Source organism: Stenotrophomonas maltophilia group sp. vghtpe118, from assembly GCF_052605195.1.
This window is the reverse complement of the sequence record NZ_CP199672.1, coordinates 1,867,353-1,925,023: the sequence shown is the minus strand read 5'-3', so window position 1 is coordinate 1,925,023 and position 57,671 is coordinate 1,867,353. Positions and strand designations below refer to the sequence as shown.

Genomic DNA, 57,671 nt, shown 5'->3' with positions numbered 1-57,671 from the left:
CCGAGCAGGCCGAAACCGGTGACATCGGTCATCGCGTGCACACCGTCCAGCGCGGCCAGGGCCACGCCCACGGTGTTCAGGTGGGTGGTCGACGCGATCATCTGCTGGTAGCCGTCGGCGTCCAGCACTTCTTTCTTCAGCGCCGACGAATACACGCCCACGCCCAACGGCTTGCCCAGCACCAGTACATCGCCGGCGCGGGCATCAGCATTGCGCTTGAGCCGCTGCGGGTCGAGCACGCCGATCGCGGCCAGGCCATAGATGGGTTCCACCGAATCGATGCTGTGGCCTCCAGCGACCACGATGCCGGCATCGGCGCAGGCACGCTCGCCGCCCCGCAGGATGCCGCGGATGGTCTCCTGCGGCAGCGTGTTGATCGGCATGCCGACAATGGCCAGCGCGAACAATGGTCGTGCCCCCATCGCGTACAGGTCCGACAGCGCGTTGGTGGCGGCGATGCGGCCGAAGTCGAACGGGTCGTCGACAATCGGCATGAAGAAATCGGTGGTGGCGACGATTGCCTTGCGGTCATCGAGGCGGTACACCGCGGCGTCGTCGCTGGTCTCGCGGCCGACCAGCAGTTCGGCCGGTGCCGGAAGCGCTGGCACGCCACGCAGCAGTTCGGACAGCACGCCCGGCGCGATCTTGCAGCCGCAGCCGCCGCCGTGTGCCAGCGAAGTCAGTCGTTGCGGAGCATCGGCCGTTGAAGGGGCGGGGGACTGCGCGTGCGTGGCCATGCCGACATCTCCTGCGGAAACACCAATGGCGGAAGGCAGCAGGAGTCGAACCTACCAGGGAACGATCGACGCCCCCTACTGGGTTTGAAGCCCAGCCGCATGCCCGGATGCGCATGCCTTCCGAAAGTACGGCGGCACCGGTGGGCTCAGTCGCGGGCTGCGTTCCACTGCAGGTCGCCGCGCGGCCGATGCTGGTCACCGACGCGTCGAGTGTAGCCAACGCGGTTGAAGAACTCCAAGATCTGGATGCTGCGCTTGCGGCCCAGGCCGATGGCATCGCGGAAGATGGCCGCATCCACCGTGCCGGTGGCCTGCGACAGCTGCGCGACGATCGCGGCCAGCTCGGCAATGCGGGCCGGTGCATAGAACAGGTCCGGCACTACCTGGAACAGTTCGCCACGCGCGGTGGCGCGGCGCAGGACGGCGCGGACCTCGTCTTCGGCCAGACCGGCGTCGGTGGCCAGCGTGCGCACCCACGGTGGATCGAAGCGACCGGCGTGCAGTTGCGGCAGCACGCGTTCGAGCAGAAGTCGTTCGCGTTCCGGTGGCGCATGGTCATGGCCGGGCAGGCGCCACCAGGCGCCCACGCGCTGCACGCTGCCGTCGTCCAGCAGGCCCTGCAGCAGGGCATTCCACAGGCTCGCTGCAAGCGCGGGCAGCGTACTGCGCTGCAGGCGCCTGCTATCAACACCGGGCTCGTCCGGACGTAGCTCGTGCCAGCTGCGCAGCGACGTGATCACCTGTTCGCGAAGCGCCTGCCAGTGCGAAGCAAGGATGACCACCGTGTCTTCGCGGGTGACGATGCGCCGCGTGCCCGCAGGAAGATCGATCCGGTCGGCCGCGCGCCGGCAGTAGCGTTGCAGGGCGGCCATGGCTATGCCGAAGGAAGCCTGCTGCAACAGCGGGCCGATTCCCGCACCTGTGGCCAGCTGCTCCAGTGCGCCCAGCCAGGCGAGCCGTGCCGGGCTGCGCCGGCGCCGCTGTGGTGGGTCCGGATCGAGCACGATGCCACCACCCAGCGTGCGGATGGCCGCTGAATCACGGGCGATGAATCGATCACCGCACATTGCGCAGACCGGTGCATCGAACACCAGTTGCACCAACTGTCCGTCGCCATGATCGACATCCTCCAGCAGCACCACATGGGCCTGCCGGTGCATCGTGCCCCAGTGGATGTGCAGCGGCGCCCAGTCGTGCAACGGTGTGGCCAGTGCGGAAAGCCGCAGGCGCACGTCGACGCGACGGGTCGCCAGCAGGGCGCGCGGGTCGGCGATCCAGTCGCCACGGTGGATGTCGTCGCGGGCGATGGCAGCCAGGTTCAACGCGCAGCGCTGCCCGGCCATGGCGTGTTCGCTGGCCTGGTTCTGCGCGTGGATGCTGCGTACGCGCACGTCCGTGGCGGCCGGCATCAGCTGCAGATGCTCACCCACGGCAGCGATGCCGCCGTGCACTGCGCCGGTCACCAGCGTGCCGTGGCCGGCCAGCGAGAACACGCGGTCCACCGGCATGCGGAACAGCTCGCCGCGCAGTTCGGCCTGGCGCGTGTTGGCGTCGTCCGACGCCCACGCGTGCAGCTGGGTACGCAGCGCGTTGATGCCAGCATCGTCGGGTACGGTGCTGTTGCAGGCGAATACGGGGGAATCCTGCAGCGGCGTTCCGGCCAGCAGCGCGGCGATCTCGATCTCGACCCGGGCGATGCGCGCGGCGTCCACGCGGTCGATCTTGGTCAGGGCGACTGCACCGCGATCCACGCCCAGCAACTGCAGGATCGCCAGGTGCTCGCGGGTCTGCGGCATTACACCGTCGTCGGCGGCGATCACCAGCAGGGCGACATCGATGCCGGTGGCGCCGGCCACCATCGTATGCACGAAGCGCTCGTGGCCCGGCACATCGACGAAGCCCAGCGTCGCCTCGGCATTGCCGCCGCCTGTGTTCTCCACCGGGACATAGGCATAGCCCAGCTCGATGGAGATGCCGCGCGTGCGTTCCTCCTGCAGGCGATCGGTTTCGATGCCAGTCAGCGCGCGCACCAGGCTGGTCTTGCCATGGTCGATATGCCCGGCGGTGCCGACGATCATGCCTGCAGCGTGCTCCATTGCGCGAGGAAGGTGGCTTCGTCGGTGGGTTCCAGGCAGCGCAGGTCCAGCCAAAGCGCGTCATCGGCAATGCGGCCCAGCACCGGCCGCGGCAGCTGGCGCAAGCGCTTGGCCAAGCGATCCAGCCCGCCGCGGCGCGCGCTGGTAACGCGCAGTCCGGCGCTGGCCAGCTGCGCCTGTGGCTGCGCGCCGCTGCCGATCTGGCTGTACATCGAAGCCCGTTCAAACGCATAGTCGGCGGCCAGCGACGCGCGCATCGGCTGCAGCAGGCGTTGTGCCTGCTCGTCGATGGCATCCCGCAGGCGCGAAAGGCTGCGCAGGGTCGGCAGCCGCAGTGCCAGCAGTTCCGGTTCGCGGTACAGGGCCAGCACGGCTTCCAGTGCGGCCAGGCCCATCTTGTCCAGGCGCAGCGCCCGCTTGAGCGGGTTGCGGTTGATCCGCGCGATCAGGTCGGCGCGGCCGGCGATGATCCCGGCCTGGGGGCCGCCCAGCAGTTTGTCGCCACTGAACGAAACCAGATCGGCGCCGGCCGCCAGTGCTTCCTGCACGGTGGGCTCGTGGGGCAGGCCGAAGGCCGCCAGGTCGCACAGGCTGCCACTGCCCAGGTCCACCACCAGCGGCAGGCCGTGCTCGTGCGCGATCGCAGCCATTGCCGCAGTGTCGACCTTGGCGGTGAAACCGGTGATCGCGTAGTTGCTGGCATGCACTTCCATCAGCAACGCGGTACGGGCGCCGATGGCATGGGCGAAGTCGGCCGGGTGGGTACGGTTGGTGGTGCCCACTTCCAGCAGTCGCGCGCCGGCGCTGCGCATCACATCGGGAATGCGGAAGGCGCCGCCGATCTCCACCAGTTCGCCGCGCGAGACGACCACCTCGCGGCGGTTGGCCAGGCTGTTGAGCAGCAGCAGGACCGCCGCCGCATTGTTGTTGACCACGGTGGCGGCTTCGGCGCCCGTCAGTTCGCAGACCAGCGCCTGCACCCGTGCATCACGGTCGCCGCGGCGGCCGCGGGTGATGTCGAATTCCAGATCGACCGGCGCTGTCATTGCGCGGGTGACCGCCTGCACGGCGGCATCGGGCAACAGCGCGCGGCCCAGGTTGGTGTGCAGCACGGTGCCGGTCAGGTTGAACATCGGCTTCAGGTCCAGCCGTGCATCGGCCGCCAGTGCGGCGTCGAGCGCCGCGACCAGCGACGGGCCGTTGATGGCCTGTTCGAGGCGTTCGGCCGAGAGCTGCGCGGCGCTGATACGGTCGCGTAGTTCCTGCAGGTGTGCGCGCAGCAGTTGGGTGATGCGGCTGCGGCCGTGGCGTTCGATCATGGCCGACAACGCAGGCAGGCGCAGCAGCCGGTCCAGCGAAGGCAGGGCGGCGGCCGATGCCGGTGTGGCGTGCGTGCGTGGCATCGGTCAGTCGCCGTCGGATTGCCACAGCAGCGGGTTCTGGCTGGCGCGCGCATAGCCTTCCTCGGCCAGCAGCAGGTCCAGCGCCAGCGTGCCGAGGTCATCGGCCACCGGCTCCAGTGACGGATCTTTCTCCAGGTACAGGATCTTGCGATAGCTGTGGCAGTGGTCGCAGGTCTCGGCGCGCACCGCACTCTCGCGCACCGCCTCGCCGCGGTCACCGTCCACATCGGCCAGGGCGCGATAGGCAATGTCCTTGCCTGCGGCGCCGCACTGGCTGCACTGCACGCGCACGTAATGCCACTGGCAGGCACACAGCGAGCACGACAGGTAGCGATAGGCGGCGTAGGGCGGGCGCGCCTGCACCACGCTGGCCACCGGCAGCGTGCCACAGAGCGGGCACAGCCCTGGTGCATCGGCCAGCGGCTTCAGGTCGGTCGGATGGAAGCTGGCGGCGAGCACCGCCCAGTACACCTGCAGCGCGTTCATCACCAGCAGCGCAGCGACGGCGTCGACCGAGGGCGCGTCATCGCGTTCCAGCACCGCATGCGCCTGTGCATCCAGCCACGCATCATCAGCAGCCGCGACGCGTTGCAGCTCCTGCCGGGTTTCCACCGGTAGGCCCGTTTCGTCGGCACAGTGCTGGCACAGCGTGCGCAGCCAGTCGCGCCAGCGCCCATCCAGTTGCAGCGAGTTGGCCGGCCGCAATGGCATGCCGGCGCCGGCCGCCGCGCTCGACTGCTGTGCACGCGCCTGTGCCTGCAGGTCCTCGCGTTGCTGCGGTGTCAGATCCTCCAGCAGCGCCTGCTGTGCATCGGCCAGCGCCGCCAGCAGCTGCAGGTAGCCGCCGATGGCACTGTGCGCGGCGAGGCTGCGCAGGCGTGCCGCGCGCGTAGCAAACAGTGACTCGGTATCAGGCAGGATGATGCGCGGCACATCGCGCGAGGCGAGCGTCTCGATCTCACCGGGTTCAAGGATGCGTTGCGCCATGCAGGGCCAGCCAGAAGAACCAGGCTCCATCGTCGCTGTTGTCGGCGCTGGCGTCCAGCGTGTTGCCGGCCATCTGAAATGGTTGGGGTCAGATCCGTTTTCCAAAGAAAAACGGATCTGACCCCATCGGTTGTTGAAAGTGGATCCCGAGCGTTGGTCGGGATTCGATCAGTGCCGACCAACGGTCGGCACCCACCGACAGATCGCGGCCAACTGTCGAAGGCGGGGTGGGGTCGGTTGCGGGGGCGTGAGCCGCATGCGGCGACCGAGCTTACATGGGTGAGGGCGCTTTGCTTGCGAAGCACTGCTTCGCAAGCGCCCGAACGCACAGCCGCCAGCGGCTGGGCCGGGCCCCGGAGGGGTACTTGCAGCGTCCCCCGCAACCGGGCCCACCCCGCCACCCCTCAGAAGGCCCGCTCTTGACGTTGATTCTGCGGGTGCAGGGCCGCAGGCCCTGCCGCTACCCCTGTTCCCGGCGCCCGCGCAGGATGTCGCGGAACCACTGACGGTGATGCTTGTACGCCCACCCATAGGTCACCTTGCCCTGGGTCATCGCCCGCACCGATCCCTTGATCCAGAGCGCCGCATAGATGTGCACCACGATCGCGCAGACCAGCACCCAGCCGAACAGCGCATGGGCCAGCACCGAGAAGCGGATCACTCCGATCGGGAAGAAATGACTGAAATACTGCCGCCAGATCACGAAGCCGGTCAGCAGCAGTGCCGACAGGCAGCCGATGATGGCCCAGAACAGCAGCTTCTGGCCGGCATTGAAGCGACCGACCGGCGGCAGCTTTTCATCCTCGTTGCGCAGTACATCGCGCATGCCACGCATCCACGCGCGGTCATCGGCGGTCGGCAGGTTGTCGCGCCACATGCGCAACGCCAGCAGCGCAAAGCCCACCACCATGGCCAGGCCGATGAACGGATGCAGGATGCGCGTCCACGGGCCGCCACCGAACAGCTGGGTCAACGGGAACAGGGCAGGGTGGAACAACGCCAGCCCGGACAGCGCGGTCAGCACGAAGCAGATCGCCACGATCCAGTGATTGATGCGGGTCGGCGCGCGGTAGCGGACGATCTGCCGCGGGTGCGGGGCGTACTTCATGGCCGCTGCTCCTCTTCGATCTTCTTCGCCTCGTGCTCGGCTTCTTCTTCTTCCTCGTCATTGACCGTGTTGCGGCCGATGCCGATGTAATGCAGGAACCCAGCAAAGGCCGTGGCGGCGATCGCCAGCACGCCCAGCGGCTTGGCTACGCCCTTCCAGACTTCCACCATCGGGCTGATGCGGGGGTCCTTGGGCAGGTCGGCGTAGAGCTCGGGCTTGTCCACGTGCTGCAGCACGTACATCACATGGGTACCGCCGACGCCCTGCGGGTCGTACAACCCGGCGTTCTCGTAACCCCGTGATTTCAGGTCTTCCACGCGTCCGGCGGCATGCTCGGTCATCGCCTGTTTGCTGCCGAAGGTGATCGCCCCGGTCGGGCAGGTCTTCACACAGGCCGGCTCCTGGCCGACCGCCACCCGGTCCGAGCACAGCGTGCACTTGTAGGCCTTGTGGTCCTTCTTGGAGATGCGCGGTACGTCGAACGGGCAGCCGGTCACGCAGTAGCCGCAGCCGATGCAGTTCTCTTCCTGGAAGTCGACGATGCCGTTGGCATACTGGATGATCGCGCCGGGCGACGGGCAGGCCTTCAGGCAGCCCGGGTCGCTGCAGTGCATGCAGCCCTCCTTGCGGATCAGCCACTCCAGCTTGCCCTTCTCGTCCTCGTACTCGCGGAACTTCATCACCGTCCACGACTGTTCGCTCAGATCGGGCGGGTTGTCATAGCTGCCAACGCAGCTGCCCACTTCGTCGCGCAGGTCGTTCCACTCCATGCAGGCGACCTGGCAGGCCTTGCAGCCGATGCACTTGCTCACATCGATCAGCTTGGCGACCTGGCCGGTGTGCGCACCGCGCGCCTCCGGTGAGGGCGTGGTGGTGGCCGAGCGGCGGATGATGTCCAGCGATTGCAGTGACATGGCGTTTCTCCTACACCTTCTCGACCTTGACCAGGATGCACTTCGATTCGGGCGTCTGCGAGTTGCCGTCACCGATGGCATTGGTCAGCGTATTGGCGATATATCCGGGCTTGGCCGCACCGAGGAAGCCCCAGTGGATCGGCACGCCCACCTGGTGCACGGTCTTTCCATCGATCTGCAGAGCCTTGATCCGCTTGGTCACCATCGCAACGGCTTCGATATGGCCACGCTTGGAACTCACCCGCACGCGGCTGCCGTTGGTGATGCCCAGCTCGTCGGCCAATGCCGCGCCGATCTCGACGAACTGCTCGGGCTGGATGATGGCGTTCAACTTGCCGTGCTTGGTCCAGAAGTGGAAATGCTCGGTCAGGCGGTAGGTGGTGGCCACATGCGGGAACTCGTCCGGCGAACCGATCTGTGCACGGTCGCTGGCGAACACGCGTGCCGCGGGGTTGTTCAGCGTCAACGCCTGGCCGGGGCTGAGGGGGTTGCTGCGCAGCGGGGTATCGAACGGTTCGTAGTGCTCCGGGAACGGTCCCTCGGCCATGCCGGCCTTGGCGAAGAAGCGGGCGATGCCTTCCGGGTTCATGATGAACGGGCCCATCCCGCCGGCGGGATCTTCGTCGGCCTTGAAGTCCGGCACGTCCACGTTGCCCCAGTTCTTGCCGTTCCAGGCCAGCAGCGTGCGGCGCGGATCGAACGGTTGGCCAGCCACGTCGCACGAGGCGCGGTTGTACATCACGCGGCGGTTGGCTGGCCACGCCCAGGCCCAGCCCAGCGTGTTGCCGATGCCGGTCGGGTCACTGTTGTCACGCCGCGCCATCATGTTGCCGGTCGGACCCCAGGCGCCGATGTAGATCCAGCAGCCGGAGGCGGTGCTGCCGTCGTCGCGCAGGTCGCCAAACGCGGCCAGCTGCTCGCCGGCCTTGCGCACCAGCCTGGTCGGGTCCTTCGGATCGAACACGTCCACGAGCGCCTTGCCGTTGTATTCCATCGCCAGTTCTTCCGGCGTCGGCAGCTCCGGGTTGGCGTACTTCCAGGCCAGGTCGCGCACCGGCTCCCACCACGCACCGCCATCCTTCTCGTACATCGCTTTGATGCGATGGAACAGCTCGGACATGATCTCGATGTCGCTGCGCGCTTCGCCCGGCGGGTTGGCCCCCTTCCAGTGCCACTGCAGCCAGCGCGATGAGTTGACCACCGCGCCGTTCTCCTCGGCGAAGGAGGTGGTGGGCAGGCGGAACACTTCGGTCTGGATCGTGCTCGGGTCGACGTCGTTCAGTGCGCCGTGGTTCTGCCAGAAGGCGATGGTCTCGGTTTCCAGCGGATCCATGCTGACCATGAACTTCAGCTTGGAGAACGCGCTGATCAGCTTGCCCTTGTTCGGCGCCGAAGCCAGTGGGTTGAAGCCCTGGCAGATGTAGCCGTGGATCTTGCCCTCGTTCATCAGCTCGTACGCCTGCAGCATGTCGTACGGCTTGTCGAGCTTGGGCAGGTAATCGAAGCACCAGTTGTTGTCGGCGGTGGCAGCATCGCCCCACCACGATTTCATCAGACTGACGTGGAACTTCGGGTAGTTCTGCCAGAACGACATCTGGTTGGCGCGCAGGGGCTTCTGCGTGCGCTTGGCGATGTAGGCCTCGTAGTCCTGCTCATCCTGTTTCGGCAGCGTCAGGTAGCCGGGCAGCAGGTCGGACATCAGGCCGATGTCGGTCAGGCCCTGGATGTTGGAGTGCCCGCGCAGCGCGTTCATGCCACCACCGGCCACGCCGATGTTGCCCAGCAGCAGCTGCACCATGGTGCCGGCACGCACGTTCTGCGCGCCGATCGAGTGCTGCGTCCAGCCCAGCGCGTACAGGATGGTCATCGCCTTGTCCTTGCCGGCGGTGGACGCGATCATGTCCCACACCTGGCGGATGCTGTCGGCCGGCGTGCCGCAGATGCGCTCGACCATCTCCACGGTGTAACGCGCGTAGTGTTGTTTCAGCAGGTTGTAGACGCAGCGCGGGTCCTTCAGCGTCGGGTCGCTGCGCACGAAGCCATCGTCACCGTAGGCGTAGTCCCAGCTGGAACGGTCGTAGCTGCGCTTCTCTTCGTTGTAGCCCGAATACAGGCCGTCCTTGAAGGCGAACTCGTCCTTCACCAGGAACGACATGTCGGTGTAGTTCAGCACGTACTCGTGCTGGATGCGGTCCTCGGTCAGCAGGTAGTTGATCAGGCCGCCCAGGAACACGATGTCGGTACCGGTGCGGATCGGCGCGTACACATCGGCCACCGCGGCCGAGCGGTTGAAGCGCGGATCGACCACGATCAGCCGGGCCTTGTTGTGCGCCTTGGCCTCGGTCACCCATTTGAACCCGCACGGATGCGCCTCGGCGGCATTGCCACCCATGATCAGGATCAGGTCGGCATTCTTGATGTCGACCCAGTGATTCGTCATCGCACCACGGCCTAGCGTCGGGGCAAGACCTGCCACCGTCGGGCCGTGTCAGACACGTGCCTGGTTGTCGAATGCCAGCATGCCAAGGGAGCGGACGACCTTGTGGGTCAGTACCGCGGTTTCATTGCTGGTGGCCGAGGCCGCCAGCATGCCGGTGGTCAGCCAGCGGTTGACCGTCTGCCCGGCTTCGTTCTTCTGCACGAAGTTGGCATCGCGGTCTTCCTTCATCAGCCGCGCGATGCGGTCCAGCGCATCGTCCCAGCTCAGCCGCTTCCACTCGTTCGAGCCCGGCGCGCGGTACTCGGGGTAGAGCAGGCGCGACTTGCTGTGGATGATGTCGGCCAGGCCGGCACCCTTCGGGCACAGCGTGCCGCGGTTGACCGGATGGTCCGGGTCGCCCTCGATGTGGAAGATGCTCGGCTCGGCGTTCTTGGCGCCATCGCCGAGGCTGTACATCAGGATGCCGCAGGCCACCGAACAGTAGGTACAGGTGTTGCGGGTCTCGGTCGCGCGGGTCAGCTTGTATTGCCTGACCTCCGCGAGCGCGATGCCGGGCGCGAAGCCCATCAGTGCCAGGCTGGAGCCGACCAGGGTTGTCCCGGTCACTTTCAGGAACTGGCGGCGGCTCATCGATGGCATGCCGTTCTCCTGGGATGGCGGGGAGGCGCAGGCCTCCGGGCTGTCGTTGGGTACGGGCCGGTTATAGCACAGGCCTCCGGATGCCCATGTGGCACAAGGCGCGGCGCCTGCCGGACGGGCCCGGAAAGGGCCTGCTCTGGTAAAGTTGCGTGCCCGCCCCCTGGGGAAGCGTCTGCCGGGCCTGGTTCCAGGATGTTCCGCGCAGCCCCCGCCGTCCTGGCGCGATCCTCCGCGCCGGACCTGGAACACCGAGGAAAAATTTTGCGAAATCAACCAATTGGGTTCCGCGCATGAGCGCCCCGTCGAAGCCGTCGGACGCCGTTGCGCGCGGCACGCTGTACATCGTGGCCGCCCCCTCCGGCGCCGGCAAGAGCAGCATCGTCAATGCCACCCTGGCGCGTGACCCGCAGATCGCCCTGTCGATTTCCTTCACCTCGCGCGCGATGCGCCCCGGTGAGGTGAACGGCCAGCACTACCACTTCGTCAGTGCCGAGAAGTTCGAGCAGATGATCGCCGCGGGCGACTTCTTCGAACACGCCTGGGTGCACGGCGACTGGAAGGGTACGGCCCGGCAGTCGGTGGAACCGCAGTTGGCCGCCGGCCAGGACGTGCTGCTGGAGATCGACTGGCAGGGCGCGCAGCAGGTGCGGCAGCTGGTGCCGGGCACGGTCACCGTGTTCATCCTGCCGCCGTCCAAGCAGGCCCTGCAGGACCGCATGCGCAAGCGCGGCCAGGACAGCGAAGCGGTCATCGCCCAGCGGCTCGGGGCAGCCCGCGATGAAATGCTGCACTTCAACGAGTTCGACTACGTCATCGTCAACGAGGTGTTCGACACTGCCGTGGACGAGCTGTGCGCCATCTTCACTGCCAGCCGCCTGCGCCGGGAGGCCCAGAAGGTCCGCCACGCCGGCCTGATCCAGGCGCTGCTGACCCCCGATCCGGGTGCAACTGACTGATTCCAAAAGAATCGGGTAGGGGTTGGCTTGATTTTGTCCAGCCCCTGCCAGTACACTCCGTCCCCTTTCCCTCATTCGACTGAGCGGCCGACCGGTCGCCGGGAGCCCGTATGGCCCGCATCACCGTAGAAGATTGCCTGGAAGTCGTTAACAACCGTTTCGAACTGGTCATGATGGCGTCCAAGCGTGCCCGCCAGCTCGCCAACGGCGTGCAGGCCACGCTGGACAACAGCGAGACCGAGGACAAGCCGACCGTGCTGGCGCTGCGCGAAATCGCCGCCCGCAAGATCGACAACGCCCTGATCGACGAAGTCGAGAAGGCCGAGCGTGAGCGCGCCGAGCGCGAAGCGCTGGAGTGGGCTGCCGCCGAAGTGGTCGCCGACGAAGACATGTCCAAGAACGACGATTGATCGCATCGATCAACGTAATCGTTGGATACACCGAACAGCCCGCCCCGTGCGGGCTGTTTCGCATTCAGGATTTGCCGTAAACGTCGCGCTGGAATAGGCTTCGGGCATGAACCCAGGCCCCACTGCCAAGGTCGCCGCAGCCCCCGCTGCCGCCGTACCCGACTACGTCCTCCAGCTTGAACGCGCCGCCCATTACCTGCCGCCGGAACAGCTGCCGCTGTTGCGCCGTGCCTGGGAAGTCGGGGCCTCCGCACACGCTGGGCAGACGCGCAAGTCGGGCGAGCCCTATATCACCCATCCGGTGGCCGTTGCCCAGGTGCTGGCCGAACTCGGCCTGGACGTGGAAGCGCTGATCGCCGCGATCCTGCACGACACCATCGAAGACACCCCGCTGACCCGCGAGGCGCTGGCCGCCGAGTTCGGCGAAGCCGTGGCCGAACTGGTCGACGGTGTCACCAAGCTGGACAAGCTGAAGTTCCGTGACCGCCAGGAGGCGGCCGCCGAGAGCTTCCGCAAGATGCTGCTGGCGATGTCGCGCGACCTGCGCGTGATCATGATCAAGCTGGCCGACCGCCTGCACAACATGCGCACGCTGGGCGCGCAGAGCCGCGAAGCGCGTGGCCGCATCGCCCGCGAGACGCTGGAGATCTACGCGCCCATCGCCCAGCGCCTGGGCATGAGCCTGGTCAAGAGCGAGCTGCAGAACCTGGGGTTCAAGGCGCTCTACCCATGGCGCCACGCCATCATCGAAAAACACATCCGCAGCCAGCCGGTGGTGCGCCGCGAAGCTATGGCGCAGGTGGAAGTGCAGCTGTCGCAGCGACTGGCCAAGGAGGGGATCGAGCATCGGCTGATCAGCCGCATCAAGACCCCGTGGAGCATCTACAACAAGATGCGCGACGAGAACAAATCCTTCGACCAGGTGATGGATGTGTTCGGCTTCCGCCTGGTCGTGCGCAGCGTGCCCAGCTGCTACCACGCGCTGGGCTCGGTGCACGCCACCTTCAAGCCGCTGGATGGGCGCTTCCGCGATTTCATCGCCATTCCCAAGGCCAACGGTTACCAGTCGCTGCATACCGTGCTGTTCGGGCCGTATGGCTCGCCGATCGAGGTGCAGATCCGCACCGAGGAAATGGACCTGATCGCCGAACGCGGCGTGGCCGCGCACTGGACCTACAAGTTCGGTGGTGATTCGCCCAACAGCGCACAGAGCCGTGCCCACGCCTGGATCGTCGAGCTGATCGACTCGCAGCGCGCCGCCGGTTCCTCGCTGGAATTCCTCGACAACGTCAAGGTCGACCTGTTCCCGGACGAGGTCTACCTGTTCACCCCGAAGGGCAAGATCCTGGCCCTGCCGCGCAACTCCACCGCGCTTGATTTTGCCTACGCCGTGCATACCGACGTGGGCAACATGGCGGTGGCCTCGCGCGTGGACAAGAAACTGGTGCCGCTGCGCACCAAGCTGGTGTCGGGCCAGTCGGTGGAGATCATCACCGCGCGCTCGGCCACGCCGAAACCGCAGTGGCTGGAATTCGTGGTGACCAGCAAGGCACGCACCGCCATCCGCCACCAGCTCAAGCAGCTGGAGCACGAAGATGCCGTGCAGCTCGGCCATCGCATGCTCGACCGCGCGCTGGAAGCGATGGACTCGTCGCTGGAGCGCCTGCCGAAAGGCCGCCTGGACGCGTTCCTGGCCGAACACCGCTTCCCGCGCCTGGAAGCGCTGCTGGCCGAGGTCGCACTGGGCAACTGGATGCCGACCCAGGCCGCGCAGGCGCTGATGGCCTACGCCGAACTGCGTGGCGGCCCGCATTCGCGCCACCACTCGCAGGAGAAGATCCTGATCAACGGCAGCGAGCGTGGCGTGGTGACCTTCGCCGGCTGCTGTCAGCCGATACCCGGCGACGAGATCATGGGCTACCACACCGCCGGCAAGGGCATCGTGGTGCACCGCATGGACTGCCCGAACCTGGCCGAGCTGCGCAAGTCGCCCGAGCGCTGGGTGCCGATCGGCTGGGACACCACCGTCTCCGGCGACTACGACACCTCGCTGGTGGTGGAAGTGGAGAACGGCACCGGCGTGCTGGCGCAGCTGGCCGCCGCCATCGCACAGAGCCATTCCAACATCGAACGCGTGGACTACCTGGACCGCGACTTCAACGCCGCCGTGCTGGCGTTCAACATCCAGGTGCGCGACCGCAACCACCTGGCCGAAGTGATGCGCCGCCTGCGCCGCCTGTCGGTCGTGCAATCGGTACGCCGCCAATAACCCCACCCCATGCGTGGTGGATTTTGTAGAGCCGAGCCCATGCTCGGCTGCTCTTGCCTGAAGCAGCCGAGCATGGGCTCGGCTCTACAGGCGGCGCATCACATGCCCGGACTGCGGTAGATCCACGCCATGCGTGGATGCACCCCCAGCCGGTACAATCACCGCTCTGTTTTCCCCCAAGCACCGGAGCGACCCATGTCCCGCCAGATCATCAACACCGAAAAGGCTCCCGCCGCCATCGGCCCGTACTCGCAGGCCGTGCGCGCCGGCAACACCGTGTATTTCTCCGGCCAGATCCCGCTCGACCCGGCCACCGGCGACATCGTCGGCGCCGGTGACGTCGAAGCACAGGCCCGCCGCGCCTTCGACAACCTCAAGGCCGTGGCCGAAGCCGCAGGTGGTTCGCTGGACAAGGTCGTGCGCCTGGGCCTGTACCTGACCGACCTGGGCGAGTTCGCCAAGGTCAACGCGGTCATGCAGGACTACTTCCAGGCCCCGTACCCGGCCCGTTCCACCATCGAAGTCTCCGGCCTGCCGAAGGGCGCCAGCTTCGAGGTCGACGCGGTGATGGTCATCGACTGACCGCCACGTGGCACGCAAGGCGGCGGTCACCCCGGTCCTGTCACCGTCCGGCGAAGCATCCCTGGCGATGCTCGCCGGCGTCGGTCCGGCCGTGGCCGCCAAGCTGCAGGCGCGTGGCCTGGCCACCCTGCAGGATCTCTGGCTTCACCTGCCGCTGCGCTATGAAGACCGGACCCGGCTGACCCGCATCGAAGACCTGCGCAACGGCGTGCCGGCGCAGGTGGAAGGGCGGGTGGTCGCGGTCGAGCGCGGCATGCGCTACCGGCCGATGCTGAAAGTGGCGGTGGAAGACGAAGGGCAGGGCACCCTGGTGCTGCGCTTTTTCCACTTCCGCCAGCAGCAGGTCGGGCAGTTCGCGGTCGGCACCCGGCTGCGCTGCTTCGGCACGCCCAAGCCCGGCCACCTCGGCCTGGAAATCGTCCATCCCAGCTACCAGGTGCTGGGCCGCAACGACGATCCCGAACTCGGCGACCGCCTCGACCCGGTGTATCCCACCGTCGAAGGGGTCGGCCCGATGACCATGCGCAAGCTGATCGGCCAGGCGCTGGACCGCCTGCCCGAGGAGAGCACGCTGGAATTGCTGCCCAGCGGCTGGCTCGATGGCCTGGGCCTGCCTTCGCTGCGCAGCGCGCTGCTGACCGTGCACCGGCCACCGCCGGATGCCGATCTGGCCGCGTTGGCCGCCGGTACCCACCCGGCGCAGCGTCGCCTGGCGATGGAAGAACTGCTGGCCCATCACCTCAGCCTGCGCCGCCAGCGCATTGCCTTGCAGGCACACCATGCGCCGCCGTTGGCCGGTCCTGGCAAGCTGGCCAAGGCGCTGCTGAAGCAGCTGCCGTTCGCGCTGACCGGCGCGCAGGCACGCGTGTTCAAGCAGATCCGTGAAGACCTCGCGCGCCCCAGCCCGATGCTGCGGCTGGTGCAGGGCGACGTCGGCTCCGGCAAGACGGTGGTGGCCGCGCTGGCCGCCATGCTGGCGGTGGAGCAGGGCAAACAGGTTGCGTTGGCCGCACCCACCGAACTGCTGGCCGAGCAGCACCTCAACAATCTGCGCGGCTGGCTGGAACCGCTCGGTGTGCGCATCGCCTGGCTGGCCGGCAAGGTCACCGGCAAGGCGCGCGCCAAGGTGATGGAGCAGGTCGCCAACGGCGAAGCACAGGTGGTGGTCGGTACCCACGCGCTGATGCAGGAGGCGGTGGTGTTCCAGGACCTGGCGCTGGCCATCGTCGACGAGCAGCACCGCTTCGGCGTGCACCAGCGCTTGGCCCTGCGCGACAAGGGCGCGGGCGGCAACAGCGTGCCGCACCAGCTGGTGATGACCGCCACGCCGATTCCGCGCACGCTGGCGATGTCCGAGTACGCGGACCTGGATGTGTCGGCGATCGACGAACTGCCGCCGGGACGTACACCGGTGCAGACGGTCGCGCTCAACAATGATCGTCGCCCGGAGCTGATCGAGCGCATCGCACTTGCCTGCCAGGAAGGGCGGCAGGTGTACTGGGTGTGTACGCTCATCGAGGAAAGCGAAGAGCTGGATGCCACCCCGGCGCAGGCCACCTACGAATCACTGCAGGCGCTGCTGCCCGGTGTTCGCGTCGGGCTGGTGCATGGCCGCCTCAAGGCCGCCGAGAAGCTTGCGACGATGGTGGCGTTCAAGGCCGGCGAGATCGACCTGCTGGTGGCGACCACCGTGATCGAAGTGGGCGTGGACGTACCGAACGCCTCGCTGATGGTGATCGAGAACGCCGAGCGCCTCGGCCTGGCCCAGCTGCACCAGTTGCGTGGCCGCGTGGGTCGTGGTTCGGCGGTATCGCGCTGCGTGCTGCTGTACCAGGCCCCGCTCTCGCAGATGGCGCGCGAGCGCCTGCAGACCATGCGCGAGACCAACAATGGTTTCGTCATCGCCGAGAAGGACCTGGAACTGCGCGGCCCCGGCGAACTGCTCGGGACGCGCCAGACCGGCCTGGCCGGTTTCCGCATTGCCGACCTGGCCCGCGACGCTGGCCTGCTGCCCGGCGTGCATGAATTGGCCGAGCGCCTGTTGGCCCAGCAACCGGCCCTGGCTGATCGCGTGGTGCAGCGCTGGATCGGCACCGCGGTGCGTTACGCCTCGGCCTGATCCCTGTAGAGCCGAGCCCATGCTCGGCTGCCGTTCGCGCTGCGCGCGGGAGTCGAGCATGGTTCGACGCTACAGACAGCCTTTTCGATCATCTCGCGGATATGTCGACCAAGGTCGACACCTACCAAGAGCGGTAGCGATCTGTCGAAGGCGCGGTGGGGCCGGTTGCGGGGGCGTGAGCCGCATGGATGCGGCGACCGAGCTTACATGGACGTACTTGCAGCGTCCCCCGCAACCGGACCCACCCCGCCATCGCTCAGGAAACCAGCTTTTGCCGTTGCCGTTGCTCCTGCCTCTGCGGGTGCAGGGCGCAGCCCTGCCAGAACCCCAACCGCCGTACTTGCAACGGTCATCATCCCGGTCCACACTTCGTTGCCGATCTGAAGACGGCAATAATGACCCACAAGATCCCCCTGTTGATCGACACCGATCCCGGTGTGGACGACGCCTTGGCCCTGCTGATGGCCTTTGCCGATGAACGGCACGACGTGGTCGCCCTGACCATCGCCGCCGGCAATGTCGGCCTCGAATACACCGTCCGCAACGCCCTCAAGCTCTGCGACATCGTCGGCCGCCCCGACGTACCGGTGTTTGCCGGCAGCCCGGATCCGCTGCTGCATCCCTCCGTTGACGCTGCCCACGTGCATGGCCGTGATGGCTACGGCGACGTGGACCTGCCGCCGCCGAGCCGCCAGGCCGAGGCCGAGCACGCGGCCCTGGCCATCCTGCGCCTGTCGCACGAACACGCCGGCGAACTGATGCTGGTGATGTTGGGCCCGCTGACCAATCTGGCGCTGGCACTGAAGCTGGACCCGACCCTGCCCCAGCGCATCAAGCGCATCGTGGTGATGGGCGGCGCGGTCACCTGCCACGGCAACATCACCCCGGCAGCCGAATTCAACATTGCCTTCGATCCGGAAGCCGCGCACGTGGTGTTCACCTCGTTCAAGCACCTGCTGGTGTCGGACTGGGAGGCCACCGTTGCCCACGGCCTGCCGCTGGAGGACGCCGAGAAATGGCTGCAGGCCGATTCCGATCGCGCCCGCTTCTACGAACTGATCTCGCGCAAGACCCGCGCGCTGTCGGAAGATGCCAAGGGCGGCCGCTGGTATACCGCCGATGCGGTGGCCATGGCGTGGGCGCTGAATCCGGAAGGGCAGCTGCAGGTCGAGTCGCGGCCGCTGAACGTCGAGCTGAATGGCACGTTCAGCCGCGGCGCCACCATCGTCGACTGGAACCGCCAGACCGGCCAGCCGGACAACTGCGATCTGCTGATGGCCTACGACCAGCAGCGTTTCGAGGCCCTGGTGCGCCAGGCCCTGGGCGCGGACTGACGTCCGTTGCCCCGCACCGGTTGCCCCGAGCGGCAACCGGTGCTTATAATGCCGCTCTTGACCACCAGCCCATTTACGGTGTGAGCCCATGAAGGCCGATATCCATCCGAACTACCGCGACGTCGTCTTCCATGACGTCACCTCCGATTTCAAGATCCTGACCCGCTCCACCATGGCGACGAAGGAAACCATCCAGTGGGAAGACGGCAACGAATACCCGCTGGTCAAGGTTGAAATTTCCTCGGCTTCGCACCCGTTCTACACGGGCAAGCACAAGGTCATCGACACCTCGGGCCGTATCGACAAGTTCCAGAAGCGCTACGCGCGCTGATCTGTCGATCCAGCTTCGAACCGACGGCCGCGCTCTGCGCGGCCGTTTGTTTTTCCCCAACGCCAACCCAACGGGCGTTTGGATGGACGGAACACTGCGTTCGTGTGACAACGCTTTTGCCGATCCGGGCCGCTCAACGGCCGGTGTCCGGCCGCCTGTCGTATACGACTTCCGTCTAGCACCCGACAAATGCTGCTGTGCGATAATGACATGATCCCCGGCACAGGCCGAGGACGTCATTCACGTGCCTGACCAATGCGCTTGGGCAGGCGCCTTCCCATGAAGGAGCGCACACAGTGTCCGATCTTGATCAGGTCACGCTCAACGCCGGCGATAAGTCCGTCGTTCTGCCCGTCATCAAACCCACCCTTGGCAACGACTGCGTCGACATCGCGAAGCTGACCAAGGAAACGGGTTTCTTCACCTACGATTCCGGCTTCACCGCGACGGCCAGCTGCAAGTCCGCCATCACCTACATCGACGGCGACAAGGGCGTGCTGCTGTACCGCGGCTACCCGATCGAACAGCTGTCGGAAAAGTCGAGCTACGTCGAAGTGGCCTACCTGCTGATCAACGGCGAGCGCCCGAGCGCCGAGCAGCTGAAGGCCTTCACCGATGAGCTGACCGCCGAAGCCAACGTCGATGAGTCGATCAACACCCTGATCGGCAGCTTTGCCAAGGATGCCCACCCGATGGCGATCCTGGCGGCCGCGATCGCGCAGCTGTCGGCCATCTACCACGACTCGCTGGACCTGTCCGACGCCGAGCAGCGCCGCAAGGCCGCCGTGCGCCTGATCGCCAAGGTGCCGACCCTGTCGGCGCTGATCTACCGCCACGGCAAGGGCCTGCCGGCCAACAAGCCGGACACCTCGCTGGACTACGTCAGCCGCTTCCTGAAGCAGACCTTCGAGTCCGCTGACGGCCAGTACGACCTGAACCCGGACGTGGTGAAGGCACTGGACCTGCTGTTCATCCTGCATGCCGACCACGAGCAGAACGCCTCGACCTCGACCGTGCGCCTGGTCGGCTCGACCGGTGCCAACCCGTACGCGTCGGTCGCTGCGGGCGTCACCGCGCTGTGGGGTCCGGCCCACGGCGGTGCCAACGAAGCCGTGCTGAAGATGCTCGAAGAGATCGGCAGCGCCGACAACGTCGAGTCCGCCGTGGTCAAGGCCAAGGACAAGACCTCCGGCTTCCGCCTGATGGGCTTCGGCCACCGCGTCTACAAGAACTTCGACCCGCGCGCCAAGGTCATCGGCGAGATGACCAGCAAGGTGCTCAAGCAGCTGGGCGTGCAGGATCCGCTGCTGGACGTGGCCGTGAAGCTGGAACAGGCTGCGCTGCAGGACGAGTACTTCGTCGCCCGCAAGCTGTACCCGAACGTCGATTTCTACAGCGGCATCATCTACAAGGCGCTGCAGATCCCGACCGAAATGTTCACCGTCATGTTCGCCCTGGGCCGTACTTCCGGCTGGGTGTCGCATTGGCTGGAACAGCAGGTCGATCCGGAAATGAAGATCGGCCGTCCGCGCCAGGTCTACACCGGCAGCGACGTGCGCGACTACCAGGGCTGATCGCCCGCAGCAGGTTGTGCTGAGAACGCCCCGCATCCGCGGGGCGTTTTTTTTGTCCTGATCGTCTTCGGCGGATGCCGACTGCGGCACGTTGGTCCGCACGATAAGAGCCCGCTTCCGGATCTGAACGCGTTCTGACAATGAATGTCGCATTCACATCTTTTCGGATCTATTGCATGGGTATCACGTCGAAGGCGATAGAACCTGTGCGTACTGATCCCTGTATGGAGAACGCCATGAACCGACTGATCGCCATCGCTTTCATCGCCACGCCGCTGGCCCTGCTGAGCCCGCAGGCCTTTGCGCAGTACACGGGGCCGGGGGCAGGGGCCGCTGCCAGCACCGTCGCTGACGCACGTGCGCAGCGCGATGACCATCCGGTGGTGCTGCGTGGCACCCTCATCGCCAAGATCGGTGACGAGCGCTACCAGTTCCGTGATGCCAGCGGCCAGATCGAGGTCGAGATCGATGACGAAGACCTGCCGCCGCAGGCCATCGGTGCCGACACCGTGGTCGAGCTGCGTGGCAAGGTCGACACGCATCGCTTCAAGCCCACCGACATCGATGTCGATCACGTCACCGTCGTGCCTGCAGGTTGAAGCGAACGGCAGCCGAGCGTGGGTTCGGCTCTACCAATTCAATGCAATGAGGTTTGTTGCATTGAACCGATGAGGGAAATTGCATAACCCTCAAACATTGAGCGAATTCAAGAATTCCCCTTAACGTTCAACGTTTTAGGAATGCTTGAATGGCCTGCATGGCAATGGATTTCTAACATTCTCTCCGTCGCCCGCACCCATCCCCGCGGGCGATGCTTCCCTCCCTTTTCTCCTTGGGGAGGGGAGCTTTCATATTCCCCCTTTGTCCGAGAGAGACAACCATGCACGCCATCATCAAGAAGGCCGCGCTCGCGGCAGCGCTGGCCACCGCTTCGCTGTCCGCGCACGCGCTGGAAACCAAGATCTCCGTCTATGCCGACGTCGACCCGACCCTGGCACTGCTGCGTGATGACGGCACCCCGTTGCCGGACCTGGTCACGCTGACCCACGATCCGCTGCGCGGCCTGATTCCGGACACGCAGCGCGTGCGCATTCACTCCAATGATGACACCGCGGATATCGAGGCACGCATCGACGGTGCGTTTGCCCTCGCAAATGAGACCGGCACCGTCACCGTGCCGATGACCATCAGCCTCAACAATCGCGCACTGGGTGCCGCCGCCATCGAATACAAGGCAGTCGACCTGTTCACCGGCGCCGGCTCGACCCCGGGCGCCTCGATCTCGATGCCGTTGACCATCGCCCAGGCCACCCCGGCCCCGATCACCACCAAGGGTCGCTACAGCGGCATCGTCAACGTCGTGCTGAACCAGAAGGCGACCTCGCCGTAATCCCCGCGCCGGCCCGGTTCCCGGGCCGGCCGCTTCTCCAGCGGTACCCCCATGACCTCACACGCCCCCGCCGTCACCCGGCTGGCGGTCGCGCTCGCCCTGGCGTTGTCCACTCCGCTGGCGGCCGCGCGCGGCGTCCCGCCCGGTTTCGAAGATCTGGTCGAAGGACAGACCGAACAACTCGACATCCGGCTGTTCGGCCGCTCGGCCGGGCTGTCGCCGGTGCGCGTCACCCTGGAGCATGTGCAGCTGGAAGATCCCGCGCGCGTGCTGCAGGCACTGGACCTGCCCGCCGAGGCGCAGGCCGCGCTGCTGCCGGCGCTGTCGCAGCCGCTGCCACGCAACAGCCACCTGGCCTGCCGCTTCGGTGGCGCCGAGGCCGGTTGCGGCTATCTGGATCCCCCGGAAGATCCTGCCGCCGCGCGTGCGCTGTACGACGAAGGCGAGGGCGCCGTGCGCCTGTTCGTGGCTCGCCAGTGGATCGGTGGCGAGCCCGCCGCGGAACGCTTCCACGCGCTCAGCAGCAATGCCGAGAACGCTTTCCTGCACCAGCAGGTGCTCAACCTCACCGGTGGGCGCGACTACCAGTCGTTCAGTGCGCGCGGCACCGGCGTCCTTGGCCTGTTCCAGCGGGGCCATATGTCCGCCGACTGGTACTTCACCCAGCAGCGCTACCGCAGCAACGGTGGCGATGCGCATTTCGAATTCGACAACGTCTATTACCGCCATGACCTGGGCCAGCAGTACTACCTGCAGGCCGGGCGCATGGACCGCCGCAACCTGTCCAGTCCACAGGGCGGCACCTTCGGTTTCAGCATGCTGCCGCTGGACCGCTTCGACGGTGCCCGCGTGGGCACCACCCAGGCTTACGTGGACAGCGATGCTGCCGTGCAGGCCTCGCCACTGACGGTCCTGCTCGCCCGCGATGCGCGCGTGGACGTGTTCGACGGCGAGCGCCTGCTGCAGACCTACTACCTGCAGGCCGGCATCAACCAGATCGATACCCGCAACTTCCCGTTCGGCAGCTACCTGGTGCGCATGCGCATCTACGAGGATGGCGTGCTGGTGCGTACCGAAGAGGCCCCCTTTGACAAGGGCGGCGATTGGACCGACAGCCAATGGCAGTGGTTCGTGCAGGGTGGCCGCCGCAACGAGCGCCGCAGCGACCGCTTCGATGGTGAGCAGGTAACGGTGGCCGGCACGCGCGTGCCATTGGCTCGCGATCTGGCGGCCACTGCGGGCGTCGCCCACCTGGGCGGGCACAGCTATGGCGAACTGCGGATCGACCTGCGCCGCGTGCTGGCCACGCAGGAGATGCGCGCAACGTTCAGCGGCATGCGCGGCAGCGATGGCAGCCACGGCCAGCAGCATCAGCTGTCATACCGGCGCAAGGCCTCCTGGAACATCTACCAGCAGCGCATGCGCGGCAAGGCCTGCCAGTTCGAGGCCGATGCACGGGACCGCCTGGGCTGCACCAACTCGCTCAGCGGATCGGTCTCGCTGCCGATCGCCGGTGGTACGGCGTACCTGGGGTACACCCGGCGCCAGACCTGGCGCACCGGTTGGAGCCGTCCCGGTGACGATGATCCGTTGGCGCCACTGGATCCGTTCCTGCCGCCGCAACCGCTGCAACCGCACCGTGAGCCGCAGCTCAGCCGCACCTGGCAGGCCAGCTTCAGCCGCAGCCATCGTTGGCAGGATTTCAGCGTCTCCACGCGGCTGGGCCTGTGGCAGCAGCACAGCCACGACAGTGCCCGTGACACCCGCACGCGCGACCGTGGCATCTACCTCAACGTCAGCTTCACCCGCCTGCAACGCAGCCATGTTGGCAACGGCCAGCGCCGCTACGCGGTGGACATGCGCCAGCCGCAGCACCAGCGGCCGGAGATCAACTACAGCGTCGGCCAGAGCTATCGCCAGGAGGTGGACGCGCAGTTGCGTGAGCTGACCTCCGAGCTGCGCGCCAACAACAACGACCGCTACAGTGCATCGCTGGGCGGGCAGCTGCAGAACCGCTACGGACAGACCGGCGCCACCGTGGCGTACTACCAGCAGCATGGCCGCAGCGAGACCGCTTACAGCGGCACGCACAGCTCGGCCTTCGCGCTGGGCCGGCGCGGTGCCTACTGGGGCGCAGGCACCGGCGCCGACGCCGGGCTGGCGGTACAGGTAGCCGCCACCGATGACCTGGATCTGCAGGGCGTGGCGGCCGAACTGCAGGTGAGCGGCGCGGGCCGGCAACGGTTGCAGACCGGCGAGCGCCGGCTGCTGCCGTTGACCGCCTACCAGTCGCACCGTGCCGAACTGCAGGACGCCAGCAACGACGCCAGCATGGCCGCCATCCGCGTGAGCGGCGTAGGCGGTGCGCGCCCGATGTTCCTGGCCCCGGGGCGGCTGATGCGCATGCCGGTGCCGATCGAAGTGACCTACACCTTCATCGGCACCGCCCGCACGCTTGCCGGCGCGCCGCTGGGCGGCGCCCGCATCCTCAACGCGCCGGTGCCCGGCACCAGCGCCAACGGCGGCTTCGTCGCCGACTTCCCGCGTCGCGAGACAACGCTCTACCTGCTGCAGGACGACCGCCTGCTGCACTGTCCGCTGCAGGTGCGCGAGCGCCGCCAGGTGGTGCTGCTGGTCGGTGCCGTGCACTGCGAACCGCTGGCCGTGGCCCAGCTGCCGGCGGAGATCCGCCAGCAGGCCCGGGTAACCCGGCTGCTGCAGGAACGCGCGCTGATCGCCGCCACGCCCCAGACCGCTGCTGCAGGAGGAACGCCATGAGCCGGCGTGTGTTGTTCGTGTTGATGCTGCTGTGCGCGCTGGCCGTGCTGACGCCACGAGCGTGGGCGCAGAAGTTTCCGGAAATACATCCGACAGATGAGACCCGTCGAGTCACCGAAAGCTGGGACCGATCAGCTGTCCCAGCCGAAGTCGTGCTCTGGTCGCCGATGACATTGTTGGCCTTTCAGGAAGGTCCAGATTCCCCTTATGAAGTTTCTCACCTTGTCTGCCTGTCCGATACCGATGCATCCCGCGGACGCTGTCCAGTGATTGGAAATCCGGAAGCACGTGGCAATGCGCTCCCCGTTTGGTTTTACATGACTGATCAGCGAACTGGACTTCGCACGGAGATTCATGCACTCGGCTACATCAAGAGGCCGTTGAATGGCCCTAACTGCTCTTCGGATCACTGGGGCTCACTGATCTATCCGATCTGGTCATCTGTACCAGATGTATGCCGACCGCTGATATCCGGCGGAATAGGTGTCTCTCTTGCCATTCGGAGCTCTGAACTGAAGCGCTTGGTTGCAGGGGCGTGGGCAGGGCGGATTGAACTCCAATTGCGTCAAACCCGTGGCGGTCCGCTGTTGGCGACCTATGTCTTCGATCTTGCATTCACCGTCACCGACTACGACGCGATCTCGATCTACTTTCCGGCCTTCGACACCATTGCGCCGCTGGTCAACATGGACCTGCGCTACGACCCCATCAAGCAGATGGTAGGCGGCCGCAAGCAGCTGGAGATGTGCCTCTACGACGGCCTCGGCTCGCAGAGCGAGTTCCTTGGCGTCACCGTGCGCGACAGCGGGCCGCGCCCGCCACCCGGCAGCGACTTCGCGGTCTGGCATCGCGATGGTGGCAGCGACGACCGCCAGCGCCTGGACTACCACGTCAGCCTGAACTACGGCGGGCGCGATATCCGCATGCGGCATGGCGTGGAAGAGCTGCTGCATGGCATCGAGAGCGCCGAACTGCGTCTGGTCATGCTGCCCGGCATCAGCCAGCCGGTCTATTGCGTGCCCACGCCGCTGACATTGCTGACACCTCCCACCCCTATCGCCAGCAAGCGCCCCGGTCTCTACGAGGGCGAGCTGACGGTGGAACTGCGCGTCCCCACCGCCAAACCCTGATCCCACACGGAGCCTGCCATGAACAAACTGATCGTCTGGATGCTGCCGTTGAGTGCGCTGCTTGCGCCATCAGCACACGCCAACCTGTCCATCCATCCCATGCGAACCGCGATGGATGCCAAGCGCGGTGCGCAGATCCGCGTCTACTCGCAGTCCACCCGCCCGCAGTATGTACAGGCCAGCCTGCGCCGCATCGACAACCCGGCAACGCCCCGCGAACAGGAGCAGGATATCGAGGTCGCCGATTCGGCCATTGCCATTACGCCGGGCAAGTTCGCGCTGTCAGGCGGTGGCAATCGCCTGATCCGGCTGATCCCCCTGCAGCCGGTGCAGAAGGAAACCGCATACCGCGTGTACTTCGAAGGCGTGCGCGGTCCGGAAGGCACTGAACTGGAAAGCAGCGAAGACGCTGCGCACGCCGACGTCGGCGTCAGCCTGGTGTGGGGCGCGCTGGTGAACGTGGTGCCCACCGACGGCGTGGTCGACCTGCAGGTGCGCGGCAACACGCTGCACAACAGCGGCACCCTGCGCGTGGGCATCGTCCATGCGGCCGAATGTACGGCCGCCGGTGTCTGCACGCCGCACGACCTCTCGCACAGCCTGTACCCGGATGCCGATTTCACCCTGCCGTTCCAGCCACAGCCGGGCAATTCGCTGCGCCTGCGCTACCGGCTTTCCCAGGACGGCTATCGCGAGCACGTCCAGGACGTGGCCATCCAGTCCAGTTGATCCACCTCCCTGCGTCCCGCGCCTGGCGCGGGATGCCTTTTCCGCAAACTGTTAAGGAGAAAGACCATGAATCGAATCTATCGACGTATCTGGAATGCTGCACGCCAGTGCTGGGTGGTAGCGAGCGAGCTGGCTGTCGCAAGGCAGTGTTCCTCATCGCCGAGAAAACTCCGGCTACTAGTCATTCCACTATCGATGTCTGCGGCCGGCTCCATTTCCGCGAACGCGGGCAGCATGTACTGGGGATGTTCGCCCTTCGATTGGGACAAGGCGGACGTCTATTGCGTGCCCATGTCAGGACAAAGTGAGGATGGAAAAACCTCTGCCAATGCAAAGATCTCCACCTCCAAGGACTATCTGATCATGGGGGGAGGTTCGTACAACGACGGCTCCTGGAACGCTACCTTTGGTCCCAAGGCCCAGATCATTGGCAACTACAACGCGGCATTGGGCCACAAGGCCAACATCAACGGCGTAGACAGCGTTGCCGTGGGCTACAACGCCAGTGCCCAGCTGGGGCACAGTACGGTGGTCGGTGCCAACGCCTATGGCAAGGGCATCGGCTCTACCGCGTTCGGAAACAAAGCCTCGGCCACACGGCAGAACTCGATCGCCATCGGTAGCGGATCGCTCTCGCAGAGCGAGAATTCAGTGGCGATCGGTGCAAATTCCCTTGCCAGTGAAGTGAACACCGTCTCCGTCGGCAGCGACAAGGAGAAGCGGCGGATCGTCAACGTAGCCGATGGGCGGATCACCGCAGCCAGTACCGACGCCGTCACGGGCAAACAGTTGTACGCGACCAACAGCAAGCTGGGTGCGGTCGAAGCAAACGTCGGCACCATGAAGAATGATCTGACAGCGGTTCGGACGCTTGCGCAGTCCGCCACCAATCGCATCGATGCCACTACCCTGGCACTGGGCAAGGGCGCGGTCGCAGAATCGGGCAGCTACGGCATCAGCACCGCCATCGGCAACAATGCCAAGGCCTACAACGGCCGCAGTGTCGCACTCGGATTCGACGCGCTGGCCGGCGTCGATGCGGAGGGCAATCGAGTGACCGGCCAGAATGCCGGCGTTTCCATCGGTGCAAACACGCGCAGCGCGAACGGCGCGGTCGCGACCGGATTCCGGGCCATTGCCAGCGGAAACTTCTCCATCGCCGTGGGCGGTGACGCCAATGCGGCCGCCGAACATGCCACTGCAATCGGGTACCTGAGCAAAGCCACGGCAAAGCAGTCCACGGCGCTGGGGCGTGGCAGCGAGGCCAAGGCGCAGTTCGCCACCGCGCTGGGCAATCTTGCGGTATCGGCCAATACCAGTGCCGTGGCACTGGGTGATCGGGCCAACGCCCGCCATGACAATGCGGTGGCACTGGGTGCCGGCTCTGTCACGGCGTCGGTCAACTCCGTTTCGGTGGGCAGCGCTACGCTCAAGCGCAAGATCCAGTACATTGCCGATGGCGTGGTCAGCAATGGCAGCACCGACGCGATCACCGGCAATCAGCTGTTCGCGACCAACCAGGCCGTGTCCGCTGCCCAGAGCACGGCCACGAGCGCGCAGACGGCGGCCAATGCCGCAAAAGCCGACGCTACCAAGGCGCTGGCCGAGACGGCCGCGCTCACCGGTCTGGTCTCCCAGACAGGCGCCACCGGCAATGTCCGCCTGGGCGGGAAGAACAGCGGCACCGTACTGGACGTGCGCAACAGCGCCAACGCCAGCCGGAAGGTTGCCGGTGTGGCTGACGGCGACTTGGATGACAGCAGCAACGAGGCTGTGAACGGCAAGCAGCTCAATGCCACCAACGTGCAGGTCGCTGCCGTGGAGAAAGCGGCTACGGCCGCGCAGGCGGATGCAACGGTTGCGAAGGCAGATGCTGCCAAGGCGCTGGTCAGCACCACCGCTCTGGAAGGACTGGTCAGCCAGATCGCCGCCAACGGCAATGTCCGTCTGGGTGAGAAGAACAGCGGAACGGTGTTGGATGTGCGTAACAGCTTGGGCACTAATCGTAAGATCACTGGAATTGCCGACGCAGACGTTGGTGCGGGCAGCAGTGATGCGGTGAACGGCGGGCAGTTGTTCTCTTCCAATCTGAAGATAGCAGTGCTCGAGGAGAAGAGCCGTCTCTTTGGGGCAGGCAATGAAGCTGGTGCGGCCTCAGCACGCGCCGGTGAGTTCGGGGTGGCGATAGGCAACGGTGCTGTGGCATCAGTCGATTCCGAAGGAGGGGTCGCCTTGGGTGCATTCGCTGGCGCACTCGCCAGGAACTCCGTTGCCCTTGGGCGCGCGGCCAGCGTGGAAGCCGGAGCGGTTGCCGGATTTGCACTTGGCGCGGGCGCCTATGTGGCTGCAACTGACGGAATTGCGATTGGCGCCGGTTCGGAAGTTGAGGCTGGTGCAGATGGGGGCGTTGCTCTCGGCGCTGGTTCCGTTGTGGCTGAGAGCGACACTGTTTCTGTTGGCAATGACAGTCTCAAACGTCGAATTACAAATCTTGCCCGCGGCACCGCTGATCACAACGCCACGACCGTCTCTCAGCTGAAGGACTCCCTTGCCACCCTCGGTGGCAGCGCAGGGATGGACGCCAACGGCAACATCATTGCCCCGACCTATTCGGTGCAGGGTGGTACGCAGAACACCGTGCAGGACGCGCTGATGGCGCTCGATGGAGCTGTCACCACCGCAGGCCGCCGTGCGGACATGGTGGAAGGCCAGCTCAACTCGATCTTCCAGGATTCACCCTCGGCCCGTGGCGATGGCAGGAGCCAGATCGCGCTGAGTGGCGCGAACGGCATGGTGTTGACCAATCTGGCTGACGGTCGGGTGGCGCCAGGAAGCCGTGATGCCGTAACCGGCAATCAGCTGTACGCCGCGGAGCAGAAGATCTCGCAGAATCGAAATGATCTGGAGGCGATGCGCAAGGAGAGGGAGATGGGCGAGCGGGCCATGCGTGGATTGGATACGAGCGGCCCGATCGATTTTGGCGGTGCGCGTTTGACTGGAGTGGCCGAGGCTAAGCTGTCGGCTGACAGCTCGGATGTTGTGCGGGGCAGCCAGCTCTATGAGACCAACAGCCGTGTTTCGGCCATGGAAGGCATCAGCCAGTACGTCAGTGTGGGTGCCGCTCCAGGCTATGGTCCTGCTCAGGCTGGACCGGTTGGTCTTGCAATTGGGAACTTCGCTAAGACCGGCAACGATGGAGGAACTGCAGTGGGAACCCATGCGAAGGCACTGGGCAGAAATTCCATAGCCCTTGGTCGCGCTTCGGTCGTGCATGAGGATTCCGATAGCGGATTTGCGCTAGGTACTGGAGCGGAGGTAGGCATTGCCGGAGGTGGTGCACGAGGAGGCATTGCTATCGGTGCTGGAGCAAAAGTGGGTAAAGGAGCGAATGGTTCGCTGGCAATAGGCGAAGGCTCTCAGGCGAATGAGGCCGGAGTGGTTTCATTTGGAAGTGCAACTACTTATCGCCGCCTCATAAACATCGCCAACGGCACCGCCAACCACAACGCCGCCACCGTCGGCCAGCTGCGCGGCGCGCTGTCCGCGCTCGGCGGCGAAGTCGATGCCAACGGCAACATCGTCGGCCCCAGCTTCACAGTGCAGGGCCAGTCCCAGCCCACGCTCAATGGTGCATTGGAAGCGCTCGACGGCGCAGTGGTCAGCACCACCTCGCGCGTAAACCACGTCGAGTCGCAGCTGCGCAGCGTGTTCCAGGACACGCCCTCGGTCCGCGCCGACGGTCTCAACCAGCTCACCCTGGCCGGAACCCACGGCATGGTCATCTCCAACGTGGCCAATGGCCTGGTCGCCGCCGGCAGCCGCGATGCGGTCAATGGTGGCCAGCTGCATTCGATGCAGCAGCAGCTCAACGGCCGTATCGATGGCCTGGAAGAGCGCATCGATGCGCCGCAGCCGCAGGCAATGGCGGTGGCTTCGGTGCCCGAACCGGAAGCACCGGTGCCGCAGGCCGAGGGCGGCCAGCAGGTGGCGTCGGTCGGCGAGGGTGAGAAGCCCGCGCCGCAGCCGAAGTCGAAGCAGGACGAGACGCCCAAGCCGCAGGTCGACACCGCTGAATTGGAGAAGATGCTGGCCCGCGCCAACGAGTACACCGATGGCGCGATCAGCAGTTTTGAACGTCGCCTGGACAAGATGGACAAGCGCTTCAACCGCATGGCGGCGATGAGCAGCGCACAGACCGCGATGGCGATGAACACCGCGGGCCTGGCCACCTACAACCGCCTGGGTGCGGGCGTGGGCTACAGCGAGGGTGAGTCGGCGATGGCGGTGGGCTACCAGCGCGTGCTCAACGAGAAGGGCTCGGCCACCTTCAGCCTCAATGGGGCGTTCACCAACAGCGGTGAGCGCAGCATGGGCGTCGGCGTCGGCATCGGCTGGTAAGCGATGGAGCCCCGGCGTGACGCGCGTAATCCGCCCCGCCGCGCCGGGGTCCTTGCCGAGGAAATGGCAATGTATCGATGGGTAAGCCGGTTCATCAGCTACCGCACGTTCTATCTGTGGCGGGCACGTTTTTACTACTACACCCGCAATCTGGACCGCTGGCTGCTGTTCGCCCTGCTGTGCGTGGCGGGCATGGGCTTGGCGGCCTGGTACACCTGGCGGGTATCGAGCGTGCCGCCGCCTCGCGTGCATCCGGAGGCCGCCGCGCTGCGCGTGGAGAACATCACCCAGGAGGCGATCCATCGCATCGTGCTGGTGCGGCATGGCGGCCCAACCCCGGGTGAGCCGTTCACCACGCCGGAGGATGTCCGTGCCGGCACGCTGCGCACACTGCGGGTGCGGCAGCTGCTGGACAGTGCGACGGTGTGGCAGCTGAAGGCCCACATGTTGGCCGACATCGCGACGTACATCGATGCCACGGGAAGCTGCTTCCCTTTCCCGTGCTGGCAGGTGAGCCATCGGCTGGAACTCATGCGTGCGGCGGAGGCGGAGAACGCGGCCATCAACCGGGCGCTGGAGCCGGTACTGGAGATCCCGCTGGACAGGATGCCCAACCTCAACGGCGGTGAGCGCGCGCGGATCCAGACGGCGTGGTCGGACCCGTTCGGCGATGTCTACAACCAGACCTGGTTGCTGGGCGATCTGCAGAACATGCACGCGCGGATGATGATGGCGTACCCGCAGCGGGTGGGAGCCCCCTGGCTGATGCGCCTGCTTGGCGATGAAACGGAGGAGCAACACCATGATGTCTGGTAGGGCAACGCACCTCCTGTAGAGCCGAGCCATGCTCGGCTGCTCTTCGGTCAGGTGTCCGGATGCCTGATGCATCGTGCGGACCAACGGTCCGCGCCCACCAGAAGAAGGAAGCGGGCAGCGCGCCTTCTGTAGAGCCGAGCCATGCTCGGCTGCTCTTCGGTCAGGTGTCCAGATGCCTGATGCACCGTGCGGACCAACGGTCCGCACCTGCCAGAAGAAGGAAGCAGGTAGCGCGCTTTCTGTAGAGCCGAGCCATGCTCGGCTGCTCTTCGGTCAGGTGTCCGGATGCCTGATGCATCGTGCGGACCAACGGTCCGCGCCCACCAGAAGAAGGAAGCAGGTAGCGCGCTTTCTGTAGAGCCGAGCCATGCTCGGCTGCTCTTCGGTCAGGTGTCCGGATGCCTGATGCACCGTGCGGACCAACGGTCCGCACCCACCAGAAGAATGAAGCAGGTAGCGCGTCTTCTGTAGAGCCGAGCCATGCTCGGCTGCTCTTGGGCCAGGTGTCCGGATGCCTGATGCACCGTGCGGACCAACGGTCCGCACCCACCAGAAGAAGGAAGCAGGTAGCGCGCTTTCTGTAGAGCCGAGCCATGCTCGGCTGCTCTTGGGCCAGGTGTCCGGATGCCTGATGCATCGTGCGGACCAACGGTCCGCACCCACCAGAACCTGCGCAACCGTCACCCGCCGATATACGCGGTGATCTCCGCTTCGGCCAGCAGCTGCCGCAGCTGTGCGACAGACGCGCGTCGCATCGGCTTCTCATCCACCGGCGACAGCGGCGCCTGGCGCAGCGCATCGTACGGCAGCACGGCCAGGTCGAAGGTCAGCTCCTCGGCACTGAACACCCACACCGGCACGTCCAGGCTACGCTCGCGGTCCATGCGCAGCCGGCGCGTCCGCGATTCAGCGGGAATGCCGTGCTCGTCCAGGAAGCGATGCACGGCCTCCGGGTCGTCGCTGTGCAGGTGCAGCTGCACCGGGCTGTTGGCATCGGCGGTGCCGTCCAGCACCGGGCCGGCCAGCCGTGGAGCGAAGCCGTGCAGGAACTCCAGCGCGCGCATCGCGGCCTCGCGGCGGCGCTGCAGTTCATTGCCGTGCTGGGGCCCGGCGAACAGCCGCTGGTACTCGCGCAAGGCGTCTTCGATCTCGGTGTTGCGGGGCAGGGAGGCATCGTCGTGGATGCCGAGCCGGCTGGCGGCCTTCAGCTTGGCCTGGTGGTAGTCGCGGATGCCGCCTTCAGCCATCAGGCGGGCGGCTTCGTGGGCGAGGCGGTGGCGCCGCTCGCGGGTCTGGCTGGCAGCATGCTGGCGGGCGCGATGCATGCGATGACTCCTGTTGCGACCTGGCTACAGACTAGCGCACGGATGTGACATCCGCGTAGGTATTTCAAGGTGGGGATGTAGAGCCGAGCCCACGCTCGGCTGCTCTACGCGGGGGCCCTGAACCGAGCATGGGCTCGGCTCTACAGTCGCATCGGTGCCAACCCACGGTTGGCACCCACTGCACCCTTCCTCAGAAGATATCGAACGCGGCGGCGTCGGCCTGCGGCGTATTGAGGTTCAGGTCGTAGTCGGTCAGGCGATCCATGTCTTCCACCTTCACCCACTCGGTCGCGCCGTTGAGCGTGGCCTGGACCATGCCGCTGGGCGGCTCGTTCTGCGCGATCGGGGTGTCCTTCAGCGCGGTGCGCATGTAGTCGATCCAGATCGGCAGCGCCGCCTTGCCACCGTACTCGCGGTAACCCAGCGAGCGGAAGTCGTCGCGGCCCACCCACACGGTGGTCACGTACGGGCCGCCGAAGCCGGAGAACCAGGCGTCACGATGGTCGTTGGTGGAGCCGGTCTTGCCGCCCACGTCCTCGCGGCCGAGCACCTTGGCCTGCACACCGGTACCGCGCTGGACCACGTCGCGCATCATCGACACCAGCTGGTAGGCGGTGCGGGCGTCGATCGCGCGCGGAGCGGTGCGGGCATCCGGGTTGGCCGGCGCGGCCGGGGTCTCGGTCTTGGCTTCGGCCTTGGCCGCAGCGGCCGGGTCCACCTTCGGGGCCGGGGCGCCGAAGTTGAAGCCATCCACCACCTGGTTGACCGGCTGGTCGCTGCTGCCGGCGCAGTCGCGGCAGGCCAGCGCCGGGTTTTCCTTGAACACCAGGTTGCCGTCGCGGTCATTGACCTGGTCGATCAGCCAGGTATCCACGCGCGAGCCGCCATTGGCGAACACCGCGTAGCCACGCGCCACCGACAGCGGGGTCAGCGAGGCCGTGCCCAGCGACATCGACAGGTTCGGCGGCAGCTCCGATTCGGCAAAGCCAAACTCGCTGATGTACTTGCGCGCGTAGTCCACGCCCATGCCATCGAGCAGGCGTACCGAGACCAGGTTGCGCGACTGCACCAGCGCTTCACGCAGGCGCATCGGGCCGCGGAAGCCGCCGCCGTCGTTCTGCGGGGCCCAGGTCTTGCCGCGGCGATCGCGGAACACGACCGGGGCGTCGAGCACGATCGAGGCTGGGTTGTAGCCCTTGTCGAAAGCGGCCGCGTAGACGAACGGCTTGAAGCTCGAACCCGGCTGGCGGCGGGCCTGGGTGGCGCGGTTGAACTTGTTGCCGGAGAAGCTGAAGCCACCCACCAGCGCCTTCAGCGCGCCGCTGTGGGCATCCAGCGAGACCAGTGCGGACTGGCCGCGCGGGATCTGGTCCAGCAGCCACTCCCCTTCCTTGGCACCGGCGCGTACGCGCACGATGTCGCCGCGCTGCACCAGCTTGCCCGGGGTCTTGTTGGTCCACTTGGCGGCGCCGGCCGGCAGCACGATCTCGGTGCGGTTGGCCAGCACCACCGTGGCGCTGCCATCGGCCGCGGTGCTGGCGACGATTGCCGGCAGCAGGCCGGCCTGGCCGTACATGCCGCGCAGGTGCTCGGCCAGCGCGGCGGTATCGTCGCCGGCGCCCAGCTGCACCTGCTTCTCCACGCCGTGCCAGCCGTGGCGGTGGTCGTACAGCAGCAGGCCATCACGGACGGCCAGGTTGGCGGCGGTCTGCAGGGTGGAGTCGATCGTGGTGGTGACGTGGTAGCCCTTGTTGACCACGTCGCCGCCGAAGCGGGCGATCATTTCCTGGCGCACCAGCTCGGCCACGTAGGGTGCATCGACCTGCACCGGCGGCTCATGCGCGGTGGCGTGCATCGGCACGGCCTTGGCCGCGTCGGCTTCGGCCTGGCTGACGAACTTCAGGTCGGCCATGCGCTGCAGCACGTAATTGTCGCGGCGCTGGCGGGCACGTTCCGGGTTGGAGATCGGGTTGCCCGACGACGGGAACTTGGGGATACCGGCCAGCGAGGCCATCTCGTCCAGGTCCAGCTCGTTCAGCTTCTTGCCGTAGTAGAACTCGGCGGCGGCGGCCACGCCGTAGGCGCGGTTGCCGAAGAAACTCTTGTTCAGGTACAGCTCGAAGATCTCGTCCTTGCTCAGCTCGGACTCGATCTTGCGCGCCAGCAGGATCTCGGCCAGCTTGCGGGTGTAGCTGTACTCGGAGCTGAGGAAGAACTGGCGGGCGACCTGCTGGGTGATGGTGGAGCCACCCGGCACGCGCTTGTCGTTGGTGGTGGCCAGCAGCCAGACCGCACGGCCGATGCCCATGTAGTCCACGCCGCCATGTTCGTAGAAGCGGGCGTCCTCGGTGGCCAGGAAGGCCTGCTTCAGCCGCTCGGGCACGTCCTTCATGGTGACCGGGGTGCGCCGGGTCTCGCCGAACACCGCCATCAGCTTGCCGTCGGCAGCGTAGACGTACATCGGCTCCTGCATTTCCACGTCGCGCAGGGTCTGCACGTCGGGAAGCTTGGAGGAAACGGCATAGTACAGACCGCCCACGGCGGCCGCGCCGATCAGCGCCAGGACCAGGACAATCAGGAAGATCCAGCGCAGCCAGCGGCGGAGTCGAGTCATCGGGTTCAGATTCCGATTGCGAATTTCGTGGTCGCAGAGTATAGATTACGCAAGGTGGCGGCTGGGGTCGGCACCGGGGAGCGCAAGGGGAACAGTCAGGGGCTGCATGGTGAATCCGTGAGGGATTTCACAGCAGGGCCGTTGCCATTTGCTAAGAATACGTTATTAATGCTCGGACGCAGGTCTTGCGTCCAAGTGCCCGTCGGCAGGGGAGAAACCGTGGGGCTCATCCCAAAAAGTCAGTCGCCGCTTGTAGGCGTCGACATCAGTTCGACTGCGGTAAAGCTTTTGCAGCTGTCCCGCAGCGGCAATCGTTTCCGCGTGGAACATTACGCTGTGGAACCTCTTCCGCCGAATGCGGTGGTGGAGAAGAACATCGTCGAAGTGGAGGCCGTCGGTGAGGCCATCCGCCGGGCGATGAACCGTTCAGGCAGCAAGGCCAAGTTGGCCGCTGCCGCCGTCGCGGGGTCGGCGGTGATCACCAAGGTGATCCCGATGCCGGCCGATCTCGACGAAAACGACATGGAAGCCCAGATCGAGCTGGAAGCGGTCAACTACATTCCGTATCCGATCGAGGAAGTGAACCTGGACTTCGAGGTGATCGGGTCGATCCCGAACAACCCGGAGATGGTCCAGGTGCTGCTGGCCGCGTCGCGTTCGGAGAATGTCGAGCTGCGCCAGTCCGCGCTGGAGCTCGGTGGCCTGCAGGCCAAGGTGATGGACGTGGAGGCCTTCGCGGTCGAGAACGCCTACGCCCTGGTCGCCAGCGAGCTGCCGGTGTCCATCGACGGCGTGGTTGCGCTGGTCGACATCGGCGCCACCATGACCACCCTCAATGTCCTGCGCGGCGGCCGTAGCCTTTACAGCCGCGAGCAGGTGTTCGGTGGCAAGCAGCTGACCGACGAGATCATGCGCCGCTATGGCCTGAGCTACGAGGAAGCCGGGCTGGCCAAGCGCCAGGGCGGCCTGCCGGAAAGCTACGAGATGGAAGTGCTGGAGCCGTTCAAGGAAGCCACGGTCCAGCAGATCAGCCGCCTGCTGCAGTTCTTCTATGCAGGCAGCGAATTCAACCGCGTCGATCACATCGTGCTGGCCGGCGGCTGCGCCGTGCTCGGTGGCCTGCCGGAGATGGTCGAGGAACAGCTGGGCGTGCCGACCGTGGTCGCCAACCCGCTGGCGCAGATGACCCTGGGGCCGAAGGTGAACGCGCATGCGTTGGCCCAGGATGCCCCCGCGCTGATGATCGCGACCGGTCTGGCGCTGAGGAGCTTCGACTGATGGCACGCATCAATCTATTGCCCTGGCGCGCCGAGCGGCGCAAGCAACGCCAGCGCGAGTTCTACGCAATGCTGGGCATGGCCGCTGTCGGTGGCCTGCTGTTGTCGCTGATGATCTGGTTCTATTACGACCGCCAGGTGAGCGGCCAGATGGACCGCAACGCCTATCTGGAAGCCGAGATCGAGAAGGTCAAGGAACAGAACAAGGAGATCGATCGCCTCGACGCGCAGAAGGAACGCCTGCTGGCCCGCAAGAAGGTGATCGAGGAACTGCAGGCCAAGCGCTCGCAGATGGTCCACCTGTTCGACGCGCTGGTGCGCACCATTCCCGATGGCGTGGTGCTGACCGCGCTGAAGCAGGAAGGGGATGTGCTGACGCTGGAAGGCCGCACCCAGTCCAACGCCCGCGTTTCGGCCTACATGCGCAACCTGGAGACCTCCGGCTGGATGACCAATCCGGAGCTGTCGATCATCGAAGCGCGTGACCCGGAGAAGGACAAGGATGGCAAGGTCGGTCCGCTGGCCGACATCAAGGCGCTGCCCTACGTGTTCGTGGTCAAGGTGAAACTGCCGGCACAGAGCGAAGAGGTCTCGGCGACGCCGGGCCTGAACGCCGATGGGTCGGTGGCGACGGCTGCGCCCGCACCGGTGGCTCCGTTGGCCGCAGGTCCGGGTGCCGCGACGCCTGCGGCTCCGGCAGCGGGCCAGCCGGCAGCGGCTCCCGCTGCACCGGCCGCTGCACCGCCGGCCAAGCCGAACCAACCGGCCGCTCCGGCCGCTCCGGCCGCCGCGCCGGCCCCGGCACCCGCCCCGAAGCCTGAGGGCAGCCGCCTGGCGCAGCCGCCGCAGGCCTTCAATGCGCTGCTGCAGGGGGACCGCGCATGAGCCAGAAGATCGACATCAAGAACCTGGATTTCAACGACATCGGCAACTGGCCGCAGAAGGCCAAGATCGTCTTCTGCTCGTTGCTGGCGCTGGTCATCATGTTCGTGGCGTGGATGCTGCTGATCAGCGGCAAGCGCGAAGAACTGGCCGGCCTGGAATCGAAGGAAGTCGAGCTGCGCGCCGAGTTCACCAAGCAGCAGGAACGCGCGGTGAACCTGGGGCCGCTGAAGCAGCAGCTGGCGCAGATGGAGCAGGTGCTGCAGCAGATGCTGCGGCAGCTGCCGAGCAAGACCGAAATGCCCGACCTGATCATCGACATCTCGCAGACCGCGCTGTCCAGCGGCCTGACCAACGAGCTGTTTGAGCCGGAGCAGGAGCAGATCAAGGAGTTCTACGCCGAGAAGCCGATCAAGCTGCGCATGGTGGGCAGTTACCACCAGTTCGGCGCATTCGTCAGTGGCGTGGCCTCGTTGCCGCGGGTGGTGATCCTGACCATGCATGACATCAACCTCAAGCCCAAGGAAAAGACCGGCGGCAACGTCCGCAGCGGTGCACTGGAACTGTCCGGTACGGTCAAGACCTACCGTTACCTGGACGAGACCGAAGTGCAGGCGCAGCAGGCGGCCGACGCTGGCAAGGAGGGCAAGAAGTGATGCGCGCGCAGACCGTACGTGGTGCGATGGTGCTGGCTGTACTGCTGCTGGCCGGTTGCGGCCGTGGCGTGACCAGCACGCCCGGCGACGCACCAAACCTTGAGAAGTGGGTGGAAGGCGAGCGCGCGCGACCGGCGCAACCGCTGGAGCCGCTGCCGGTGATGCAGCAGTTCGAGACCTTTGAATACTCCGCGCAGGGCATGCGCGATCCGTTCACCGATGCCTGGACCAATCCGCAGCAGGGGAACGGCGGATTGCGACCGGACCCGAACCGGCGCAAGGAGCCGTTGGAAGGCTTCCCGCTGGATGCGCTGGACATGGTCGGCACCATCGGTACCGGTGCAGGCACCGTGGCGCTGGTGATGGGGCCGGACAAGGTCACCTACCGGGTCCGCCCGGGCGGTTACCTGGGGCAGAGCGACGGGCGGGTCACGGCGGTCTTCGAAGACCGCGTGGAGCTGATCGAACTGGTGCCGGATGGCGCGGGTGGCTGGCTGGAACGGCCGGCAACGCTCTCGCTTGAAGATCAATGATCGTTTACTGGGGATAGCACGATGACCTTTCACCAAGCCAAGGGGCTGCGTCCCATCCGGCGCTCTACCTTGAACCGTGTCAGCGCGCTGGGAGTCGCGCTGATGCTGGCCTGCGCTCCGGCGCTGGCTGCCGCACCGGCGGAAAAGCCGGTGGGCGCCACCGTGGCACCGGCCGCTGCGCCGGCAGGCCTGTCTGTGGCCAAGATCGATTTCAAGCGTGGCGATGACGGCGCCGGGCGCCTGATCGTGCAGTTCGACGGGCAGGGCGCGATCCCTGACCTGCGCACGCAGGGCAACAGCGTCGTGGTCGACGTCGGCAATGCCCGACTGCCGGCCAACCTGCAGAAGCCGATGAACGTCACCGACTTCGCCACGCCGGTACAGCGCATCGACGCCAAGCCGTCCGGTGCCGGCACCCAGCTGGTGCTGAGCACCGGCGGTGCAGTGGAGTCGCTGGCGTACCAGAGCGGCAATGAGTACGTGGTCGAGATCAGCCCGCGGCAGGCCCCGGCCGCCGTCGGCGCGGTCACTGCCGGCAGCGTCACCCAGGCGGCCAAGGCCGTCGGCCAGCGCGGTTTCACCGGCAAGCCGGTGACCTTCAACTTCCAGGACGTGCCGGTGCGCACCGTGCTGCAGTTGATCGCCGAGGAGTCCAACCTGAACGTGGTTGCGTCCGACTCGGTGCAGGGCAATGTGACCCTGCGCCTGGTCAATGTGCCGTGGGACCAGGCGCTGGACATCGTGCTGCGCGCCAAGGGCCTGGACAAGCGTCGCGACGGCAGCGTGATCTGGGTGGCGCCGCAGGCCGAACTGGCCAAGTTCGAGCAGGAGAAGGAAGACGCGCGCATCGCCATCGAGAACCGCGAAGACCTGCAGACCGACTACATCCAGATCAACTACCACAGCGCTACGCAGATCTTCAAAGCGCTGACCGAGGCCAAGGGCATCGGTGGCAGTGGTGGTGGTGGCAGCGGCGGTGGTTCGGGCAGCTCGTCGCAGGAAGACAGTGGCTTCCTGTCCTCGCGCGGCCGCATCGTGGCCGACGAGCGCACCAACACGCTGATGATCAGCGACATCCCGAAGAAGATCGCGCGCATGCGCGAGCTGATCAACGTGATCGACCGCCCGGTCGACCAGGTGCTGATCGAAAGCCGCATCGTCATCGCCACCGATACCTTCGCCCGCGAACTGGGTGCGAAGTTCGGTGTCAGCGGCAGCCGCGACAATGTCTATTTCAGCGGCAATCTTGAAGCCAACCGCTTGACCCGGGAATCGCAGGTCAAGTCCGCGCAGGACAACGCCAAGGCCGAGCGCGACTGGATCGCCGGTGGCCGCGTAGGCCCGGCTCCTGTCCCGGTGGGCTCGACCATCACCCGTGGCCTGAACTGGAACCTGCCGGTGGCTGCCGCCAGCAACCCGGGTTCGCTGGCGCTGTCCATCCTCAATGCCGGGTACCTGCTGGACGTGGAGCTGTCGGCCATGCAGCAGGAGTCGCGAGGCGAGGTGATCTCCAACCCGCGCGTGGTCACCACCAACCAGCGCGAAGCGATGATCAAGCAGGGCAAGGAAATCGGCTACGTCACCATCAGCGGTGGTGGCGCTGGTGGCGTGGCGACGCCGAACGTGCAGTTCAAGGAAGTGGTGCTGGAGCTGAAGGTCACTCCGACCATCACCAACGACAACCGCGTGTTCCTCAACATGCAGGTGAAGAAGGACGAAGTCGACCAGCTGATCCAGCTGGAGGGCTACGGCACCGTGCCGTCGATCAACCGCCGCGAAGTCAATACCGCGGTGCTGGTCGAGGACGGGCAGACCGTGGTGATCGGTGGTGTCTACGAGTTCACCGATCGCAACAGCATCAGCAAGGTGCCGTTCCTGGGCGACGTGCCGTTCCTGGGCAACCTGTTCAAGAAGCGGGGTCGCAACAAGGACAAGGCTGAACTGCTGGTGTTCGTCACCCCGAAGGTGCTGCGCGTGGCCAAGCAGAACTGAGCCATCGCTCCGAAGTCTTCGAAGAAGGGCCGCCCTGTTGCGGCCCTTCCTCGTTTCCGCCGGTAGATCCACGCCCTGCGTGGATGCGCTGTTCAGCCGTCCTTGATGCCAATCGCAAGGCACCCTGCGATGATGTGGGGAACCCGTGCCGTCCTGCGCCGGTCAAAGGCCCCCATGAACCTGCCACCGCCGATGCCCGAAACTGTCTCGCCGCCGCCCGCGCCGGCAACCTCCCGCCTGCATGCGGCATTCACCCAGCTGCGCGATGCGTTGTCGACCGAGATCGTCGGCCAGGCGGCCCTGGTCGAACGCCTGCTGATCGCGTTGCTGGCCGACGGCCACCTGCTGGTGGAGGGCGCGCCGGGCCTGGCCAAGACCACGGCGATCCGTGCACTGGCCTCGCGCCTGGAAGCAGACTTTGCCCGCGTGCAGTTCACGCCCGACCTGCTGCCGGCCGACCTCACCGGCACCGAGATCTGGCGCCCCCAGGAGGGCCGCTTCGAGTTCGTGCCTGGCCCGATCTTCCACCCGATCCTGCTGGCCGACGAGATCAACCGTGCGCCGGCCAAGGTGCAGTCGGCGCTGCTGGAAGCCATGGGCGAGCGCCAGGTCACGGTTGGCCGCCATACCTATGCGCTGCCGCCGCTGTTCCTGGTGATGGCCACGCAGAACCCGATCGAGCAGGAAGGTACCTTCCCGCTGCCGGAAGCGCAGCTGGACCGCTTCCTGATGCATGTGCGCATCGGTTACCCGGACCAGGCCGCCGAATCGGAGATCCTGCGGCTGGCCCGTGAGCGTGCCCGTGGCGCATTGGGCGAGGCCGCGCCGGCGCCGGACAAGATGCCGATGCAGGACGTGTTCGACGCCCGCCGCGAAGTGCTGGACCTGCACATGGCACCGGCACTGGAGCGCTACCTGATCGAACTGGTGCTGGCCTCGCGCGATCCATCGCGCTACGACGCCGGCCTCGGCCGCCGCATCGCATGGGGGGCAAGCCCGCGCGGATCCATCGCACTGGAGCGCTGTGCCCGTGCGCGCGCCTGGCTGGCCGGCCGCGACTTCGTCACCCCCGATGACGTGCGTGCGGTGGCCGCTGATGTGCTGCGCCATCGCGTGCTGCCCAGCTATGAAGCCACCGCCGAAGGCTGGGACGGCGAGCGCCTGGTGCAGGAGCTGCTGGCCCGGGTGCCGGCACCCTGAGCCTGCGCATGACCGATCGATCCCTGGAACAGGCACCGTCTGCGCTCGAAGGTGACGGGCTGCGCCCGCAGCTGGCCGAACTGGTCGCGCTGCGTCGGCTGGCACAGCGTCCGCCGCCGCCGCGCCGTGGCCGCACCGGCAACGCGGGCCAGGCACCATCCCCGCTGCGCGGCCGCGGCATGGAGTACGCCGAGTCGCGCGAATACGTGGCCGGCGACGACGCGCGCCACATCGATTGGCGCGTGACGGCGCGCACCGGCCGCGCCCATACCAAACTGTTCCAGGCCGAGCGTGAGCGGGTCAGCCTGATCGTGGCCGACACGTCGCCGGCGCTGTACTTCGGTACCCGCGTGCGCTTCAAATCGGTGCAGGCCGCACGCGCGGGTGCTGTTGCCGCGTGGTCGGCGCAGCGCCGTGGCGACCGCGTGGGCGCATTGCGTGGCAGCGACCGCGAAGCGCCGATCACCCCCGCAGGTGGGCCGCGCGGAGTGCTCCGCGTGCTCGACGCGCTGACCCGCTGGTACGCACAGCCGCCGGCCGACGATCTGGGCCTGGAGCGCGCGCTGGATCATGCCGGCCGCGTGCTGCGCCCAGGCGCGCGCATGCTGGTGCTGGCCGATCCGCAGCAGGCCATCCGCATTCCGCCCGCGCGCTGGAGCGCGCTGGCCCAGCATCACGACCTCAGCCTGGTGCTGCTGGTCGATCCACTGGAGCTGCGGCCACCGTCGGCGGCGTTGCAGTTCCAGACCGCGCAGCAGCGCATCGGTCTCGACCTGCGCCGCAGCGAAGTGCAGGCGCACTGGCAGGCGCATTTTGTCGAGCCGCTGCAGGAGCTGCGGCGCCAGCTCGGCGCACGCCGCGTCGACGTGCAGGTGCTGTCCTCCGATGCGTCCAGCGACGCTTGGCTGGCGCCGTCGCCGACCGAGGTGCCGGCATGAGCGCCGCGCTGCCGTTGCGCGATGTGCAGCTGCCGCCGGCACCGTCATGGTGGCCGCCAGCCCCCGGTTACCTGATGATCGGCGCGGTGGTCGTGCTGGTGCTGCTGGTGACCGCCGTGGTGATGTGGCGACGTCGCCGCCGTCGCGAGCGCTGGTTGCAGCTGTTCGATCAGGAACTGGCAACCGCCCCCGACGCTGCGGCCGAACTGGCGGCCATCGCCGGACTGCTGCGCCGTGCCGCACGCCATGCACGGCCGGGCAGTGAATCGCTGCGCGATGACGCCTGGTGGCAACGCCTCGACCCGCAGCGCACGCTGGCCGATGACCACCGCAGCCTGTTGGCCGAAGGCGCCTATCGCCCGCGCGTCGACAACCGCGACGTGGCGGCCATACGCAGCTGGGCCCGCGAACGCTATCTGGCGATGCTGCTGGAGCGCCGCCGATGAACCTGCTGGCAAGTTACTGGCCATGGCCGGACCTGCAGCTGGCGTGGCCGTTGGCCCTGCTGGCCCTCCCGATGCCGCTGCTGATGCGCTGGTGGAAGCGTCGTGCAGCGCCGGGTGCTGCACTACGCGTCCCCTACGCTGCCGCCGAGCTGGAAGCGCTGTCCGGTGGTGGCCGCGTCGACGTGTCGTGGCTGCGCACGCTGCTGCTGTGGCTGGGGTGGTGTGCACTGTGCATCGCGCTGGCGCGACCGCAGCAGCTGGGCGACGCCATCACGCCCCCGCAGCAGGGCCGACAGATGATGTTGGCGATGGACGTGTCCGGAAGCATGGGCGAGGGCGACATGGTGCTGGGCGACCAGGCGGTCGATCGCCTGACCGCAGCCAAGGCCGTGCTTGCCGACTTCCTGGATCGTCGTGCGGGCGACCGCGTCGGCCTGCTGATCTTCGGCGACCGCGCCTACACACTCACGCCGCTGACTGCGGACCTGGCCAGCGTGCGCGACCAGCTGCGCGACAGCGTGGTCGGCCTGGCCGGGCGCGAGACCGCCATCGGGGATGCCATCGGCCTGGCGGTCAAGCGCCTGCGCACCCAGCCGGAGGGACAGCGCGTGCTGATCCTGCTGACCGATGGTGTCAGCAATGCCGGTGTGCTGGAACCGCTGCGCGCCGCGGAAGTGGCGCGCGCCGAGGGCGTGCGCATCCACACGGTCGCATTTGGCGGCGATGGCAGCATGCGGTTGTTCGGCATTCCGATTTCCACCGACCAGGATCCGGTCGATGAGGCCACCCTGAAGAAGATCGCCAGCATGACCGGCGGCCAGTTCTTCCGCGCGCGTGATACCGCGCAGCTGGCCGGCATCTATGCCGAGCTTGATCGCCTGGAGCCAGTGGCCGCAAAGGGCCCGAGCCTGCGCCCTCGCGAGGAACGCTATGGGTGGCCGTTGGGCCTGGCATTGCTGCTGGGCGCATTGGCCTGGCTGTGGCCGGAGCGTCGCCGATGATCGCGTTTGCTTCGAATCTTCCCGACTGGAACGCGCTGCACTTCCTGCGGCCCGAGTGGTTGTGGGCACTGCTGGCGCTGCCGCTGATCATCGCGTTGGCGCTGTACCGGCAGCGACGCAGTGATGCGTGGCGGCAGGCCGTGGATGCACATCTGTTGCCACATCTGCTGGCCGCCGGTGCGAAGCGTCGCGTGCGCCTGCCATGGGCGCTGCTGCTGGGCTGGACACTGGCATCGCTGGCGATGGCCGGGCCGAGCTGGCGGCAGCAGGCGCAGCCGATGTTCCAGGCCAGCGCACCGCTGCTGGTGGTACTGGACCTGTCCAGCCGGATCAGCGCAACCGATCTGCCACCGTCGCGCCTGCTGCAGGCGCGCGCGAAAGTGGGCCAGCTGCTGCGCGCGCGCCAGGGCGGACAGGTGGGCCTGGTGGTGTATGCCGATGATGCCTACACCGTGGCGCCGCTGACCGACGACGGCAGCAACGTCGCGCTGTATCTGGATGCGCTGTCGCCGGACGTGATGCCGCGCGATGGCCAGCGTGCCGACCGCGGCATCGACTGGGCAACACGGCTGATGCGGCAGATTGGTGCGCTGCAGGGGCAGATCCTGCTGGTCAGCGACCAGGCGGATGGTGAAGCTGCACTGGCGGCAGCGCAGGCACGCAGCCTGGGCCTGCAGGTGTCGGTGCTGGGCCTGGGCACGCCTGCCGGTGCGGCCTACCGCGATGGCAGCGGGCAGATCCGCCAGGCTGCGCTGGATGAGGGCAGCCTGCGCGCGGTGGCCACTGCAGGCGGCGGCCGCTATGCACGCATCTCCGCCGATGACAGCGATCTGCGTGCGCTCGGTGTACTCGACGCGCGCGAAGGCACGGCGGCGCAGCGGCCGGGCGAAGGCAAGCAGTGGCGTGACGAAGGCTTCTGGCTGCTGCCGCCGGTGATGCTGCTGGCATTGCTGGCCTTCCGCCGTCGTGCGCTGCTGGCGGCGGTGCTCGCGGTCGGCCTCGTGCCATGGATGAATGACGCGCAGGCGCAGGCACCTGCGACGCAGGCCTCGCAACCCGCGCAGGGCACGCTGTGGAAGCGTAGCGACCAGGCGCAGCATCAGCGCTTGGCCGAGGGCGTCCAGGCTTACCGCAACGGCGACTTCACCACTGCACGCAAACGCTTCGAAGGCATCGACAACGATGCCGGTTGGTACAACCTGGGCAACACGCTGGCACGCGAAGGCAACTACGACGAAGCGATCGCCGCCTACGACCGCGCGCTGGCGTTGCATCCCGGCATGGCCGATGCGGTCGCCAACCGTGCCGTGGTCGATGCCGCGCGCAAGCGCAGGCAGTCGGGTGGCAAAGGCCAGGATCAGCAGAAGCCACCGCAGAACGGGCAGCAGAAGCAGCAGAACGATGCCCCGGGCCAGCAGAACCCGCAGGGCCAGAAGCCGCAGCAGGGACAGCAGAATCCCGGCCAGGGCCAGCAGGGGCAGCCCAAGGCGGGTGACGACAAGAACCCGTCGAGCCCGCAGCCCGGCCAGCGCGGCCGCGATGGCCAGCAGGCGCCACCACAGGTGGAGGATGCCAAGGCACAGGCCCAGGCTGATGAGCAGCAGCGCCAGCGCATGCAGCAGGCGATGCAGCAGGCACGCGAAGGCGAGGCTGGCAAGGACGGCAAACCCGTACCGGGGGCTGAGGGCCGCACGCCGCGCGAGCGCGAGGAGCAACAGGCGGTGGAAGCGTGGATGCGGCGTGTGCCGGACGATCCGGGCGCGTTGCTGCGGGCCAAGTTCCAGCTGGAAAACGAACGCAGGAAGAGGGAAGGGCGATGACGCGCGCGATCAACATGCACGGGCACTGGTCACGGCCGGTACTGGCGGCGCTGTTGCTGTGGCTGCCGCTGCTGGCCTGGGCGCAGCCACGCGCCTGGCTGGATCGCGACCGCATCGCGATGGGTGATACGGTCACCCTCAATGTCGAGAGCGATCAGGGCGCTCCCGACTTCACGCCATTGCGCACCGACTTCGACCTGAGCGGCCAGACCAGCAGCCGCCAGGTGGAATGGAGCAATGGCAGCATGCAGCAGCGCAACCTGTATGGCGTGGCGCTGACCCCCCGGCGCAGCGGTGCGCTGGTGGTACCGGGCCTGCAGGTGGGCAGTGCGCGAACCGCGCCGCTGACGCTGCAGGTCGATGCGGCCGCCGTGGCCGGACCTGACAGCAATGCGATGGCCTTCATCGAGACCGTTGTCGATGACGATACGCCGTACGTGCAGCAGAGCGTGGGCGTGGTGGTGCGCTTGTATTTCGCCTCGCAGCTGGCCTCCGGCGAGCTGGTGCTGGACACCCCGGCGGGCGCGTCGTTGCAGCGGGTGGGCGATGACCGCACCGACGTACGCCAGGTCAACGGGCGCCGCTACAACGTGGTCGAACGACGTTTCCTGCTGATCCCCGAGCGCAGCGGCGCGTTGCGGCTGTCCGGTGCGCGTTTCAGCGGGCGCAGCGCCGGAGGTTTCTTCGATGACTTCTTCGGGGGCGGCGATGGCCGCATGAATGCCACCGGCGCAGACCGCACGTTGCAGGTGCAGGCACAGCCGGCACAGGCGCCGCAGCCGTGGTTGCCCCTGCAGAGCCTGCAGCTGCGCTACACCAGCGCGCCCACCAGTGCCCGTACCGGCGAGGCAGCCAACGTGGTGGTCGAAGCGGTTGCCGAAGGCGCGACCCGAGCACAGTTCACCGACCTGCCGGTGCCGGATGTCGGCGCCAACGCGCAGGTGTTCGCCGAACCGGCACAGTACGAAGAGACCTTCAACGGCAGCACGCCGCGCCTGAAGATCACCCGCCGCTATTCGATCGTGCCGCGCCAGCCGGGTTCGCTGGTGGTGCCGGGACCACGCCTGCCCTGGTGGGATGTGCGCAACGGCAAGGCACAGGAAGCGAAGCTGCCGGACCTGACGCTGGCCGTTGCGGCCGGTACCGGCGCCGCCACTGCCTCGCCGGCAGCGCTGCCACCGATCGACACCGCTGCCGCGCTGCCCGGCAGCGATGGACAGGATGCGCGTATCGCCGCGACCGATCCACGCGCCAGCGGCCTGTCCGAGCGACCGTGGCCATGGATGGCGGCGGCCATTGGCCTGGCGCTGCTGTGGCTGCTGACCCTGTTGTGGGGCTGGCAGCGAGGCCGACGCCCGCGTGTGGCGGCGCCTGCAGCCGGCACGCCCTCTGTGCCGACCGTAGTGAGCGGACGCGCGGGCCTGGCCGAACTGCGCCGTGCGCTGGATGGTGAAGGCTTCGACCAGGTGGAGGCACGGCTGTGTGCGATGGCCGGCGTGAAACGCATCGAGCAGGTCATCGCCCGGCTGGATGACCCGGCCCAGCGCCAGGTGTTGCTGGACCTGCAGCAGGCGCGCTGGGGCGGGCAGGGCGAACTGGCCCCGTTGCGCGCGCGCCTGCGTGAGGTCTTCCGTGACGGACCGCACTGGTCGGCGGCAACCGGCGCCGCCGACACTGGCCTGGCGCCGCTGTATCCAACGCGGCGAACCTGAACCGGCGCCGCTTGCGCGCTTTGTTAGAGTGCATTCATTTTTCGAGGAAACCCGCGCATGACAGCAGCTGCTGCCGACAAGAAGAAGTTGCCCCTGCATTGGAAGATGGGCATCGGCTTTGCGATCGGCCTGATCCTGGGACTGATCGTGCACGCCCTGGGCGGCAGCGTCGATGGCCTGCAGGCCGGTGCCAAGTGGGTCATGGACTACGTCACCACCCCGGCGTCGGGCCTGTTCCTCAACCTGATCTTCATGCTGATCGTGCCGCTGATCTTCTCGGCGCTGATCATGGGCGTGTCGGAGATGGGCGACATCCGCGCCCTGGGCCGCATCGGCTGGAAAACCCTGGCCTATACCGTGCTGCTGTCCGGCATTGCCGTGGGCATCGGCCTGGTGCTGGTCAACCTGCTCAAGCCGGGCGTCGGCGTGGATCCGCAGGTCGCCGCGATGATGCTGTCGGAGAACGCCGAGCGCAGCAAGGAAATCGTCGCTGGCATCCATGGCACGCCGAAGGGCATGGACATGCTGCTGTCGATCGTGCCGAGCAATGTGCTGCAGGCCGCGTCGGACAATGGCGCGATCCTGTCGCTGATGTTCTTCGCGCTGATGTTCGGCATCGGCATGGTGCTGACCGACAATGAGAAGGTCGCCCCGTTGCGCCGCGCCATCGAAGGCGTGTTCGAAATCTCGATGACCCTGATCAACCTGGTCATCCGCCTGGCCCCCTATGCAGTGGCCTGCTTCATGTTCAATCTGGCCGCGCTGTTCGGCTTCGAGCTGATCATCCGCCTGGGCGCGTACGTGGGCGTGGTGGTGCTGGCGCTCGGCCTGCACATGGTCGTGACCTACGGTACTGCCGTATGGCTGTCCGGCCGCTCGCCGCTGTCGTTCTTCCGCGATACCCAGGAAGCGACGGTGATGGCGTTCTCCACCGCCTCCAGCAACGCGACCCTGCCGACCGCACTGCGCGTGGCGGACCAGATGGGCCTGCCGCAGCGCGTGTCGCGATTCGTGCTGACCGTGGGTGCCACCGCCAACCAGAACGGCACCGCCCTGTTCGAGGGCGTGACGGTGATCTTCCTGGCCCAGTTCTTCGGCGTGGACCTGAGTATTGGCCAGCAGGTCATGGTGATGGCGGTCTGCATCCTTGGCGGCATCGGCACGGCGGGCGTGCCGTCGGGCTCGCTGCCGGTGGTGGCGATGATCTGCGCGATGGTCGGTGTGAACCCGCTGGGCATTGGCCTGATCCTGGGCGTGAACCACTTCCTGGACATGTGCCGTACCGCCCTGAACGTGACCGGCGACCTGGCCCTGACCACGTTGGTGGCCAAGGGCGAGTCCCATGACGGACCGGCGCTGGGCACGCCCCTCGATTGAACGCGCCCTGAATGCCATGGATACTATCCCGACGCATGGAAGGCGTCGGGATTGGCGCCGTGCGAAAGGGAGCAGAAATGAGGATTTCGTACGTGATGGTCGCCGCCCTGGGCCTGCTGGCTTTCGACGCCAGTGCCCAGAAGGCCTGTGAAACCAACTACACCAAGACCGGCAGCTTCTTCGCCGGGCGCACCTTCACCACCTGGGACGTGGTGCCCAACGTTACCCCGGCCGACGCTCTCAAGCGTATCCAGATCGAGGGCGTGAAGTCGGGCCTGAAGGTGGCCAGCGTGGACAAGGACCTGGGCATGCTGACCCTGGAACAGAACGTCCAGTTCAATGGTGGCCAGACCACCCTGCCGTGGAACGTGCTGGTTGAAGCCGAGGGCAAGGGTTCGAAGATCACCGTGACCAAGACCACCCCGGCCACCTACGCCACTGGCGAGGACTTCCAGAAGAAGTCGATGTGTGGCGTGATCGAGGCTGCCGCGCCCAAGTAAGGGGGTGGCGGGACCAGATCCCTTTCACTGGCAAGGGATCTGGTCCTACGCCTGAACCCGGCCCCGCGTCTGTGGGACAATAGGCCGCCCGCACGTCCGCGGCCGCCTCCCGATTCCGACAGAACCATGACGCAGCCTACCCGTCGCCAGTTGGCCAACGCCATCCGCTTCCTCGCCGCCGATGCGGTTGAAACCGCAAAGTCCGGCCACCCCGGCATGCCCATGGGCATGGCCGACATCGCCGAAGTCCTCTGGAACGACTACCTCCGCCATAACCCGAGCAACCCGCACTGGTTCAACCGCGACCGTTTCGTGCTGTCCAACGGCCACGGTTCGATGCTGCAGTACGCGCTGCTGCACCTGAGCGGTTACGACCTGCCGATCGAGCAGCTCAAGCTGTTCCGCCAGCTGGGCAGCCACACCGCCGGCCACCCGGAGCGCCACGAGACCCCGGGCGTGGAAACCACCACCGGCCCGCTGGGACAGGGTTTCGCCAATGCCGTGGGCTTCGCCCTGGCCGAGAAGCTGCTGGCACAGCGCTTCAACCGCCCGGAGCTGGAAGTGGTCGACCACCGCACTTGGGTGTTCATGGGTGATGGCTGCCTGATGGAAGGCGTGTCGCACGAAGCGGCCTCGCTGGCCGGCACCTGGGGCCTGCACAAGCTGGTCTGCTTCTGGGACAACAACCACATCTCCATCGACGGCAACGTCGAGGGCTGGTTCACCGACAACACCCCGGAACGTTTCGAGGCCTATGGCTGGAACGTGATCCGCGATGTTGACGGCCACGACCCGGAAAGCATCAAGGCCGGCATCGAGGCCGCGCTGTCGCAGAGCGACAAGCCGACCCTGATCTGCTGCCGCACCACCATCGGCTTCGGTTCGCCGAACAAGGCGGGCAAGGAATCCAGCCACGGTGCTCCGCTGGGCAAGGACGAGCTGGAAGCCACCCGCAAGCAGCTGGGCTGGGAATACGGCCCGTTCGAGATCCCGCAGGCGATCTACGACGGCTGGCGCGCCAATGGCGCCGGCACGCTGCGCCAGGCCGAGTGGGAACAGCTGTTCGACAAGTACGCCAGCCAGTATCCGGCGGAGGCGGCTGAGCTGACCCGCCGCTCGCATGGCGAGCTGCCGGCCGACTTCGTTGCCAAGGCCGATGCCTACATCGCCCAGGTGGCCGCCGAGGGCCCGACGATCGCCTCGCGCAAGGCCTCGCAGCTGGCCATCGAAGCCTATGCGCCGCTGCTGCCGGAAATCGTCGGTGGCTCGGCCGACCTGGCGCACTCCAACCTGACCCTGTGGAAGGGCAGCAGGTCGGTCGCCAGCGACGACGCCAACGCCAACTACGTGTACTACGGCGTGCGCGAGTTCGGCATGACCGCCATCGCCAATGGCCTGGCCCTGCACGGTGGCTTCATTCCGTTCGACGCCACCTTCCTGGTGTTCAGCGATTACGCCCGCAACGGCGTGCGCATGAGCGCGCTGATTCCGGCCCACGCCATCCACGTCTATACCCACGACTCGATCGGCCTGGGCGAAGACGGCCCGACCCACCAGCCGGTGGAGCACCTGGCCTCGCTGCGCTACATCCCGAACAACGACGTGTGGCGCCCGTGCGATGCGGTCGAGTCGGCCGTGAGCTGGAAGGCCGCGATCACCCGCCAGGACGGCCCGAGCTGCCTGGTGTTCAGCCGCCAGAACCTGCCGCACCAGCCGCGCAGCGCCGAGCAGATCAAGCAGATCGAGCGCGGCGGTTACGTGCTGGCCGATGCCGCCGGTACCCCGGACGTGATCCTGATCGCCACCGGCTCGGAAGTCTCGCTGGCCACCGAAGCCAAGGCCCAGCTGGACGCGGCCGGTATCAAGACCCGCGTGGTCTCGATGCCGTCCACCGACGTGTTCCTGCGCCAGGATGCGGCCTACCGTGAATCGGTGCTGCCGAACGCGGTGCGCAAGCGCGTGGCCGTGGAAGCTGGCGTCACCGGTTTCTGGCGCCAGTTCGTCGGCCTGGACGGTGCCGTGATCGGTATCGACACCTTCGGTGCCTCGGCCCCGGCCGACCAGCTGTACAAGCACTTCGGCATCACCACGGCGCACGTGGTGGAGGCCGCCAAGGCGCTGTAAGCAGCCTCTCGGCGCAACAAAGGAAAGGCCGGCGCAAGCCGGCCTTTCTCGTTGCCGGAAGAAAAAGGGGACGGAGGGAATTAAGTCGTTTGTGCACAAACGACTTAATTCCCTCCGTCCCCTTTTTCTCAGGCGGTACGCGCCAGCGCCAGCCGCAGCAGCCGCGCGTCCAGGCGTTCGGCGAAGTCTTTCGGTGCCTGCAGGCCCATGCGCTGCAGGTACACGGCATCGCCGTCGCCGGCCGGTTGCCGCAGCGCTGCCCAGACGGTGCGCAGCTTGTCGCTGCGGGACTGCGTGTTGGCCTTCAGCCACGCCAGCGCTTTGACCAGCACCTGCTCGATCTCGTTGAAGTCGCTGCCCAGCGGGTAGTCCGGCAGGCTGCCATCGGCACGGAATGGGGCCAGTGCCGCGGCCAGTGCCTGCGGCGTGTTGCGCTGCTGGCGCTGCGGGTCGGGCTGGGACGCCGCCAGCAGCTTGCGCGAGGCCTGTGCCTGCTGCAGCAGATCGCCCTGGAAGGGCGCTTCGGTAATTGCGGTCATCGCATGCACGCAGTCTTCGTCGGTCAGGCCGCGCAGATCGGCGATGCCGTATTCGTTGAGGTAAATGTCGCGCAGGTGGCGCGGGATGGTGGTGTGGCCGTAGTTCCAGCGCACGTTCGATTCCCGGTGGCCCTTGTCATCGCGTGCGGCACGGAACATCAGCACGCTGCGCGCTTCCGGCAGGGCATGTGCCATCGCCACGAAGTTGTACTGGCCGCCCACGCCCGACACCACGCGTCCATCGTCCAGCGCATCCGATACCGCCGCGCCGAGCGCGGTAGCCATCATGCAGGAATTGAAGAAACGCGCATGGCGGCGCTGCAGGCGCTCCAGTGCCTCGTTACCGCCATACAGCTGGTTGATCTCGCTGATGCGGCGCATGCCGATCGCACGGCATTCGTCTTCCGGCAGCGTGCGCAGCCACTCGTAGAACTCCGGCGAGCCCAGGTAGAACGCGCCATGCAGGTACTCGCCTTCCGCGGCGAGGGTGGCGTGGTCGATCGACAACGTGCTGCCATTCTCGATGCGCTGCATCAGCGCCAGGTCGTCGTGCACCTTGCGCCTGATCACCCCGGTCTGCACCAGGCGGCGGAAGCCTTCATTGAGCATCTCGCTGCAGCCGTACAGGCCCACCTCGAATGGATCCACGCCGCCGATCTCCTGCACCAGCGGGTGGCTGACCAGCTGCGGATCCAGCGCGTGCAGCACGCGGCGGTAGCGCGCGTTGTCGGTGTGGCGCAGCACCAGCGCATGGCTGAGGGCATCGGCCAGCGTGCCGATGCCGATCTGCAGGGTGCCGCCATCGCGTACCAGGGTGCTGGCATACAGGCCGATGGCGTAGTCGGCGTCGCCGACCGGCTGCCGCGGCAGCCCGAACAGCGCCGGGTACGGCGGAGGCGGAGTGATCACGAGATCGAAGAACGACACATCGACCGTCGCCGAGCCGCCCAGATAGGGCAGCTGCGGATCGATCTCGGCAATCAGCAACGGGCGTGGCAGGCCACGCGCGGTCATCGCATCGAGCGTGTCCTGGGTGATGTCGTTGTTGCACGACAGCGAAAGCCGACGGTCATTCGGCCGCATCGCCACCTTCTGCACGATCACCTGCGGCGCGCGCTGCGCGACCGCGTCGGCGGCATGGGTGTAGTTCAGGCTGGTATAGCTGGATTGCGCCTGCCGCGACCCGAGTAGGGCGCCGGACTGCATGTAGAACTCTTCCACCTGCACGTGCGCTGGCAACGCGTCGCGCGCGATCGCATCGGCATAGGCCAGGCGCGGGAAGTCGTCGCCGAAATGGCGTTGCGCGAACGGTGCCAGGAAGCGCGCCTCCAGGCCGTTGCCCCGCGCCTTCGGCGGGTTCAACGACAGCGCGGTATACAGCTGCAGCGGCCGCGAAGGATCATGTTCGACGCGTGCGTAGAGGGCATTGAGCAGCCGATGCGGCTTGCCCAGTGCCAGCGGTGCCCCGATCCGCAGCGGCCCGTCCACGCGCGCAAACAGCCAGTCGACGGCGGCGTCCAGGTCGGTGAGGTGTTCGGTCATGCGCGGCGGTCCTGCGTGTGGGGGAGTGCGGGCATTACAGCATGTCGGGCTTGAACCGCCGTCGACGCGAGACTTCTGCGCCGGACACCATGAACTGCCCATCGCCGCGGTAATGCACCGTGCGCGGCAGTTTCGGCCGGGGCGCAACATGGGCGCGCACGATCTCCCAGATGAACAGATTGCTCGACGCCACCTGGCTGTCGTCGTACAACCGGCATTCGAAGTTCGAGTGGCACTGCCCGACCAGCGGCGCGCCGACCTCGCGCGCGGGCAGCGCATCGAGCCCGAAACGGGCGAACTTGTCGACCTCGCGGCCGCTGCAGTTGCCGATGTCCACCACGGTATCGAGCAGTTCCACGCCGGGTACGTTGATCACGCACTCGCCACTGCCGACGGCCAGTGCATGGCTGTGGTTTTCATTCCACAGGTAGGTGGCGACCAGTGACGGCGAGAAGCCCATCACCATGTGCCAGCCCATCGTCATCAGGTTGTGCTGGCCGCGCCAGGCGGTGCTGACCAGCACGATCGGGCCGGGTTCGAGGAAGCGGCGGGCCTGCTCGACCGGGAACTCCTTCTTGGGAAGCGCTTTCATCCGAGGCCTCGGCCGGGAGGGCTCGATGCTGGCGCAAAGCCGATGAATCCGGAGTCGAGGGGCTTGACAGTCGGTTCGATTACGCGCGTAATCGAGCTGTCGATTACGGATGTAAATCATGACCCCGATCAGCGAAGCCGAAGCCGTTGTGATGGAGGTGCTGTGGCATCAGGCACCGCGTAGTGCCGATGACGTGGTGGCCGCGCTGGCCCACCGCGACTGGGCCGAGCCGACCATCAAGACCCTGCTCAACCGCCTGCTGACCAAGGGCGCGATCGCCGCCGAGCGCGATGGCCGGCGCTATCTGTATCGCCCGCTGTTGCAGCGCCAGGTGTGGGTGGAGGCGCAGAGCCAGGACTTCATCGGCCGTGTCTTCGAAGGGCGCGTGGCGCCGCTGGTCGCGCACTTCAGCGAACGCGGCCAGTTGAGCGCACAGGACATCGCCGAACTGAAGAAGCTGATCCAGGAGCTGGACCATGACTGAGCTGCTCGGTGGACTGTGGCAGGCCAGCGTGTGGCTGGCCATGGGGGTGATCCTGCTGGCCGTGCTGCGACCGCTGCTGGTGTGGATGGGGGGCGCTGGACTGGCTTATCGCAGCTGGTGGTTGTTGCCGATGCTGCTGGTGACCTTGCTGCTGCCGTTGCCGCAGGCTGCGCTGTTGCAGCACGTGCCGACAGTGCTGCTGAAAGTCGAGCCAGGGGCCGTGGACGAACTGGCAGGGCCGTCGCTGCCATGGGCACCGCTGTTGCTGCTGGCATGGGCGCTGGGCATGGGCATCTGCCTGCTGCGCGACCTGCGCGCACAGCGTCGTTTCGAACGGCGCATGGGCCCGCTGAAGCCGCGCGCCGATGGCAGCTGGCAGGCCAGTGGTGACCCAGGCCTGCCAGCACTGGTTGGCCTGTGGCGGCCGCGAATCGTGGTTGGCCCGGACTTCGATCAACAGTTCAGCGCACAGGAACAGGGGCTGATCCTGCAGCACGAGCGCAGCCACCGCCGCAATGGCGATCACTGGGCCAATGGTGCGTTGCTGCTTATGCGTGCGGTGTTCTGGTTCCACCCGCTGGTGCTCTGGGCTGCACGCTGCTTCCTGCGCGACCAGGAACTGGCCTGCGATGCCCGCACCATCGCCCCGCAGCCTGCGCTGCGCGGGCTTTACGCCAGCACGCTGCTGAAGGCGCAGCTGGTCCACCCGGTTGCGCCAGCGGTCTGCCATTGGCGCAGCCAACCCGTGTTGAAGGAGCGTATCGCCATGTTGAAGCAGTCCAAGCGGAAGGCATTGCCGTGGGTATCGGGGCAGGTGCTGGTCGTCGGGTTGTGCCTGGGAATGGGCGCAGTAGCGTGGGCCAGCCAGGGCGATGCGATGGCTGGCCGCCCGGCAGCGGCGGTCATGGATCGGGAGATCCAGGTCGTCAAGATGCCACCGCCTTCCTATCCGAAATCCGCGGTCGAGGAGCGCCAGGTGGGCGTGGTGAACCTGCGCGTGGAAGTGGATGCCAGCGGCCAACCCACCGATGTCAGGGTGCTCAGTGCCACCAATCCGGGCGTGTTCGACGCGGTGTCGATCACCGCAGCGCGCAGCTGGACCTATCGGCCGGCGATGAAGAACGGCAAGCCGGTGGCAGGCGCAGTGAAGATTCCGATCACCTTTGCGATGGACAACAGCGAGGACGCCCAGTGAAGTCCGCGCCGCTGCTCGTGGTGGCGGCGCTGATGATGGGGTGTGCGAGCCAGGAACGGCTGGCCACCGTGCACACCCGCAGCGAGAATGTCGGCCACCAGCGACTGCAGCCGCAGGCGGGCGGTGGCAGTGGGCAGTTGCAGGCGTATTCGCTGGGTGCGACCGAGGGCTACCGGATGCCGCAGTTGTACGCGGCACCGGACCCGGAGGTCGGCGATCGTGACCCGCGTGCGGAACTGGCGCCGACCACGATCTGCCTGCAGGTGGTGGTTGATGCCAACGGCGTCGTCGAGCGCAGCCTGCCATTGACCGATCGCCCGGAGTGCGCGGCAGGTGCTGCGGGCGAGAATGCGCCCCTGCTGCAGGCTGCGCAGGAGGCCGTGGCGATGTGGAAGTACTCGTCCGCAGCGGTCTGCCACTTCGCGGCTGGCAAGGTGCCTGCCGACCGCGGTGACTGCCGGGGCGCCGAACGGGTCGAGCCGGTGGCGGTCACCCTGCAGTACGCCTTCACCTTCGAGATCGTGAAGGGCCAGCATGTGGTGCGCACGCAGGGAAAATGAACGCTCGCGGTCCGTGATGGAAACCGATGGCGCCGGGCTCTGCCCGGCGTACGTCAGGCCCCTCCCTGGATGTTGGCCTTCACCGCCGGTTGCATCAGCTTCGGTTCTTCCAGCGTGGCATCGCGGGCCTGGCGCACGCTGACGAACTCTGCCTCGGCCACGCCGTCATGCACGTGGATGTTGTGCGCGCGCTGTTCACCGATGGTGGTTTCGTTGGCGAAATCACGGCCCCCCGGGCCGTAGTCGTGGCAGACGAAAACCCGGGTGGTATCGGGCAGCGCCAGCAGGCGCTGGATCGAGCGGTACAGCTGCGCGGCATCGCCACCCGGGAAATCGCAGCGTGCGGTGCCGCCGTCGGGCATGAACAGCGAGTCACCGGTGAACAGCGCATCGCCGATCAGGTAGGCGATGCTGTCGCTGGTGTGGCCGGGCACGGCGATCACCTGTCCTTGCAGCTCGCCAATGGCAAAGGTTTCGCCGTCGCTGAACAGGTGATCGAAGATCTCATCGGCGGCCGGAAGCTGCAGGCCATAGCGCGGCGCGAACGTGGCCTGCACCGCGCGGATGCCTTCACCGATGGCCAGCGTGGCGTGCGGGAAGCGCTGCTTGAGCCGGCGCCCGGCCGACACATGGTCCGCATGGGCATGGGTTTCCAGCAGCCAGCGCAGCTGAAGGTCCTGCTGTTCGATGGCCTGCAATGCCCCGCGCAGCGGTGATTCGCTGCTGGCGTCGGTGTCCGGGTCGTAGTCCAGGACCGGGTCGATCAGCGCCGCCTCACTGCTGGCCGGATCGCTGACCAGGTAGCTGAAGGTATTGCTGTCACGGTGGAAGAACGACTGCACCTGGACCGGCATCGGAATTCTCCTCAGCGCGTGCCTAGCACGCGATTCAGCAACTGCGCCAGGTTTTCACCGGCCAGTCGCAGCTGCGCTTCGGCCAGCGGCCGGTAGCGCTCGGTGTATTCGTCACCGATTTTATGCGACGCCGGATAAACGCCAGCTTGCATGGAGATGCGGCAGCTGGCCTCGGCCCAGGCCTGCGGGTCACGCTGCGGGTTGGACTGGCGCGCCAGCTTCGGCGCGCGCTGGCCCTGCAGCACGGGCAGATAGCCGGTGTCGTCGAGCTTGCGGGTGTTGAGCATGCCGCTGTCCCACAGCGAGTGCAGGTTGGTGCCGCGGTTGCCGAACTGCAGCTGGAAATCGTTGCCGCCCTTGTCATGGGC

Annotated in this window: 45 protein-coding genes and 1 tRNA gene (2 of these 46 cut by a window edge); 32 read left to right on the top strand and 14 right to left on the bottom strand. The window is 66.7% G+C overall.

Features of this window, described 5'->3' with window-relative positions; all coding sequences use genetic code 11:
• The 8 genes from selD to fdnG all read right to left on the bottom strand — a co-directional run.
• Positions 1 to 737: the 5' portion of a selenide, water dikinase SelD gene (gene selD, locus ACUDTM_RS08855; protein WP_072168452.1), read on the bottom strand. It extends 343 nt beyond the left edge of the window; 737 of the gene's 1,080 nt are visible here — the first part of the coding sequence; the start codon lies at positions 735 to 737; its stop codon lies off the left edge, out of view.
• Between the two features lie 26 nt (positions 738 to 763).
• A tRNA-Sec gene (locus ACUDTM_RS08850) sits at positions 764 to 859 on the bottom strand.
• Between the two features lie 24 nt (positions 860 to 883).
• A complete protein-coding gene (selB, locus tag ACUDTM_RS08845) occupies positions 884 to 2,815 on the bottom strand; it encodes a selenocysteine-specific translation elongation factor (RefSeq protein WP_088497274.1) in 1,932 nt (643 codons plus the stop codon).
• Positions 2,812 to 4,236, bottom strand: coding sequence for an L-seryl-tRNA(Sec) selenium transferase (selA, locus tag ACUDTM_RS08840; RefSeq protein WP_088497266.1), 1,425 nt, complete (start codon positions 4,234 to 4,236; stop codon positions 2,812 to 2,814). The genes selB and selA overlap by 4 nt, the downstream gene beginning before the upstream one ends.
• Before the next feature lie 3 nt (positions 4,237 to 4,239).
• Entirely contained in the window at positions 4,240 to 5,223 is a 984-nt protein-coding gene (gene fdhE, locus ACUDTM_RS08835; RefSeq protein WP_088497265.1) for a formate dehydrogenase accessory protein FdhE, read from the bottom strand.
• 460 nt (positions 5,224 to 5,683) lie between these two features.
• A complete protein-coding gene (locus tag ACUDTM_RS08830; protein WP_061480581.1) occupies positions 5,684 to 6,331 on the bottom strand; it encodes a formate dehydrogenase subunit gamma in 648 nt (215 codons plus the stop codon).
• Positions 6,328 to 7,245: a formate dehydrogenase subunit beta gene (gene fdxH / locus ACUDTM_RS08825; RefSeq protein ID WP_012481154.1), complete on the bottom strand. Its 918-nt coding sequence runs from the start codon at positions 7,243 to 7,245 to the stop codon at positions 6,328 to 6,330. Before fdxH ends, ACUDTM_RS08830 begins: the two co-directional genes overlap by 4 nt.
• 10 nt (positions 7,246 to 7,255) lie before the next feature.
• Complete coding sequence (gene fdnG, locus ACUDTM_RS08820) at positions 7,256 to 10,324, bottom strand: formate dehydrogenase-N subunit alpha (protein ID WP_141653593.1); 3,069 nt, start codon at positions 10,322 to 10,324, stop codon at positions 7,256 to 7,258.
• A 290-nt stretch (positions 10,325 to 10,614) separates the two neighbouring features.
• On the opposite strand from fdnG, the gene gmk reads away from it, so the two are divergent.
• The 15 genes from gmk (at position 10,615) to ACUDTM_RS08745 (ending at position 31,140) form a co-directional block, all read left to right on the top strand.
• Positions 10,615 to 11,280 carry a guanylate kinase gene (gmk, locus tag ACUDTM_RS08815; protein WP_005410878.1) on the top strand — a complete coding sequence of 222 codons (666 nt, stop codon included), beginning with the start codon at positions 10,615 to 10,617 and terminating at the stop codon, positions 11,278 to 11,280.
• 110 nt (positions 11,281 to 11,390) lie between these two features.
• The gene (gene rpoZ / locus ACUDTM_RS08810) at positions 11,391 to 11,690 is read left to right on the top strand and encodes a DNA-directed RNA polymerase subunit omega (RefSeq protein WP_005410877.1); all 300 of its coding nucleotides are present in this window, start codon (positions 11,391 to 11,393) and stop codon (positions 11,688 to 11,690) included.
• A 106-nt stretch (positions 11,691 to 11,796) separates the two neighbouring features.
• Positions 11,797 to 13,959, top strand: a complete 2,163-nt coding sequence (locus ACUDTM_RS08805) for a RelA/SpoT family protein (protein WP_005410876.1) — start codon at positions 11,797 to 11,799, stop codon at positions 13,957 to 13,959.
• A gap of 195 nt (positions 13,960 to 14,154) precedes the next feature.
• The gene (locus ACUDTM_RS08800) at positions 14,155 to 14,541 is read left to right on the top strand and encodes a RidA family protein (protein WP_005418954.1); all 387 of its coding nucleotides are present in this window, start codon (positions 14,155 to 14,157) and stop codon (positions 14,539 to 14,541) included.
• A 7-nt stretch (positions 14,542 to 14,548) separates the two neighbouring features.
• Entirely contained in the window at positions 14,549 to 16,660 is a 2,112-nt protein-coding gene (gene recG, locus ACUDTM_RS08795) for an ATP-dependent DNA helicase RecG (protein ID WP_445391272.1), read from the top strand.
• Between the two features lie 395 nt (positions 16,661 to 17,055).
• Positions 17,056 to 17,994, top strand: a complete 939-nt coding sequence (locus ACUDTM_RS08790; protein WP_005418952.1) for a nucleoside hydrolase — start codon at positions 17,056 to 17,058, stop codon at positions 17,992 to 17,994.
• Between the two features lie 88 nt (positions 17,995 to 18,082).
• Entirely contained in the window at positions 18,083 to 18,325 is a 243-nt protein-coding gene (locus ACUDTM_RS08785; protein WP_005410871.1) for a type B 50S ribosomal protein L31, read from the top strand.
• 296 nt (positions 18,326 to 18,621) lie between these two features.
• Positions 18,622 to 19,899: a citrate synthase gene (locus tag ACUDTM_RS08780; RefSeq protein WP_061480588.1), complete on the top strand. Its 1,278-nt coding sequence runs from the start codon at positions 18,622 to 18,624 to the stop codon at positions 19,897 to 19,899.
• A gap of 236 nt (positions 19,900 to 20,135) precedes the next feature.
• The gene (locus ACUDTM_RS08775; RefSeq protein WP_111007626.1) at positions 20,136 to 20,498 is read left to right on the top strand and encodes a NirD/YgiW/YdeI family stress tolerance protein; all 363 of its coding nucleotides are present in this window, start codon (positions 20,136 to 20,138) and stop codon (positions 20,496 to 20,498) included.
• A gap of 281 nt (positions 20,499 to 20,779) precedes the next feature.
• Complete coding sequence (locus ACUDTM_RS08770) at positions 20,780 to 21,289, top strand: CS1 type fimbrial major subunit (protein WP_088497523.1); 510 nt, start codon at positions 20,780 to 20,782, stop codon at positions 21,287 to 21,289.
• Positions 21,290 to 21,340: 51 nt separating this feature from the next.
• Positions 21,341 to 24,067, top strand: a complete 2,727-nt coding sequence (locus ACUDTM_RS08765; RefSeq protein WP_445391271.1) for a TcfC E-set like domain-containing protein — start codon at positions 21,341 to 21,343, stop codon at positions 24,065 to 24,067.
• The gene (locus tag ACUDTM_RS08760; RefSeq protein WP_353080570.1) at positions 24,064 to 25,197 is read left to right on the top strand and encodes a CfaE/CblD family pilus tip adhesin; all 1,134 of its coding nucleotides are present in this window, start codon (positions 24,064 to 24,066) and stop codon (positions 25,195 to 25,197) included. The genes ACUDTM_RS08765 and ACUDTM_RS08760 overlap by 4 nt, the downstream gene beginning before the upstream one ends.
• A gap of 18 nt (positions 25,198 to 25,215) precedes the next feature.
• Entirely contained in the window at positions 25,216 to 25,926 is a 711-nt protein-coding gene (locus ACUDTM_RS08755) for a pilus assembly protein (RefSeq protein WP_445391270.1), read from the top strand.
• Between the two features lie 66 nt (positions 25,927 to 25,992).
• Positions 25,993 to 30,324, top strand: coding sequence for an ESPR-type extended signal peptide-containing protein (locus tag ACUDTM_RS08750; protein ID WP_445391269.1), 4,332 nt, complete (start codon positions 25,993 to 25,995; stop codon positions 30,322 to 30,324).
• 69 nt (positions 30,325 to 30,393) lie between these two features.
• Positions 30,394 to 31,140, top strand: a complete 747-nt coding sequence (locus ACUDTM_RS08745) for a hypothetical protein (protein WP_445391268.1) — start codon at positions 30,394 to 30,396, stop codon at positions 31,138 to 31,140.
• 680 nt (positions 31,141 to 31,820) lie between these two features.
• Here ACUDTM_RS08745 and ACUDTM_RS08740 read toward each other — a convergent pair.
• Positions 31,821 to 32,465 (bottom strand): hypothetical protein, encoded by a 645-nt coding sequence (locus ACUDTM_RS08740; protein WP_005418931.1) that lies wholly within the window; start codon positions 32,463 to 32,465, stop codon positions 31,821 to 31,823.
• A 190-nt stretch (positions 32,466 to 32,655) separates the two neighbouring features.
• Entirely contained in the window at positions 32,656 to 35,079 is a 2,424-nt protein-coding gene (locus ACUDTM_RS08735) for a penicillin-binding protein 1A (protein WP_111007624.1), read from the bottom strand.
• Between the two features lie 219 nt (positions 35,080 to 35,298).
• Here ACUDTM_RS08735 and ACUDTM_RS08730 point away from each other — a divergent pair, with 219 nt between their 5' ends.
• From ACUDTM_RS08730 to tkt, 14 genes are all read left to right on the top strand, one after another.
• The gene (locus tag ACUDTM_RS08730; RefSeq protein WP_014038321.1) at positions 35,299 to 36,357 is read left to right on the top strand and encodes a pilus assembly protein PilM; all 1,059 of its coding nucleotides are present in this window, start codon (positions 35,299 to 35,301) and stop codon (positions 36,355 to 36,357) included.
• Positions 36,357 to 37,241 (top strand): PilN domain-containing protein, encoded by an 885-nt coding sequence (locus tag ACUDTM_RS08725; protein WP_445391267.1) that lies wholly within the window; start codon positions 36,357 to 36,359, stop codon positions 37,239 to 37,241. Before ACUDTM_RS08730 ends, ACUDTM_RS08725 begins: the two co-directional genes overlap by 1 nt.
• Positions 37,238 to 37,894 carry a type IV pilus inner membrane component PilO gene (locus ACUDTM_RS08720; RefSeq protein WP_057493352.1) on the top strand — a complete coding sequence of 219 codons (657 nt, stop codon included), beginning with the start codon at positions 37,238 to 37,240 and terminating at the stop codon, positions 37,892 to 37,894. Before ACUDTM_RS08725 ends, ACUDTM_RS08720 begins: the two co-directional genes overlap by 4 nt.
• Entirely contained in the window at positions 37,894 to 38,427 is a 534-nt protein-coding gene (locus ACUDTM_RS08715; RefSeq protein ID WP_005418914.1) for a pilus assembly protein PilP, read from the top strand. Before ACUDTM_RS08720 ends, ACUDTM_RS08715 begins: the two co-directional genes overlap by 1 nt.
• A 21-nt stretch (positions 38,428 to 38,448) precedes the next feature.
• On the top strand, positions 38,449 to 40,419 hold the full coding sequence (locus tag ACUDTM_RS08710; protein ID WP_061479337.1) for a type IV pilus secretin PilQ: 1,971 nt from the start codon (positions 38,449 to 38,451) through the stop codon (positions 40,417 to 40,419).
• Between the two features lie 174 nt (positions 40,420 to 40,593).
• Positions 40,594 to 41,619 carry an AAA family ATPase gene (locus tag ACUDTM_RS08705; RefSeq protein WP_005418911.1) on the top strand — a complete coding sequence of 342 codons (1,026 nt, stop codon included), beginning with the start codon at positions 40,594 to 40,596 and terminating at the stop codon, positions 41,617 to 41,619.
• Positions 41,620 to 41,627: 8 nt separating this feature from the next.
• The gene (locus ACUDTM_RS08700) at positions 41,628 to 42,557 is read left to right on the top strand and encodes a DUF58 domain-containing protein (protein WP_088497529.1); all 930 of its coding nucleotides are present in this window, start codon (positions 41,628 to 41,630) and stop codon (positions 42,555 to 42,557) included.
• Positions 42,554 to 43,003, top strand: a complete 450-nt coding sequence (locus tag ACUDTM_RS08695; RefSeq protein ID WP_088497530.1) for a DUF4381 family protein — start codon at positions 42,554 to 42,556, stop codon at positions 43,001 to 43,003. Before ACUDTM_RS08700 ends, ACUDTM_RS08695 begins: the two co-directional genes overlap by 4 nt.
• Positions 43,000 to 44,004 (top strand): vWA domain-containing protein, encoded by a 1,005-nt coding sequence (locus ACUDTM_RS08690; RefSeq protein ID WP_445391266.1) that lies wholly within the window; start codon positions 43,000 to 43,002, stop codon positions 44,002 to 44,004. Before ACUDTM_RS08695 ends, ACUDTM_RS08690 begins: the two co-directional genes overlap by 4 nt.
• Positions 44,001 to 45,824 (top strand): tetratricopeptide repeat protein, encoded by a 1,824-nt coding sequence (locus ACUDTM_RS08685; RefSeq protein WP_353761431.1) that lies wholly within the window; start codon positions 44,001 to 44,003, stop codon positions 45,822 to 45,824. Before ACUDTM_RS08690 ends, ACUDTM_RS08685 begins: the two co-directional genes overlap by 4 nt.
• Positions 45,821 to 47,536: a BatD family protein gene (locus ACUDTM_RS08680; RefSeq protein WP_252745409.1), complete on the top strand. Its 1,716-nt coding sequence runs from the start codon at positions 45,821 to 45,823 to the stop codon at positions 47,534 to 47,536. Before ACUDTM_RS08685 ends, ACUDTM_RS08680 begins: the two co-directional genes overlap by 4 nt.
• A gap of 57 nt (positions 47,537 to 47,593) precedes the next feature.
• Positions 47,594 to 48,913, top strand: coding sequence for a dicarboxylate/amino acid:cation symporter (locus tag ACUDTM_RS08675; RefSeq protein WP_445391265.1), 1,320 nt, complete (start codon positions 47,594 to 47,596; stop codon positions 48,911 to 48,913).
• Positions 48,914 to 48,990: 77 nt separating this feature from the next.
• Positions 48,991 to 49,413, top strand: coding sequence for a hypothetical protein (locus ACUDTM_RS08670; protein ID WP_227837915.1), 423 nt, complete (start codon positions 48,991 to 48,993; stop codon positions 49,411 to 49,413).
• Between the two features lie 126 nt (positions 49,414 to 49,539).
• Positions 49,540 to 51,537: a transketolase gene (tkt, locus tag ACUDTM_RS08665; RefSeq protein ID WP_065179078.1), complete on the top strand. Its 1,998-nt coding sequence runs from the start codon at positions 49,540 to 49,542 to the stop codon at positions 51,535 to 51,537.
• 128 nt (positions 51,538 to 51,665) lie between these two features.
• On the opposite strand, the gene ACUDTM_RS08660 is transcribed toward tkt, so the two are convergent.
• The gene (locus tag ACUDTM_RS08660) at positions 51,666 to 53,618 is read right to left on the bottom strand and encodes an acetyl-CoA hydrolase/transferase C-terminal domain-containing protein (RefSeq protein WP_151355066.1); all 1,953 of its coding nucleotides are present in this window, start codon (positions 53,616 to 53,618) and stop codon (positions 51,666 to 51,668) included.
• A gap of 34 nt (positions 53,619 to 53,652) precedes the next feature.
• On the bottom strand, positions 53,653 to 54,210 hold the full coding sequence (locus ACUDTM_RS08655) for a flavin reductase family protein (RefSeq protein WP_005418896.1): 558 nt from the start codon (positions 54,208 to 54,210) through the stop codon (positions 53,653 to 53,655).
• Positions 54,211 to 54,328: 118 nt separating this feature from the next.
• Between ACUDTM_RS08655 and ACUDTM_RS08650 the strand changes: the two genes are divergently transcribed.
• From ACUDTM_RS08650 to ACUDTM_RS08640, 3 genes are read left to right on the top strand one after another with little or no spacing between them, the layout of a single operon-like run.
• Complete coding sequence (locus tag ACUDTM_RS08650; protein WP_005418895.1) at positions 54,329 to 54,694, top strand: BlaI/MecI/CopY family transcriptional regulator; 366 nt, start codon at positions 54,329 to 54,331, stop codon at positions 54,692 to 54,694.
• A complete protein-coding gene (locus ACUDTM_RS08645; protein WP_069139290.1) occupies positions 54,687 to 55,889 on the top strand; it encodes a M56 family metallopeptidase in 1,203 nt (400 codons plus the stop codon). Before ACUDTM_RS08650 ends, ACUDTM_RS08645 begins: the two co-directional genes overlap by 8 nt.
• Complete coding sequence (locus ACUDTM_RS08640) at positions 55,886 to 56,449, top strand: hypothetical protein (protein WP_069139291.1); 564 nt, start codon at positions 55,886 to 55,888, stop codon at positions 56,447 to 56,449. The genes ACUDTM_RS08645 and ACUDTM_RS08640 overlap by 4 nt, the downstream gene beginning before the upstream one ends.
• Positions 56,450 to 56,502: 53 nt before the next feature.
• Here ACUDTM_RS08640 and ACUDTM_RS08635 read toward each other — a convergent pair whose 3' ends face one another.
• Positions 56,503 to 57,303, bottom strand: coding sequence for an MBL fold metallo-hydrolase (locus ACUDTM_RS08635; RefSeq protein WP_065179072.1), 801 nt, complete (start codon positions 57,301 to 57,303; stop codon positions 56,503 to 56,505).
• Between the two features lie 11 nt (positions 57,304 to 57,314).
• Positions 57,315 to 57,671 carry the final stretch of a S1/P1 nuclease gene (locus ACUDTM_RS08630; protein ID WP_072168477.1) on the bottom strand. It continues 462 nt past the right edge of the window, so only the last 357 of its 819 coding nucleotides appear in the window; the start codon falls outside the window, past its right edge; the stop codon is at positions 57,315 to 57,317.

Excerpts from the sequence above, each read along its gene's own strand:
- gmk (WP_005410878.1), top strand. The coding sequence starts at position 10,615 with ATGAGCGCCCCGTCGAAGCCGTCGGACGCCGTTGCGCGCGGCACGCTG.
- ACUDTM_RS08760 (WP_353080570.1), top strand. The coding sequence starts at position 24,064 with ATGAGCCGGCGTGTGTTGTTCGTGTTGATGCTGCTGTGCGCGCTGGCC.
- fdxH (WP_012481154.1), bottom strand. The coding sequence starts at position 7,245 with ATGTCACTGCAATCGCTGGACATCATCCGCCGCTCGGCCACCACCACG.
- ACUDTM_RS08720 (WP_057493352.1), top strand. The coding sequence starts at position 37,238 with ATGAGCCAGAAGATCGACATCAAGAACCTGGATTTCAACGACATCGGC.
- ACUDTM_RS08775 (WP_111007626.1), top strand. The coding sequence starts at position 20,136 with ATGAACCGACTGATCGCCATCGCTTTCATCGCCACGCCGCTGGCCCTG.
- ACUDTM_RS08670 (WP_227837915.1), top strand. The coding sequence starts at position 48,991 with ATGAGGATTTCGTACGTGATGGTCGCCGCCCTGGGCCTGCTGGCTTTC.
- ACUDTM_RS08675 (WP_445391265.1), top strand. The coding sequence starts at position 47,594 with ATGACAGCAGCTGCTGCCGACAAGAAGAAGTTGCCCCTGCATTGGAAG.
- ACUDTM_RS08735 (WP_111007624.1), bottom strand. The coding sequence starts at position 35,079 with ATGACTCGACTCCGCCGCTGGCTGCGCTGGATCTTCCTGATTGTCCTG.
- ACUDTM_RS08785 (WP_005410871.1), top strand. The coding sequence starts at position 18,083 with ATGAAGGCCGATATCCATCCGAACTACCGCGACGTCGTCTTCCATGAC.
- ACUDTM_RS08740 (WP_005418931.1), bottom strand. The coding sequence starts at position 32,465 with ATGCATCGCGCCCGCCAGCATGCTGCCAGCCAGACCCGCGAGCGGCGC.
- ACUDTM_RS08660 (WP_151355066.1), bottom strand. The coding sequence starts at position 53,618 with ATGACCGAACACCTCACCGACCTGGACGCCGCCGTCGACTGGCTGTTT.
- ACUDTM_RS08690 (WP_445391266.1), top strand. The coding sequence starts at position 43,000 with ATGAACCTGCTGGCAAGTTACTGGCCATGGCCGGACCTGCAGCTGGCG.
- ACUDTM_RS08800 (WP_005418954.1), top strand. The coding sequence starts at position 14,155 with ATGTCCCGCCAGATCATCAACACCGAAAAGGCTCCCGCCGCCATCGGC.
- ACUDTM_RS08830 (WP_061480581.1), bottom strand. The coding sequence starts at position 6,331 with ATGAAGTACGCCCCGCACCCGCGGCAGATCGTCCGCTACCGCGCGCCG.
- ACUDTM_RS08650 (WP_005418895.1), top strand. The coding sequence starts at position 54,329 with ATGACCCCGATCAGCGAAGCCGAAGCCGTTGTGATGGAGGTGCTGTGG.
- ACUDTM_RS08695 (WP_088497530.1), top strand. The coding sequence starts at position 42,554 with ATGAGCGCCGCGCTGCCGTTGCGCGATGTGCAGCTGCCGCCGGCACCG.
- selB (WP_088497274.1), bottom strand. The coding sequence starts at position 2,815 with ATGATCGTCGGCACCGCCGGGCATATCGACCATGGCAAGACCAGCCTG.
- ACUDTM_RS08755 (WP_445391270.1), top strand. The coding sequence starts at position 25,216 with ATGAACAAACTGATCGTCTGGATGCTGCCGTTGAGTGCGCTGCTTGCG.
- ACUDTM_RS08645 (WP_069139290.1), top strand. The coding sequence starts at position 54,687 with ATGACTGAGCTGCTCGGTGGACTGTGGCAGGCCAGCGTGTGGCTGGCC.
- ACUDTM_RS08710 (WP_061479337.1), top strand. The coding sequence starts at position 38,449 with ATGACCTTTCACCAAGCCAAGGGGCTGCGTCCCATCCGGCGCTCTACC.
- ACUDTM_RS08685 (WP_353761431.1), top strand. The coding sequence starts at position 44,001 with ATGATCGCGTTTGCTTCGAATCTTCCCGACTGGAACGCGCTGCACTTC.
- ACUDTM_RS08745 (WP_445391268.1), top strand. The coding sequence starts at position 30,394 with ATGTATCGATGGGTAAGCCGGTTCATCAGCTACCGCACGTTCTATCTG.
- ACUDTM_RS08750 (WP_445391269.1), top strand. The coding sequence starts at position 25,993 with ATGAATCGAATCTATCGACGTATCTGGAATGCTGCACGCCAGTGCTGG.
- ACUDTM_RS08725 (WP_445391267.1), top strand. The coding sequence starts at position 36,357 with ATGGCACGCATCAATCTATTGCCCTGGCGCGCCGAGCGGCGCAAGCAA.
- fdhE (WP_088497265.1), bottom strand. The coding sequence starts at position 5,223 with ATGGCGCAACGCATCCTTGAACCCGGTGAGATCGAGACGCTCGCCTCG.
- ACUDTM_RS08790 (WP_005418952.1), top strand. The coding sequence starts at position 17,056 with ATGACCCACAAGATCCCCCTGTTGATCGACACCGATCCCGGTGTGGAC.
- ACUDTM_RS08770 (WP_088497523.1), top strand. The coding sequence starts at position 20,780 with ATGCACGCCATCATCAAGAAGGCCGCGCTCGCGGCAGCGCTGGCCACC.
- tkt (WP_065179078.1), top strand. The coding sequence starts at position 49,540 with ATGACGCAGCCTACCCGTCGCCAGTTGGCCAACGCCATCCGCTTCCTC.
- ACUDTM_RS08765 (WP_445391271.1), top strand. The coding sequence starts at position 21,341 with ATGACCTCACACGCCCCCGCCGTCACCCGGCTGGCGGTCGCGCTCGCC.
- ACUDTM_RS08655 (WP_005418896.1), bottom strand. The coding sequence starts at position 54,210 with ATGAAAGCGCTTCCCAAGAAGGAGTTCCCGGTCGAGCAGGCCCGCCGC.
- ACUDTM_RS08680 (WP_252745409.1), top strand. The coding sequence starts at position 45,821 with ATGACGCGCGCGATCAACATGCACGGGCACTGGTCACGGCCGGTACTG.
- ACUDTM_RS08700 (WP_088497529.1), top strand. The coding sequence starts at position 41,628 with ATGACCGATCGATCCCTGGAACAGGCACCGTCTGCGCTCGAAGGTGAC.
- ACUDTM_RS08715 (WP_005418914.1), top strand. The coding sequence starts at position 37,894 with ATGCGCGCGCAGACCGTACGTGGTGCGATGGTGCTGGCTGTACTGCTG.
- ACUDTM_RS08805 (WP_005410876.1), top strand. The coding sequence starts at position 11,797 with ATGAACCCAGGCCCCACTGCCAAGGTCGCCGCAGCCCCCGCTGCCGCC.
- ACUDTM_RS08705 (WP_005418911.1), top strand. The coding sequence starts at position 40,594 with ATGAACCTGCCACCGCCGATGCCCGAAACTGTCTCGCCGCCGCCCGCG.
- selA (WP_088497266.1), bottom strand. The coding sequence starts at position 4,236 with ATGCCACGCACGCACGCCACACCGGCATCGGCCGCCGCCCTGCCTTCG.
- ACUDTM_RS08635 (WP_065179072.1), bottom strand. The coding sequence starts at position 57,303 with ATGCCGGTCCAGGTGCAGTCGTTCTTCCACCGTGACAGCAATACCTTC.
- rpoZ (WP_005410877.1), top strand. The coding sequence starts at position 11,391 with ATGGCCCGCATCACCGTAGAAGATTGCCTGGAAGTCGTTAACAACCGT.